At 66.7% G+C, this 56,770-nt stretch carries 55 protein-coding genes (1 of these 55 cut by a window edge); 26 read left to right on the top strand and 29 right to left on the bottom strand.

Annotated elements, in window-relative coordinates; translation table 11 throughout:
* Positions 1-379, top strand: partial view of a hypothetical protein gene (locus L1787_RS08290; RefSeq protein ID WP_235708239.1) — the 3' portion only. The gene continues 86 nt to the left of window position 1, outside the view; 379 of the gene's 465 nt are visible here — the last part of the coding sequence; its start codon lies off the left edge, out of view; it ends in the stop codon at positions 377-379.
* Positions 380-496: 117 nt separating this feature from the next.
* Here L1787_RS08290 and L1787_RS08285 read toward each other — a convergent pair whose 3' ends face one another.
* From L1787_RS08285 to L1787_RS08270, 4 genes are all read right to left on the bottom strand, one after another.
* Positions 497-1,807 (bottom strand): GGDEF domain-containing protein, encoded by a 1,311-nt coding sequence (locus tag L1787_RS08285; protein WP_235708237.1) that lies wholly within the window; start codon positions 1,805-1,807, stop codon positions 497-499.
* 414 nt (positions 1,808-2,221) lie between these two features.
* The gene (locus L1787_RS08280) at positions 2,222-2,431 is read right to left on the bottom strand and encodes a cold-shock protein (protein WP_235708236.1); all 210 of its coding nucleotides are present in this window, start codon (positions 2,429-2,431) and stop codon (positions 2,222-2,224) included.
* Positions 2,432-2,499: 68 nt separating this feature from the next.
* Positions 2,500-3,846 (bottom strand): DEAD/DEAH box helicase, encoded by a 1,347-nt coding sequence (locus L1787_RS08275; protein WP_235708234.1) that lies wholly within the window; start codon positions 3,844-3,846, stop codon positions 2,500-2,502.
* 232 nt (positions 3,847-4,078) lie between these two features.
* A complete protein-coding gene (locus L1787_RS08270; protein WP_235708231.1) occupies positions 4,079-4,756 on the bottom strand; it encodes an alpha/beta hydrolase in 678 nt (225 codons plus the stop codon).
* A 304-nt stretch (positions 4,757-5,060) separates the two neighbouring features.
* On the opposite strand from L1787_RS08270, the gene L1787_RS08265 reads away from it, so the two are divergent.
* Positions 5,061-5,924: a CoA transferase subunit A gene (locus tag L1787_RS08265; RefSeq protein ID WP_235708230.1), complete on the top strand. Its 864-nt coding sequence runs from the start codon at positions 5,061-5,063 to the stop codon at positions 5,922-5,924.
* On the top strand, positions 5,921-6,763 hold the full coding sequence (locus tag L1787_RS08260) for a CoA-transferase subunit beta (protein ID WP_235708228.1): 843 nt from the start codon (positions 5,921-5,923) through the stop codon (positions 6,761-6,763). The genes L1787_RS08265 and L1787_RS08260 overlap by 4 nt, the downstream gene beginning before the upstream one ends.
* Positions 6,764-6,798: 35 nt before the next feature.
* On the opposite strand, the gene L1787_RS08255 is transcribed toward L1787_RS08260, so the two are convergent.
* On the bottom strand, positions 6,799-7,131 hold the full coding sequence (locus L1787_RS08255) for a non-heme iron oxygenase ferredoxin subunit (protein WP_235708227.1): 333 nt from the start codon (positions 7,129-7,131) through the stop codon (positions 6,799-6,801).
* A gap of 55 nt (positions 7,132-7,186) precedes the next feature.
* Positions 7,187-8,086, bottom strand: coding sequence for an alpha/beta hydrolase (locus tag L1787_RS08250; RefSeq protein WP_235708221.1), 900 nt, complete (start codon positions 8,084-8,086; stop codon positions 7,187-7,189).
* Between the two features lie 240 nt (positions 8,087-8,326).
* Here L1787_RS08250 and L1787_RS08245 point away from each other — a divergent pair, with 240 nt between their 5' ends.
* Positions 8,327-9,352, top strand: a complete 1,026-nt coding sequence (locus L1787_RS08245; protein ID WP_235708708.1) for a calcium:cation antiporter — start codon at positions 8,327-8,329, stop codon at positions 9,350-9,352.
* Between the two features lie 10 nt (positions 9,353-9,362).
* Here the strand turns inward: L1787_RS08245 and L1787_RS08240 are convergent, their stop codons facing one another.
* The 5 genes from L1787_RS08240 to L1787_RS08220 form a co-directional block, all read right to left on the bottom strand.
* On the bottom strand, positions 9,363-10,244 hold the full coding sequence (locus tag L1787_RS08240; protein ID WP_235708220.1) for a DMT family transporter: 882 nt from the start codon (positions 10,242-10,244) through the stop codon (positions 9,363-9,365).
* 80 nt (positions 10,245-10,324) lie between these two features.
* On the bottom strand, positions 10,325-12,199 hold the full coding sequence (gene nhaA / locus L1787_RS08235; RefSeq protein WP_235708219.1) for a Na+/H+ antiporter NhaA: 1,875 nt from the start codon (positions 12,197-12,199) through the stop codon (positions 10,325-10,327).
* Between the two features lie 111 nt (positions 12,200-12,310).
* Positions 12,311-13,819, bottom strand: coding sequence for a tripartite tricarboxylate transporter permease (locus L1787_RS08230; RefSeq protein WP_235708218.1), 1,509 nt, complete (start codon positions 13,817-13,819; stop codon positions 12,311-12,313).
* A gap of 9 nt (positions 13,820-13,828) precedes the next feature.
* Positions 13,829-14,302: a tripartite tricarboxylate transporter TctB family protein gene (locus tag L1787_RS08225; RefSeq protein ID WP_235708217.1), complete on the bottom strand. Its 474-nt coding sequence runs from the start codon at positions 14,300-14,302 to the stop codon at positions 13,829-13,831.
* A 19-nt stretch (positions 14,303-14,321) separates the two neighbouring features.
* On the bottom strand, positions 14,322-15,290 hold the full coding sequence (locus L1787_RS08220; protein WP_235708216.1) for a Bug family tripartite tricarboxylate transporter substrate binding protein: 969 nt from the start codon (positions 15,288-15,290) through the stop codon (positions 14,322-14,324).
* A 158-nt stretch (positions 15,291-15,448) separates the two neighbouring features.
* Here L1787_RS08220 and L1787_RS08215 point away from each other — a divergent pair, with 158 nt between their 5' ends.
* A complete protein-coding gene (locus L1787_RS08215) occupies positions 15,449-16,075 on the top strand; it encodes a helix-turn-helix domain-containing protein (protein ID WP_235708215.1) in 627 nt (208 codons plus the stop codon).
* A gap of 12 nt (positions 16,076-16,087) precedes the next feature.
* On the opposite strand, the gene L1787_RS08210 is transcribed toward L1787_RS08215, so the two are convergent.
* The 10 genes from L1787_RS08210 to hemC form a co-directional block, all read right to left on the bottom strand.
* On the bottom strand, positions 16,088-17,230 hold the full coding sequence (locus L1787_RS08210; RefSeq protein WP_235708213.1) for a dipeptidase: 1,143 nt from the start codon (positions 17,228-17,230) through the stop codon (positions 16,088-16,090).
* A 49-nt stretch (positions 17,231-17,279) separates the two neighbouring features.
* Positions 17,280-19,007 carry a CocE/NonD family hydrolase gene (locus tag L1787_RS08205; RefSeq protein ID WP_235708212.1) on the bottom strand — a complete coding sequence of 576 codons (1,728 nt, stop codon included), beginning with the start codon at positions 19,005-19,007 and terminating at the stop codon, positions 17,280-17,282.
* Complete coding sequence (locus L1787_RS08200; RefSeq protein WP_235708211.1) at positions 19,004-19,990, bottom strand: ABC transporter ATP-binding protein; 987 nt, start codon at positions 19,988-19,990, stop codon at positions 19,004-19,006. Before L1787_RS08200 ends, L1787_RS08205 begins: the two co-directional genes overlap by 4 nt.
* The gene (locus tag L1787_RS08195; protein ID WP_235708209.1) at positions 19,983-20,993 is read right to left on the bottom strand and encodes an ABC transporter ATP-binding protein; all 1,011 of its coding nucleotides are present in this window, start codon (positions 20,991-20,993) and stop codon (positions 19,983-19,985) included. Before L1787_RS08195 ends, L1787_RS08200 begins: the two co-directional genes overlap by 8 nt.
* Entirely contained in the window at positions 20,990-21,832 is an 843-nt protein-coding gene (locus L1787_RS08190; protein ID WP_235708206.1) for an ABC transporter permease, read from the bottom strand. Before L1787_RS08190 ends, L1787_RS08195 begins: the two co-directional genes overlap by 4 nt.
* Entirely contained in the window at positions 21,829-22,770 is a 942-nt protein-coding gene (locus L1787_RS08185; protein ID WP_235708205.1) for an ABC transporter permease, read from the bottom strand. Before L1787_RS08185 ends, L1787_RS08190 begins: the two co-directional genes overlap by 4 nt.
* A gap of 5 nt (positions 22,771-22,775) precedes the next feature.
* The gene (locus tag L1787_RS08180; protein WP_235708203.1) at positions 22,776-24,311 is read right to left on the bottom strand and encodes an ABC transporter substrate-binding protein; all 1,536 of its coding nucleotides are present in this window, start codon (positions 24,309-24,311) and stop codon (positions 22,776-22,778) included.
* A 287-nt stretch (positions 24,312-24,598) separates the two neighbouring features.
* Entirely contained in the window at positions 24,599-26,047 is a 1,449-nt protein-coding gene (locus L1787_RS08175) for a heme biosynthesis protein HemY (RefSeq protein WP_235708202.1), read from the bottom strand.
* On the bottom strand, positions 26,044-26,766 hold the full coding sequence (locus tag L1787_RS08170) for a uroporphyrinogen-III synthase (RefSeq protein ID WP_235708199.1): 723 nt from the start codon (positions 26,764-26,766) through the stop codon (positions 26,044-26,046). The genes L1787_RS08175 and L1787_RS08170 overlap by 4 nt, the downstream gene beginning before the upstream one ends.
* 3 nt (positions 26,767-26,769) lie before the next feature.
* The gene (gene hemC / locus L1787_RS08165; RefSeq protein ID WP_255720360.1) at positions 26,770-27,687 is read right to left on the bottom strand and encodes a hydroxymethylbilane synthase; all 918 of its coding nucleotides are present in this window, start codon (positions 27,685-27,687) and stop codon (positions 26,770-26,772) included.
* A gap of 31 nt (positions 27,688-27,718) precedes the next feature.
* On the opposite strand from hemC, the gene tsaD reads away from it, so the two are divergent.
* Positions 27,719-28,822 carry a tRNA (adenosine(37)-N6)-threonylcarbamoyltransferase complex transferase subunit TsaD gene (gene tsaD / locus L1787_RS08160; protein ID WP_235708198.1) on the top strand — a complete coding sequence of 368 codons (1,104 nt, stop codon included), beginning with the start codon at positions 27,719-27,721 and terminating at the stop codon, positions 28,820-28,822.
* Positions 28,823-28,886: 64 nt separating this feature from the next.
* On the opposite strand, the gene L1787_RS08155 is transcribed toward tsaD, so the two are convergent.
* From L1787_RS08155 to tesB, 4 genes are all read right to left on the bottom strand, one after another.
* A complete protein-coding gene (locus L1787_RS08155) occupies positions 28,887-30,125 on the bottom strand; it encodes a GGDEF domain-containing protein (protein ID WP_235708196.1) in 1,239 nt (412 codons plus the stop codon).
* 37 nt (positions 30,126-30,162) lie between these two features.
* Complete coding sequence (locus L1787_RS08150; RefSeq protein WP_235708194.1) at positions 30,163-30,621, bottom strand: hypothetical protein; 459 nt, start codon at positions 30,619-30,621, stop codon at positions 30,163-30,165.
* Between the two features lie 149 nt (positions 30,622-30,770).
* Positions 30,771-31,187, bottom strand: coding sequence for a DUF4279 domain-containing protein (locus L1787_RS08145; RefSeq protein ID WP_235708192.1), 417 nt, complete (start codon positions 31,185-31,187; stop codon positions 30,771-30,773).
* Between the two features lie 252 nt (positions 31,188-31,439).
* Positions 31,440-32,306 carry an acyl-CoA thioesterase II gene (tesB, locus tag L1787_RS08140; protein ID WP_235708188.1) on the bottom strand — a complete coding sequence of 289 codons (867 nt, stop codon included), beginning with the start codon at positions 32,304-32,306 and terminating at the stop codon, positions 31,440-31,442.
* A 94-nt stretch (positions 32,307-32,400) separates the two neighbouring features.
* Between tesB and L1787_RS08135 the strand changes: the two genes are divergently transcribed.
* The 8 genes from L1787_RS08135 to L1787_RS08100 all read left to right on the top strand — a co-directional run bounded on the left by L1787_RS08135 (position 32,401) and on the right by L1787_RS08100 (position 39,601).
* Positions 32,401-33,591, top strand: coding sequence for an FAD-dependent monooxygenase (locus tag L1787_RS08135; protein WP_235708187.1), 1,191 nt, complete (start codon positions 32,401-32,403; stop codon positions 33,589-33,591).
* Positions 33,592-33,835: 244 nt separating this feature from the next.
* The gene (locus tag L1787_RS08130) at positions 33,836-34,027 is read left to right on the top strand and encodes a twin transmembrane helix small protein (RefSeq protein WP_235708186.1); all 192 of its coding nucleotides are present in this window, start codon (positions 33,836-33,838) and stop codon (positions 34,025-34,027) included.
* 12 nt (positions 34,028-34,039) lie between these two features.
* On the top strand, positions 34,040-34,612 hold the full coding sequence (locus tag L1787_RS08125; protein ID WP_235708185.1) for a cob(I)yrinic acid a,c-diamide adenosyltransferase: 573 nt from the start codon (positions 34,040-34,042) through the stop codon (positions 34,610-34,612).
* A gap of 84 nt (positions 34,613-34,696) precedes the next feature.
* A complete protein-coding gene (locus L1787_RS08120; RefSeq protein WP_235708184.1) occupies positions 34,697-35,446 on the top strand; it encodes an electron transfer flavoprotein subunit beta/FixA family protein in 750 nt (249 codons plus the stop codon).
* Positions 35,447-35,462: 16 nt separating this feature from the next.
* Positions 35,463-36,407, top strand: a complete 945-nt coding sequence (locus L1787_RS08115) for an electron transfer flavoprotein subunit alpha/FixB family protein (RefSeq protein ID WP_235708182.1) — start codon at positions 35,463-35,465, stop codon at positions 36,405-36,407.
* 113 nt (positions 36,408-36,520) lie between these two features.
* Positions 36,521-37,399: a 3-hydroxybutyryl-CoA dehydrogenase gene (locus L1787_RS08110; protein ID WP_235708180.1), complete on the top strand. Its 879-nt coding sequence runs from the start codon at positions 36,521-36,523 to the stop codon at positions 37,397-37,399.
* Positions 37,362-38,174: a thermonuclease family protein gene (locus tag L1787_RS08105; protein WP_235708179.1), complete on the top strand. Its 813-nt coding sequence runs from the start codon at positions 37,362-37,364 to the stop codon at positions 38,172-38,174. Before L1787_RS08110 ends, L1787_RS08105 begins: the two co-directional genes overlap by 38 nt.
* A gap of 14 nt (positions 38,175-38,188) precedes the next feature.
* Complete coding sequence (locus L1787_RS08100; RefSeq protein ID WP_235708178.1) at positions 38,189-39,601, top strand: M48 family metalloprotease; 1,413 nt, start codon at positions 38,189-38,191, stop codon at positions 39,599-39,601.
* An 80-nt stretch (positions 39,602-39,681) separates the two neighbouring features.
* Here L1787_RS08100 and L1787_RS08095 read toward each other — a convergent pair whose 3' ends face one another.
* On the bottom strand, positions 39,682-40,896 hold the full coding sequence (locus tag L1787_RS08095) for an argininosuccinate synthase (RefSeq protein ID WP_235708177.1): 1,215 nt from the start codon (positions 40,894-40,896) through the stop codon (positions 39,682-39,684).
* Between the two features lie 244 nt (positions 40,897-41,140).
* Between L1787_RS08095 and mbfA the strand changes: the two genes are divergently transcribed.
* On the top strand, positions 41,141-42,118 hold the full coding sequence (gene mbfA / locus L1787_RS08090) for an iron exporter MbfA (protein WP_235708176.1): 978 nt from the start codon (positions 41,141-41,143) through the stop codon (positions 42,116-42,118).
* Positions 42,119-42,155: 37 nt separating this feature from the next.
* Here the strand turns inward: mbfA and L1787_RS08085 are convergent, their stop codons facing one another.
* On the bottom strand, positions 42,156-43,058 hold the full coding sequence (locus L1787_RS08085; protein ID WP_235708175.1) for a class I SAM-dependent methyltransferase: 903 nt from the start codon (positions 43,056-43,058) through the stop codon (positions 42,156-42,158).
* Positions 43,059-43,220: 162 nt separating this feature from the next.
* Between L1787_RS08085 and L1787_RS08080 the strand changes: the two genes are divergently transcribed.
* From L1787_RS08080 to L1787_RS08060, 5 genes are all read left to right on the top strand, one after another.
* Positions 43,221-43,844 (top strand): pyridoxamine 5'-phosphate oxidase family protein, encoded by a 624-nt coding sequence (locus L1787_RS08080; protein ID WP_235708174.1) that lies wholly within the window; start codon positions 43,221-43,223, stop codon positions 43,842-43,844.
* A 243-nt stretch (positions 43,845-44,087) separates the two neighbouring features.
* Positions 44,088-44,624 (top strand): J domain-containing protein, encoded by a 537-nt coding sequence (locus tag L1787_RS08075; RefSeq protein ID WP_235708173.1) that lies wholly within the window; start codon positions 44,088-44,090, stop codon positions 44,622-44,624.
* Positions 44,625-44,696: 72 nt separating this feature from the next.
* On the top strand, positions 44,697-45,683 hold the full coding sequence (gene cobS, locus L1787_RS08070; RefSeq protein WP_235708171.1) for a cobaltochelatase subunit CobS: 987 nt from the start codon (positions 44,697-44,699) through the stop codon (positions 45,681-45,683).
* Between the two features lie 166 nt (positions 45,684-45,849).
* Entirely contained in the window at positions 45,850-47,772 is a 1,923-nt protein-coding gene (gene cobT / locus L1787_RS08065; RefSeq protein WP_235708170.1) for a cobaltochelatase subunit CobT, read from the top strand.
* Positions 47,773-47,875: 103 nt separating this feature from the next.
* On the top strand, positions 47,876-48,886 hold the full coding sequence (locus L1787_RS08060) for an esterase-like activity of phytase family protein (protein WP_235708169.1): 1,011 nt from the start codon (positions 47,876-47,878) through the stop codon (positions 48,884-48,886).
* A 68-nt stretch (positions 48,887-48,954) separates the two neighbouring features.
* Here L1787_RS08060 and L1787_RS08055 read toward each other — a convergent pair whose 3' ends face one another.
* Positions 48,955-49,578: a VUT family protein gene (locus L1787_RS08055; protein ID WP_235708168.1), complete on the bottom strand. Its 624-nt coding sequence runs from the start codon at positions 49,576-49,578 to the stop codon at positions 48,955-48,957.
* Positions 49,579-49,647: 69 nt separating this feature from the next.
* Positions 49,648-49,944, bottom strand: coding sequence for a 50S ribosomal protein L28 (gene rpmB, locus L1787_RS08050; RefSeq protein ID WP_235708706.1), 297 nt, complete (start codon positions 49,942-49,944; stop codon positions 49,648-49,650).
* A gap of 331 nt (positions 49,945-50,275) precedes the next feature.
* Here rpmB and L1787_RS08045 point away from each other — a divergent pair, with 331 nt between their 5' ends.
* The 6 genes from L1787_RS08045 to L1787_RS08015 all read left to right on the top strand — a co-directional run bounded on the left by L1787_RS08045 (position 50,276) and on the right by L1787_RS08015 (position 56,667).
* The gene (locus L1787_RS08045) at positions 50,276-51,004 is read left to right on the top strand and encodes a DUF3108 domain-containing protein (protein ID WP_235708166.1); all 729 of its coding nucleotides are present in this window, start codon (positions 50,276-50,278) and stop codon (positions 51,002-51,004) included.
* Positions 51,005-51,276: 272 nt separating this feature from the next.
* Positions 51,277-54,813, top strand: coding sequence for a helicase-related protein (locus L1787_RS08040; protein ID WP_235708162.1), 3,537 nt, complete (start codon positions 51,277-51,279; stop codon positions 54,811-54,813).
* Positions 54,806-55,090, top strand: a complete 285-nt coding sequence (locus L1787_RS08030; protein WP_369415082.1) for an RNA-binding S4 domain-containing protein — start codon at positions 54,806-54,808, stop codon at positions 55,088-55,090. Before L1787_RS08040 ends, L1787_RS08030 begins: the two co-directional genes overlap by 8 nt.
* A gap of 59 nt (positions 55,091-55,149) precedes the next feature.
* Positions 55,150-55,488 (top strand): ferredoxin FdxA, encoded by a 339-nt coding sequence (fdxA, locus tag L1787_RS08025; RefSeq protein ID WP_235708160.1) that lies wholly within the window; start codon positions 55,150-55,152, stop codon positions 55,486-55,488.
* Positions 55,489-55,809: 321 nt separating this feature from the next.
* Positions 55,810-56,403, top strand: a complete 594-nt coding sequence (locus tag L1787_RS08020) for a CarD family transcriptional regulator (RefSeq protein WP_235708159.1) — start codon at positions 55,810-55,812, stop codon at positions 56,401-56,403.
* Between the two features lie 117 nt (positions 56,404-56,520).
* Positions 56,521-56,667, top strand: a complete 147-nt coding sequence (locus tag L1787_RS08015; RefSeq protein ID WP_235708156.1) for a DUF3096 domain-containing protein — start codon at positions 56,521-56,523, stop codon at positions 56,665-56,667.
* Positions 56,668-56,770: the final 103 nt, after the last annotated feature.

Below are 56,770 nucleotides of genomic sequence, written 5' to 3'. Positions count from 1 at the left end.
CAAGACGACGCTGAAGGCGATCATGGAGCGGGACACGACACCGGTTGCGCGTTTCCTGATCGATCTGAAAGAGGCCGGCGTCCGGCCGGTCTGGGTCACCTATCCGGCGATCAAGGATCATCACCCGATGTTCGTCCAAGGCACGCGGCGGGAGGTGATCAAATATCTCGACGACACGTTCATCGAGTGCATGCAAGAGGCGCTGGCCCCGCACGCGATCGACACGGTCGGGCGGCCACAGGCCTCGCTCACCGAGGGTGGCTTCCTGAAGAAGGCGTATTCGCAAGACGTCTCAGCGAAGGGCAAGCGCGATTGGGTGCATGGCAACAGCCTCTATGGGCGCTTGATGCTCGACGAGATCATGAAGGTTGCCGCTTAGCGCTCCGACCGCCGATCAGGCCCGCACCCGTCGTGGCGATGGGGGCGGGTAAGAGGCGAGGGGGTGGGGCGAGCGGCTACCACAGCGCGCCCGGGGCCGCGACCGCTCGCGGCGTCGTCACATCGCTCTGTCGTCGAGAGGCGGTTGCGCCTCGTCGTTCGGGCCGTCCCAGACGAAGCGGTTGCGGCCGGCGCGCTTCGCCGCATAGAGCGCGCGGTCGGCCCGCAGGAGCATGTCATCGAGGGTGGTGTCCGTCGGCGCATATTCCGTGGCGCCGATGCTGATATGGACGGCGATCGCGCCGGCCGTCGTGTCGACGGGGTCCTGGGCGATGAGGCGGCGCACCCGCTCCGCCTCGCGCCGGGCGAGCGCGCCGGAGCGACCGGGGAGGGCAAGCGCGAACTCTTCCCCGCCGAGGCGGACGAAGAGGTCCGCCGGGCGCCGCGCCGCATCGATGCGCGCCGCGACGGCGGACAGGATCTCATCGCCGACCGCGTGGCCGAAGCGATCGTTGATGGACTTGAAATGATCGATATCGAGCATGAGGACGCACAGCGTCTCCGCCGCGGTCCCGGCGTGGGCGAGGAGCGTTTCCGCCATCTCGAAGAATCCGCGGCGGTTGAGCGCGCCCGTCAGCGGGTCGATGCTGCCGAGATTGCGAAGCTCTTCCTCCAGAAGCCGCTGCTCGGTGACATCGAGGATGATGAGCACCAGCTTGCCCTCGATCACGCGGAACCGGAATTCGAGCCGCCGGCGCTGATCGTCCGCGCAGCGAACCCAATGCTCCGATTGCCGCGTCGAGTCGGGATTGGCGCGCACGGCGGCGACGTGCTCGGCCCAGGTTCGCCGCGCCGCCTCCCGCTCCCGGTCGTCGAAAAAGCCGACCTCCCACCAGTCTTCATAGTGAAGCACGGGCTGCTCTTGATAGCTGAACAGCGCGTCGGAGAACTTGTTGTAAAAAACCGCGTTGAGCGCCTCATCGTAGATCTCCACCCCGACGGGCAGGAGGTCGATGATCTGCACGAGATCTTGCCGCCAATGGCCGCTCGGCGGAGGCGCCGTGGGGGAGAGCGTCACCAGCCAATGGTCGGGGAGATCGTCGACCTCACGCAGCGCGACTCGAAGCGTCTGGCGACCCACGGCGGTGAGGCAATCGAGCGACGGGCTGGCGGCGCGCGGGCGCCCGATTACGCCCTCGAGCGCGGCCGTGATCGAACGGACGACATAGGCCCCGAGCACGGCTTCGAGTTCGACGGGCAGGGTGGTTAGTCGATGCTCTCCGAGGAGCGTGCGGCAGTTGGCGTTCGCCCAGACGATCGTCCACGGATCGGCTTTGAGGAGGAGGAGAGGCGCGTCCGCATGGTCGACGATACGGCAAAAGGTCTCCAGCTTTTGCGATATGTCTTCTTGATAAAACAAGAATGCCATTCTGGAGTGTTTCGTTCTGGCTGCGGTGCGAGCGGCGATCCGAAGAGCGAGCGCCAGCATTTATCCGCTAATGCCGTCAGATCACCAAGTCTAAACGAACGATAGCGTGAATTAAGCGGCAGCGTGCGCGGCCCGGTGCGGGCGAGGTGCGCGAGGCGCGCGTGCTCTGGGGTCGCGGGCCGGCGGGCCTGAACAAGCCGCGCGCCGACGGGTCTGTTTCGGCCTGCAGCGCGGGCGTCGCCGGGCCTCGTGGGCGGCCGATGGGGCCATGCTTTAAACAAAAAAACCGCCTCGGTCCGGATCAGATCCGGATCGAAGCGGTTCGAGATGATCGCGATGAGGGGGACGCATGGCCCCCCGAGCCCCGTTACGCCGCTGGGCGGCTGCCGGCGCGTATTATCGCGGTGCGTCTTCTCAGAGCGCGCGCAGGTTCACTGCGGAGGACTTGCCGCGCTTGCGGTCGACTTCGATTTCGTAGCTGACCTTCTGCCCCTCATTGAGGTGGCTGAGGCCGGCGCGCTCGACGGCGCTGATGTGCACGAAAACGTCGTTGCCACCGTCCTCAGGGGCGATGAAACCGTAGCCTTTGGTGCCGTTGAACCACTTCACCGATCCGGTTGCCATGGTGGAGTCTCCAGTCTTCAAAATAATCGCGTATGCGTCGTTGTGGTAATGCGAGGGGCAGCGAAGGCTCAGGCCTGCTGCTGGGCCGCGCGGTTTTGAGGCTCGCCCGGGCGACCACGATGGGCGCCGGACGGTCCGGTCTTGGAGCGCTGGGGAGGACCCCCGGCGCGGCGGTTGCGCGGACCGGCAGCGTTCGCCGGCTTGGCGTTCGCGGTCGGTGCGTCCGTATCACGACGGCGCGGACGCCGGCGTGGATTGCGAGGGCCGTCGGCGGCTCTGGCCGGTTCCATCGGAACCGTGCCGTCGGCGGTGAAGCGGCGGCCGATCAGCTTTTCGATATCCTTCAGGAGCCCACGCTCCGAAGGATCGCAAAGCGAAATCGCAACGCCGCTGCGGCCGGCACGCGCCGTGCGGCCGATCCGGTGCACATACGCCTCGGGGACGTTGGGCAGCTCGTAGTTCACGACATGGCTCACGCCATCGATATCGATGCCACGGGCGGCGATATCCGTCGCGACGAGGACCATGACGCGGCCTGCGCGGAAGGAATCGAGTGCCCGCTGACGCTGGCCTTGGCTTTTGTTGCCGTGAATGGCCGCCGCTTCGTGGCCGGCGGCCTCGATCTGCTTGGCGACCTTGTCCGCCCCGCGCTTGGTGCGGGTGAACACGATGGCGCTCGAAAGATCGGGCGCCTTCAAGATTTCGAGCAGTGCGTCGCGCTTGGCCGACTGGTCGACATGGCGGACGGACTGGTCGATCGCCTCGATCGGCCGCGACACGGGTGCGACGGCGATTTCGGCGGGGTTTGTCAGGAGATCGTTCGCGAGGCCGCGGATCTCCTTCGGCATGGTCGCCGAGAGGAGGGCCGTCTGGTGCTCGCGCGGCAGAGAGCGGAAGATGCGGCGGATCGCCGGGAAGAATCCGAGATCCAGCATCTGATCGGCCTCGTCGAGGACGACCGTCTTCGTTGCCGCGAGCGAGAGCGCACCGGAGCCCATATGGTCTTCGAGGCGGCCTGGCGTCGCGATCAGGATATCGACCCCGCGCGAGAGCGTACGGATCTGCGGACCGGGCTTCACGCCGCCCACGACCACGCCGAAGCTGAGGCGCATGTGGCGGCCGTAAGCCTTCACATTGTCGGCGATCTGGCTCGCGAGTTCGCGCGTCGGCGCAAGGATCAGCGCGCGGCAGGTCTTCGGTTGCGGCCGTCCGCGTTCACGCGCCAGCGTGTCGAGGATCGGCAGGACGAACGCGGCAGTCTTGCCGGTTCCTGTCTGGGCAGTACCGAGGATATCCTGTCCCGCGCACATTGCGGGAATGACCTCGGCCTGAATGGGTGTTGGGTTTGTATAGCCTTCGTCGCTCAGTGCGCGAAGAATGGGCTCGGCAAGGCCGAGTTCCGAGAATTGTCTCAAACGTCGTCTTTCGTGCGTCGCGGACAGCACCGGACGCGTCTTTGTTCACATGAGATCGAACAGATGGGGCGCTAGCCTGCCCTCGCGGCGGGTGCCCTTCTGCACCAACACCGTCGCGAGTCAGAACCGCTTAGCGGTCCGCCCGCCTCTGTCACGAACCCTTATGTGCATATCGCGCGTCAAATCGCAAGGCTTTAGAGTGAAGGAGTCGAAGTGCAGTCGTGCGATTTACTCAGCCCTTGCCGCTCACGAGCCCGCGAACGACGTCCACCTCTTCGGGAACGATCCCATGACCGGCGCCGGGGATGATCTCGATCGTGACCTTCGCGTTCATGCGCTTGAAGATGCGTGCCGAGGTCTGCACGCGTGCGAGAGGTATATGCGGATCCTCTTCATGGCACGCGAGATAAACACGCGTGCCGCTCAATTGAGCACTATAGTCGAATGACTTCTCCGTGTTGCCATAAAGATCGGCACGATACTCGCCACCAGCTTCGCCGGTGCCCACGAGTGCGCCAGAGAGCGCTGCCGCGAAGGCGAGCGGCCGGCCGGCCCGCGCGGTGTACTCGAGCGCGAGGCACGCCCCTTGGCTGAAGCCGAGGACGCCGATCTGCTCGTCGGCGAGGCCGGCCTCGTTCAGCTTGGCGACGGCGCGCTCCATCGCCGCGATGGCGCTCGTGATGTAGGGCTCATTCACCGTGAGCGGGGCGAGAAAGCTGTCCGGCCACCATGAGCCGCCCGCCGCTTCGATGGCGAGCACCGAAAGATCGGGCTGGCCGAGGAGGATCGCGAGGCGCACCATGTCCTGCGGCGTGCCGCCGCGCCCATGGGCCATGACGATCGCCTTGCGCGCGGAGACGAGCGGCACGCCCGCCTGCACGATACGGCCCTTGGCATGGGGGTCGGCCATGACGCGAAAACTCCTTCGATCGCTTCGCACGGACGGTCAGCGTATCGCCTAGATGCAAGATTCGACCCGTCCTGCCATCCCCCTACAACGCAAGGCTGATGCGCGGATCGGACGCGACCGACCGGGCGGCGCACGCGCCACTCCCGCGTTGGCGCGGCGTCCGGCGTCGATTATGCTCATCAATGTTCGCCATGCGAACAGATCATATGGTCGAGCCCGCCGCGGCGCACGGCCCGTCCGGTCCCATCGCGGGCGGCGGCCGTCCGGCGGCGGCTCGCCGGACCGCAACGTTCGAGGACGGACTTTGGCTCAGCATCTGACCCTCGAGGCCGCGATCGCCGCCCATGTGCGCGACGGCCAGACTTTGGCGATCGAGGGCTTCACCCACCTCATTCCCTTCGCCGCGGGGCACGAGATCATCCGGCAGGGACGGCGCGACCTGACGCTCGTGCGCATGACGCCGGATCTTCTCTACGACCAGATGGTCGGCATGGGCCTCGTGTCCAAAATGATCTTTTCCTATGTGGGCAATCCGGGCGCGGGCCTCCTGCGCCGTACGCGTGATGCGATCGAGAATGGTTGGCCGCAGCCGATCGCCTACGAGGAGCACTCGCACGCGGCGATGGCGAACGCCTACGAGGCGGGCGCGGCGGGGCTGCCCTGCGCGATCTTTCGCGGCTATCGCGGGGCGGAGCTCGCCCGCGTCAATCCCAATATCCGCACGATCACCTGCCCCTTCACCCACGAAGAGCTCGCCGCGATCCCGTCGGTCCGGCCGGACGTCACCATCATCCACGCGCAAAAGGCCGACCGGCAGGGCAACGTCCTCGTCGAGGGGATCATCGGGATCCAGAAGGAGGCCGTCCTCGCGGCGAAGACGGCGATCGTCACCGTCGAGGAGGTCGTCGACGATCTGCGTGCGCTCGGCCTCAGCCCCAATGCCTGCGTCCTGCCGCATTGGACGATCGCCGCGATCGTCACGGTGCCGGGCGGTGCGCACCCTTCTTATACGTCGGGGTATTATGTGCGGGACAACGCCGAATATATCGCGTGGGACGACATCTCCGCCGATCGGGATCGCTTCCACGAATGGATGGAGGAAAACGTCCTCGCCGCGACGGCCGACGTCTTCGCCGATCGCGTCAGCGCCTTGAGGAGCGCCGCATGAGTGCCACGCCCACCGAAATGATGGCGGTCGCCGCCTCGCGGCTTCTGGCGAACGACGATGTCTGCTTTGTCGGCATCGGAGCGCCGTCCGCGGCGTGCAATCTCGCGCGCCTCACCCACGCGCCGGACATCACGCTCATTTATGAATCCGGGACGATCGCCACGCGGCCCGACGTGCTGCCTTTGTCGATCGGTGACGGCGAGTTGTCCGACACGGCGCTCACCACCGTCTCGGTGCCGGAAATGTTCCGCTACTGGCTCCAGGGAGGGCGCGTCTCGATCGGCTTTCTCGGCGCCGCCCAGCTCGACGCGCGCGGCAACATCAACACGACCGTCATCGGCGACTATCACAAGCCGAAGGTCCGCCTTCCCGGCGGTGGGGGCGCACCGGAGATCGCGACCCAGGCGCGGGAGATTTTCATCACGGCCCGCCAGGCACGGCGCGCGTTCGTCGAACAGATCGACTTCGTGACGAGCCTCGGCCACGGCGCGCCCGGTGAAACGCGGGCGACCTATAATGTCGACACGGCGGGGCCGACCCGCCTCATCACCGACCTCGCTTTGTGGACGATGCTCGACACCGAGGGGCGCGCCGCCGCCGACGCGGGTTTCGATGCGCGCAGCGCGGCGTTCACCGTCGTCAGCCTCCATCCGGGCGTGACGCGCGACGCGCTGGTCGAGACCGTCGGCTGGCCGGTGCGTTTTGCCGAGGAGGTCGGCCGCAAGGTGGAGGAGACGCCGGAGGCGAGCGCGGAAGAGCTCGCCGTCCTGCGCGATCTTCAGGCGCGGACCAAGGCCGCCCATCTGCGCGCGAACCGCGTGAAGGACGCCGCCGAGTAAAGCGCTGCCGCCGCGCGCGCCGCGCGGGCGCCGTGTCAGGCTGCGATGCCGACGAGGACTTTGCCGTCCTCGACCTTCACCGGATAGGTCGGGACCGGGGTTTCGGCAGGTTCGCCCTGGGGCGAGCCGTCCCGGATGTCGAACAGGCCTTGATGCAGCGGACATTCGAGGATGCAGCCGTTCAGGAACCCGTCTGACAGGGCCGCCTGACCATGACTGCACACATCATAGACGGCATAGATTTGCCCCTCGAACGGGCAGAGCGCGATCGGCAGGCCGCCGACCGTGACGGGAAGGGCAATCCCGTCGTCGAGCGACATGACTTCGGATTCGTCCGCGGCCACGGTCCAATTGATCTCAGCGCTCATTCCGCTCCCCTTTCCGACTTGGGGCGCTTCTAACCATCAATCGGCTGAGACGAAATCACCTCGATGCCACAATCTCGCCGTCAATCGCCCGAAACAGGCCGATGAGGTCGCCATAAAGCGGGGTCGCCGGGTCGGCGAGATCGAAGATCACGTCGAAATGGTTGCGCTCCGGCACCTCGCGCGCCATCGCCACACGGCCGGCATGGCGCCATGCGGCGGCGAAATCGTGGGTCTGGCGGCGGAACTCCTCGGTCTCGGTGCCGCCGACCGCGGCGACGACCGGCGCCGTCGATACGCTGGACGCCACGAGATGTTGCGGCGAAAGGGCGGCGGCGCGCGCCGCGTCGAGGTCGAGCCAGTCGTTCACATGGCAAAGCCGCATCGGTTCGATGTCCATCAGGCCGGAGACCGGCATCGCCGCCTTCACGAGATCGGCCGGGACGCCATAGTCGGCGAACCAGTTCCCGGTCAGCATCATCCCGGTGAGATGCCCGCCTGCCGACGACCCGCCGACGATGATGCGGTCGGGGTCGAGCCCATAATGCGCGCCCTCGCGGTGGAGGAAGGCGAGCGCGCGGCGGCATTGGGCGACGATCTCTTCGAGCCTCACCGAGGGCGCCAGCGCGTAATTGAGTGAGACGGTCGCGATCCCGTCCCGCGCAAGCGTCGGCGCCATGAAGCCGCCATGATCCTTGGAGAGCGCCCGCCAGTAACCGCCATGGATGAACACGAAGACCGGCGTCGCGGCCTTCCGCTCGACCGGATAGATGTCGAGCGTCTCGTCCGCGCTCGGCCCGTAGGGCAGCGAGACGACGCGCGGCGTTGCGGCTTTCGCCTCGGCGGTTCGGGTCGCGTAGGCCTCGATGTAGAGGTCGACGTTCGGGACCGTGGCGCGGGCCGTATATTGGCGGTCGAGTTCGGCGCGGTCCATGCCGCGATAGAGAGGCTCGGTCATCACGGGCTTCGTAGTCGCCTCCGCATTGTCGATGCTGCACGGATTGGTGCTGATTACATCGACCGTCTCATGCAAGTGTGTTAGCCGACAGGCAAGCGTGTGGCGGTCCTGTCATCAACGCGCATGCGCTCCTCCAGTCGCGTCGGGGCGCTTTTTCTTGGGGGAGGAAGGCCGATTTCAGCGTACGTACCCGGCAAATTGCCGATTTCGACTTGGGTCTTTCCGCTTCTCGCGATCCTCATGGTCGGGGCGAAATTCCTCCATATCGTCGACCCGGCCCACGCTCTCGTCGCAATCGCCGCTGCGGTGTTGCTGTTGGGCGCCGTCTTTTCGGCCGTCTATCATGCCGAAGTGGTGGCGCTGCGGGTCGGGGAGCCGTTCGGCTCCATCGTGCTCGCGGCATCGGTCACGGTGATCGAGGTGGCGCTGATCATCTCGATCATGCTGTCGGCACCGGGAGGCGGCGAGGAAATCGCGCGCGACACGGTGTTCGCGGCGGTGATGATCGTCCTCAACGGCATCGTCGGCATCTGCCTGCTCGTCGGCGGGCTGCGCTATCACGAGCAGAATTTCCATATCGGCGGGGCGAGCGGCGCACTCGTCGTGATCGGTACGCTCGCGACGCTGGCGCTCATCCTGCCGAATTATACCGAGGCGGTGCCGGGGCCGGTCTATTCCCACGCTCAGCTCATCGTCGTCGGCGGTGCGTCGCTGGTGCTTTATGCGCTGTTTCTGTTCGTGCAGACGGTTCGGCACCGGGAATATTTCCTCGATCCGGACCAGCCGCACGGCGAACACGCGGTCCCGTCGTGGAACGCGTTCTTCGTGAGCGCGGGCCTGCTTCTCGTCTCGCTCGTTTCCGTCGTCCTCCTCGCGAAGACGCTGTCGCCGGCCGTCGAGCACGGGGTAAGCGCGGCGGGCCTGCCCGAAGCGTTCGTCGGCGTGATCATCGCCGCGGTGGTGCTCATGCCGGAGGGGCTTTCGGCCTTCCGCGCCGCGAAGGCGGACAAGTTGCAGGGGTCGCTCAATCTCGCGCTCGGGTCGGCCCTCGCGAGCATCGGCCTCACGATCCCAGCGGTCGGCCTCGTGTCGATCCTTCTCGACATCGACCTCGTGCTCGGTCTCGAAGGGGAGCACGAGGTTCTCCTCGCGCTGACGCTGTTCGCGAGCATCGTCACCCTCGGCACCGGTCGGACGACCGTCCTGCAAGGCGGCGTTCACCTGACGATCTTCCTCGCCTTCCTGTTGATCGCGGCGGTTCCCTAAAGGCGGCGGGTCAGGCGCTCGCGCGCGCCCGCCTGCCGCTCTGGTGAAGGGCGAAGAGGTTGGACGCGGCGAGCACGGCGATGACGATCGTGCCGCCGAGGATCGTCGCCTCGCCGGGATATTCTTCGAGCACCGCCCAGACGAGGAGCGGTGAGAGGATCGCCTCGAGGAGAAGCAGAAGCGAGACCTCTGCGGAGGGAATATAGCGCGGCCCGAGCGCCATCAGGCTCGCGCCGAGAGGCACGAAGATGCCGCCGAGGATCAACGCATAGGTCCAATCCATGCCGGAAAGGGCGCCCGGCGTGAGGAAGGGCAGCGTCGTGATGGCGGTGATCACGTAGGCGAGGCCCGCCGCGGGCACCATCGAGATCGACCGAGCGGCCCGCGCGACGGTGAAGGCGCTCGCCATCGCGGCGGCGGCGCCGATCGCGAGGATGTCGCCGAGAAGCGCCGGCCCACCGACGGAGAGAGAGCCCTGCGCGATGACCGCGGCTCCCACCATCGTCAGCGCGATGGTCGCCGCAACGCGGCGCGTGAGGCGCTCGCCGAGAAACAGCCAGCTCACGAGCGCGGCGAAGACCGGGGCGAGCGAGACGAGAAAGACCGCATTGGCGACCGATGTCTTCTGCACGGCGAGGACGAAGAGCGTCGTCCCGAGGCTCGTGAGGGCGGCATAGGCGAGGCCCTTGCGCCCGAGCCCGCGCATGATCGCCGGCGTGCGCCCGCGATAGACGATAGCGACCCCGCCGAGAATGACCACCGCCGCGATCAGCCCGCGCCAGAACACGACGGTCGCGTGCGGTGCATCGATCAGCCGGATGAACAGCGAATCCGGCACGATCGCGAGGACACCGAGCATGGTGATCAGGATGCCTTTGGTGTGCTCGCTCATCGTTTCCTCCCGTCGATGCCGGTTTGCATAGTTATTCTGACGAGAGGTTGTGAAGCGGACTTCGCCCCGTTCCGCAAGACTTAGGCGTCGGCCGGGACATCACCCCGCGACCGTTCGGCCTCCGGCGTCGTCGATCCGGTTCGGCTCCCGCCGACGCGGGACAGGATGACCATGCCGAGCACCGCCGAGGCGAGCGAGCCGAGGAGGATCGCGAGCTTCACCGCCGCGAGCTGGCCGTCCGCGAAGGCGGCGGTCGCGATGAAAATCGACATCGTGAAGCCGACGCCGGCGAGGCAACCCGCTCCGACCATGTGCGGCCAGGTGACGTCCGGCGAGAGACGGGCCCATCCGAATTTCACCGCGATCAGGCACGCGAGGACGATCCCGACCGGCTTGCCGAGGAAGAGGCCGAGCATCACGCCGAGGCTTTCCGGCGCGAGCGGGGAGAAATGCGCGCCGGCCATCACGACGCCGGTGTTGAAGAAGGCGAACAAGGGCAGGATCGTGTAGTTCGTCCAGCTTTCGAGCGCCCGCTGGAGGTGGTGCCCCGGCTCGCGAAGCCGTGCCAACGCGTTTTCGAGCACCCCGATGGCGCGATGGCTGACCTCGCCCCGTTCATCGTTCTGGAGGCGGTTTTCGAGCTCGAAGATCGCCGAGGCCTGCGCCGCGACGCCGGCGATGTTGGCGGTCCGTCGCGACGGGATGAGGGCGGCGGTCAGTACGCCGGCGAGCGTCGCGTGCAGCCCCGAGGCGAAGATCGCCGCCCACAGGATCACGCCAAGAATGAGATAGGGCGCGAGCGCGTAGACCCGTCCGCGATTGAGGAGCGCCATGACGATCAAGATGGCGGCCGAAACGAGGAGGGGAACGACATGGATCGTTCCGCCATAGAAGATCGCGATGACCACGATCGCGCCGAGATCGTCGGCGATCGCGAGGGCGGAGACGAACACCTTCAGCGCATTCGGCACGCGCGATCCGAGAAGCGCCATCAGCCCGAGCGTGAAGGCGATATCGGTCGCCATCGGGATGCCCCAGCCATGCGCCGCGTCGCCGCCGAAATTGAACGCCGTATAGACGAGGGCCGGCGCCACCATGCCGCCGAGCGCTCCGACGATCGGGAGGAGGGCGGTCGACAGGTCGGCGAGCTCGCCGTTGACGATCTCGCGTTTGATCTCGATCCCGACGAGCAGGAAGAAGACGGTCATCAGGCCGTCATTGATCCACACTTCCAGCGGCAGTGAGAATGTCCTGTCCCCGAAGCTGAGGGCGAAGGCCGTTTCGCGCAGCCGCTCATAGGGCTCGGCGAGGCCGATATTGACGGCGACGAGCGCGGCGAGCGTCGCGAGGACGAGGACGAAGCCGGCCGAGGCGGCCCAGCCGAAAAAGCGGTCGCGGGCGGAGCGAATGCGTTCGCCGAAGGGGCGCTCGATCGCCTCCAGAATGGCGAGCTCGTCCCACGCGCCGAGATAGCGCTCGCCGCTGACGAAGAGGGTCGGCGTCACGACGACGCCGGCGGCCTCGCCCGAGCGCCGGTCGATCTCGAGGTGGCGCGTCGTCTCCTCCGACCCGACGTCCCGCCAGAAGCGATCGACGTCGAGGCCGATCGAGGCCGCTATCTCGCCGATCTCCTCGTCGGTCGGCCGGGCGTCCCGCTTGTCGAAGATGGCGGTATGCATCTCCCAGAAAAGGCCCTGCCGGCCGGCGGCGATCGCTGCGCGGGTGATCGTCTCCTCGCAGGCGTTCGGGTCCGCGTTGGACAGCGCCTGGCGGAAGACGAAGACGGTCTGGCTGCCGAACCGATCGGAGATGCGCCGCAGGATCTTGTGGACGCGAAAGCTGTAGGGCGAGGCGTAGTCGCCATACTCGATCAGCTCCACCTTCGCGCCGAGATCGCCGCGATAGAAGTCGTGATCGGGATCGAAGCGGGGCGGGCGGCCGATTTCCATCGCCATCTCTGGGTCGTGTCGGGGGACCGGCGCGGCGTCCGGCATGGACTTTATGTGGTTCGCGGCGCCGGAATGTCCCGTTTTCCGGCGCCGCGACGCTTCCCGCCCGGCCGCTTTTTATGCGCCCGGGCCGGGCTCGGTTCTGGCTTCGGCCGCGCGGAGCCTGCGGGCTCCGACGAGACGGACGACGACGACGACGACCGACATCACGAGGAGCGCCGCGCAGACCGGACGGGTCAGGAACATCTCGACGCTGGCGTCGGGCAGCATCAGCGAGGAGCGCAGATTGCGCTCGACCATCGGCCCGAGGATCAACGCCATCGCCACCGGCAAAAGCGGGAACCCGCCGCGCTGGAGGACGTAGCCGAGAAGGCCGAAGATGATCGAGATCCAGAAATAATAGATATGGCCGTAGCCGATCGAGGCGCCGGTGATGGCGAGGACCGCGACCGTCGGCAGGAGATAGCGCACCGGGATCACCGCCGCCTTCGCGATATAGCGCGCGAGCATCAGCCCGACCGGCAGGAGAAGGAGGTTGGCGAGGATCAAGCTGCCGAAGATCAGAAAGACGATGTCCTGATTTTCGCGGAAGAGGGCGGGGCCGGGGGCGATGCCCTGGATCGCCATCGCGCCGAGAATGAGGAGCGTGTTGGTGTCGCCCGGAATGCCGAAGGAGAGGACGGGCACCATCGCCCCGCCGGTGACGCCGTTGTTCGCCGCCTCGCTCGCCGCGACGCCTTCCGGCGCACCCTTGCCGAACCGCTCCGGGTGGCGCGAGCTCCGCCGGGCCTCGGCATAAGCGAGATAGGACGCCGCGAGCGCCCCGATCCCCGGCAGGATCCCGACAAAGCAGCCGATGAGGCCGGATTTGGTGATCGTCGGCCACAGCCGGGGCAGGAGCCCGATGGCGGAGCGCAGGCCGCTCACCGCCTTCTGCGCGATCGGCTTGCCCGTCGCCTGGTCGACCATACGGAAGGCTTCGGAGACGCAGAACAGGCCGATGATCGCGGGGATTTCCGGGATGCCGATCTGAATCTCGGTGATGCCGAAGGTGAAGCGCGGATGCATCGCCGTCGGGTCGATGCCGATCGTCGCGATCAAAAAGCCGATGCAGACGGCGATGAAGCCCTTCAGCACCGAATCGCCGGAGAGCGAGAAGACGACCGCCGAGGCGAAGATGCCGAGCGCCATATATTCCGGCGAGCCGAAATAGATGACGAGCCGCGAGAGTTGCAGCGACAGGAAGATGAGGACGACGCAGCTGATGATGCCGCCGAGCGTCGAGGAGAGCGTCGCGATGGCGATCGCCTTGCCGCCTTCGCCCTGGCGGGTCATCGGATAGCCGTCGAGCGCCGTCACCACGGAGGTCGGCGAACCTGGAATGTTGAGGAGGATGGCGGTGATCGCCCCGCCATAGAGCCCGCCACAATAGACGCCGAAGAGCAGAATCAACGCGCTTTCGGTCGGCATCGTGAAGGTGATCGGGACGAGAAGACCGATCGCCATCGTCGAGGTGAGGCCAGGGGCCGCGCCCGCGAGGGTGCCGCCGACGACGGCGGCGACCAGGATGAGAAGGTTCAGCGGCTGGAACAGAACCGCGACGGCGTGGAGGAGAAGGTCGGCCATGCCCGCTTTCTAGCCCCCGATCGCGTCGAACAGCGCCCCGTGGGGCACCACCGCTTCGAGGAGATAGACGAAGAAAAGATAGAGCACCGCGGTGAAGATCGGCGCGAAGACGGCGATCTCGACGAGCCGCGCCTTCAGGATCCGCATGAGCAGCGCGATGAACGCGATGGTGCCGATCGGAAATCCGATCGCGAGGATCAGGAACGGATACGCGATCGAGGCGAGAATGATGGCGCCGGTGCGCCGGTCGAGCCGGTTGACCGCCGCCTCGACGAGGCCGTTGCCCGCCTTCGCCTCCCAGAGGCGCCACGCGATCAGGATCAGCGAGCCGCCGCCCGCGCCGGCCGCCATCAGTTGCGGCCACAGCGCGCCGCCCCCGGGGTCGGCGCGCATATGGGGAAAGCCGAGACTGACGACGAAGAAGACGACGCTCATCGCGATGACGAGCACCGCGACGAGGAGTTCGGCGACGTTGAGGCGCATCAGGTCTCGGTCCACCGGTCTATTGCTGGATAAGGCCAATCGCCTTTTCCATGTCCGCCTGCATCTTCTTCATGTGTTCGGTATAGTCCGCGGAGCCCATGCGGAGCACGGTGAGGCCCTGTTGGTCGAGCTTTTCCTGGAAGCTCGGGTCTTCCCAGATCTCCTTCGCGGCGGCCTCGATCTTCGCCTTCGCCGCATCCGGGATGCCAGCGGGCGCGCCGACGCCATAAGGATGCTCCCAGACGACGTCATAACCGAGCTCGCTCACGGTCGGGATGTCGGGAAAGTCTGGATGACGCTCGGAGGCCATATAGGCAAGGTAGCGGAGCTTGCCCTCTTCCACGTAAGGTGCGGTCGCTTTCACCCAGGTTACGGCCGCGTCCGTATTGCCGCCGAGGAGGTTGACGGTCTGCTGCGAAGAGCCTTCGAGCGCGACGGCGCGCGTTTCGATCCCCGCCGCATCCTCGAAGAGGACGAGGGGCTGATGGAACACGCCGCCGATATCGGTCGTGCCGACCGAGATGGAGCCGGGCGCGTCTTTCGCGGCGGCGACGAACGCGTCGAGCGTCTCGTAAGGCGAATCCGCCGACACCACGATCATCGGCGACTGGAAGGCGTAGCCGGCGATGATGTCGAAATCGGCGAGCGCGATCGGGGCGAGACCCATCGGCTCGAATTTCGGCAGATCGCCCTGGATGGTCACGAGGGTGTAGCCGTCGGCCTTCGCGGTCTTGGCCGCCATGTAGCCGATGCCGCCGCCGCCACCGGTGATGTTCTTCACGACGATGTCCTCACCGAGGATCGGCTCCAACCGCTCGATGAAGGTGCGGGAGGCCGAATCCGCCCCGCCGCCGGCGCGCCACATCACGACCCAGTCGACGGCCTTGGTGGGATAGTCGTCCTGCGCAAGGACGGGGGACGGGCTCGACAGTGTGAGGGCGACGGCGGTGGCCGCGAGCCCGGACAGGATGGATCTGCGCAAATTCATGGATCTGTCTTTCTTCAATCGCCACGTGGACAGCACGCGAGAGCGAGCGCTCGACCGGCCAGCGGTGGTCTCTGCAAATTTCGTGCTGGGCAAATCGCGCCCGTGCAGGCAGTGTGCGACGAGGAACGAAAATTTCCAATAAGAAAAATCTGCCTAATTTGGAAACACTATCGAGCATCATGAGACACCAATCTTCTGTCCGAGAGCTGCAAATTCCCGACAGGGCGGCGCGTCTTGGTGCGATGGTTCGCCATCTTCGGCGCAGTTACAATTTGACCTTGCAGCAAGCCGGCGAACGCTCCGGCCTCGCGCCGTCGACCATTTCGAAGATCGAGAACGGCCATATTTCGCCGACCTACGACAATATCCTCCGGCTCGCGGCTGGGCTCGGCATCGACGTTGCCGAGCTGTTCGCGCCCCAGCCGGAAATCGCTCGAACCGGACGGCGCGCCGTGACGCGCAGCGGCGAAGGGGTCCATCACCCGACGCCGCAATACGACTATGAAATGCTCGCGACGGAGTTGTCGAAGAAGCGCTTCACACCGCTGCGGGCGACGATCCATGCCCGCAGCCCGAAAGAGTTCAAGCAGCTCATCGCGCACCGGGGCGAGGAGTTCTTCTATGTCCTGTCCGGCAGCGTTGAGTTGCACACCGAGCATTACGAGCCGACGCTGCTCAATCCCGGCGACAGCGCCTATTTTGACAGCACCATGGGCCACGCCCTCTGCTCGGTGAGCGAAGAGGACGCAGTGGTGCTGTGGATTTCATCCCACATCGATCTCTAAGGCGGGGCGCCCTCAGCCGGCGACCGCCTGAACGTCGTCCATCAGCCGCAGGACATTCTCGCCCATGATCATCGCGACCTCGCGCCGGGAAAAGCCGCGCGCGAGGAGGGCGTCGGTCAAAGCGGGGAGCTTGGTGCAGTCCTCCCAGCCCGGAATATCGAACCGAACCGCGCCATGATCGGTCCCGACGCACACGTGCGCCGGGCTCGTCAGCGCGGCGATGTGGGCGATGTGATCGACGAACACGTCGATCCCCGGCATCGGCAGCGCCTTGGTGACGAGCGAGTTGTACTTGCCGTTCATGTCGCCGCGGAAGGAGCGCATGATCGTCGTGATCGCGGGGGTTCCCTTCTCGACGGGGCCGTCATCGCCGGCTTCGGCGCGGATCTCTTCGGCGAGCACCTCGGTCGCCGCCTGGAACGGGGCGTAGATATATTCGGGGAAGATCGTCGGGCCGACGACGCCGCCTTTGTCGGCGATCGCGCGAATGAGATCGTCGGTGAGATTGCGCGGATGGTCGTGCAGCGCGCGGGCGCAGGAGTGCGAGGCGAAGATCGGCGCGCGGCTCGCCTCGAGCGCACCGATGACGGCCTCGTCCGATGCGTGCGAGACGTCGATGATCATACCGAGCCGGTTCATCTCGGCGATCGCCTTGCGGCCGAGATCGCTGATCCCGCCATGACGGGCGACGTCGGCCGAGGAATCGGCCCAAGTGTTGCTCGTAAAGTGGGCGAGCGCGATCGAGACGACGCCGAGCCGGTGGAGCTCTTCGAGATGAGCGAGATCCTCCTCGATCGCCTGCGCCCCCTCCACGGTGATGACGGCGGCGAGCTTGCCCTCCGCCTTCAGCCGGCGAATGTCCTCGGAGGTGCGGGCGACGGCGATCGTGTCGGCGTTCGTGTCGCAAAAGTCGATGATGGCGCTGAGGAGCTGGTTCTGCCGCTGCCGAGCGGTGCCGCGCTTGATGTTGTTATAGTCGACGCAGGCCGCGAAGAACGTCGCGGTGAGATTGCCCTTCTTCATGGACGGCAGGTCCATATAGCCGCCCGAGTCGGGCGCCGTCAGGTCCTGGCCGAGATCGACCTGGCGCTGGATCGTGTCGACATGGGTGTCGACGATGATGAGGTCGTCGTGAAAGTCCGCGGCATTGGTCATTCGTCAGGGTCCGTCGTCGCTGTGGCGCGAGGGGCGAAGGCCCCGCGCCTCATGAAGGATCAGCCCCGCCCTCGGCCGACAGCGTCACGCGGCGCGAGGCCCCGTTCGGCACGACCGGCAGGATGATGCGGGAGGGGTGCGTGTGGGAATGCTCGATCTTGATATGGGCGCGGCGCATCGCGCTCGTCGTCCCATTATTGTCGCCGGTGTTGAGGTTGCGGGCGTAGAACGGGAAGTTGCTCGCCGACACCTCGATCCGGATCGTGTGACCCGGACGGAAGAGATTGCCGACCGGCTGAAGCTCGACGCGCACCCGGTAGATGCGGCCGGGTTCCAGCGTCTCCGGCGCCTCATATGACGCGTGAAAGCGCCCGCGCGCGATGCCGTAGCTGAGCTGGAAGGCCGTTCCCTCCTCGTCGACATCGAGAAGTTTGACGGTGATGTCGGTGTCCGGCGCATCCGTCGAGAAGTAGATTTCCGCCTCGACCGGGCCGGTGATTTCGACCGGATCGGCGAGCGGTGTCGAGGAGTAGACGAGGACGTCCTGCCGCTCCTCGACGGCGTGGTTGTCCTGCGGCTCGGACGGGATGATTCCTTCGGCGCGCGTCGGGCTCCAATTGGTCGGCACGGGATCGGCGGGGTCGTAGATGAAATGATCCGCCGGCCCGCGGCCCGGTGCGTCCTGGAGCCGGCCGTCGCCATGTCGCGTGTTTGCCGCCCCGCCGCTATCGAGGCAGTAGGTGACGAACATCGTGCCGGGGATCGGCCAGCGCGCGGCATGGCGCCACTCGTTCGCGACCTGGAGAAAATAATAGACGCCGCTCCGCTCGGGCGGGACCTCGCCGGCCATGATATCCGCGAGCCAGGCGGCGCGCAGGCCAAGCATGTCGACATCGCCCTCGGGGCCGAAATCGCGCATCTCGAAGCGCGGCGCGCTGCCGACCGGGGAGTGCAGCCACGGCCCGATCACGAGAAGGTGGTCGTCGCGCGTCGTTCCCGCCATCACGCCGCGATAGGCCGCGACCTGGTTCTTGAGCCGCGCATCGAACCAGCCCGTCGCGTGGAAGGTCGGCAGCGTGATCGACTGGTGCCGGCCCGCCATATGGAGGGGGCGCCAATAGTCGTCGAGGTGATCGTGCGCCAGCCAATCCTGCCAGAAGGCGACGCGGCGCCCCGCCATCAGCGTGTCGAGCTCGCTAAGGGGGAGGTGCCAGAGCGCCTCTTTCCAGGTGAGGGCGGGCGCGGCATCGTCGGTATCGCCGCCGCGGGCGTACATCATTCCGAGCGCCCAGGTCGCGATCGGCTGGAGGGAGAGAACGCCGTCGAGATTGGGCCAATCGACGAAGAGGCTCGTCGGTGCGCCGGACGAGGCCATCGCCACATGGTGCGGGTTGCGCTCCATCGCGATCAGCCACTGGTTCCACCCCGAATAAGAGTGGCCGGTGGTGGCGACGCGCCCGTCGCTCCACGGCTCGGCGGCGATGAAGGAGATCACGTCGCTGCCATCGGCGGCCTCGGCCGCGGGGTGGGCGTACCATTCTCCGCCGGAATCGTACCGCCCCCGCACGTCGACCGCGACATAGGCAAGGCCCGCCGCGTTGAACCGCCGTGCGGGCGTTTCGAGAGCCGGGTCGCCCTTTTCGGTGCCGTAGGGGGTCATGGTGAAGACGGCCGGAAATGGACCGTCTCCCGTCGGCAGGAGGATATCGGCCGACAGGGTCACCCCGTCCCGCATCGTGATCGCGACGCCGTAGCGCTTGCGGACCGCGCCGCTCATGCCGCGACCCCGGCGAAATGGCACGCGGCGCGCGTCGTCTCGGACACTTGGCGCAAGGGCGGCTCCTCCTCGGTGCAGATCGGCGCGGCGAGCGGGCAGCGCGTGCGGAAGCGGCAGCCGCTCGGAATCGCCGACGGGCTCGGCAGATCGCCCGCGAGGCGCACGCGGCGCTTCAGCGCCTGCCGGTCGGGCTTGGGCACCGGCACCGCCTTGAGGAGGGCTTGCGTATAGGGATGCTGCGGCCGGGCGAAGATTTCGCCCGTCGTGCCCTCCTCGACGATCTTGCCGAGATACATCACCGCGACCCGGCGGGCCATGTGAGCGACGACGCCGAGATCGTGCGAGATGAAGAGGAAGGCGAGGTGACGCTCTTCCTGGAGATCCTGCAGGAGGTTGAGGATCTGCGCCTGGATCGACACGTCGAGCGCGGACACCGGCTCGTCGAGCACGATGAGGGCGGGATCGGAGGCGAGCGCCCGCGCGATCCCGAGGCGTTGGCGTTGCCCGCCGGAGAACTCGTGCGGGTAGCGCTCCATCTGGTCGGGCCTGAGGCCGACCTGGCCGAAGAGATCCGCGACCTTCTCGCGCCGTTCCGCCGGCGTGCGGGCGAGGCCGAAATTCTCGAGCGGCTCGGCGACGACATCGAGCGCGCGAAAGCGCGGGCTCAGCGAGCCGAACGGATCCTGGAAGACGAACTGCATCCGCCGCCGCAGCGGACGAATGCGCCCCTCGGAAAGGCGGGTGATGTCGTGCCCCTCGAACACCACGGCGCCCTCGGTCGGGTCTTCGAGCTTGACCGCCATGCGCCCGGTGGTCGTCTTCCCGCACCCCGATTCGCCGACGAGGGCGAGCGTTTCGCCCGCCTCCACCGAAAAGCTCACCCCGTCGACGGCGCGCACGACGGACGGCGAGCGGTCGAGCCAATTCTTGCGGATCGGAAAGTGCTTGGCGGCATTTTCGACCGTGAGGACGGGGTTAGGCATCGGGCCTGAACTCGGGCAGTTCCTCGCTGCGGAAACAGGCGGCGAGGTGGTTGTCGGGATAGGCTTCGAGCGGTGGTCGCGCGGTGCGGCAACGATCGATCGCGAACGGGCAGCGCGGCGCGAAGAGGCAACCGTCGCGGCTATAATCCGGCCCCGGAACGACGCCCGGAATCTCGGTGAGCCGCGCCTTCCGGCCTCCGCCATCGGTGAGGATGCGCGAGGGCATCGCGGTCATCAGGCCGCGCGTATAGGGATGGCGCGGGTTCGCGAACAGCGTCTCGGTCGAGGCGATCTCGACGGTCCGTCCCGCATACATCACCGCGACGCGTTCGGCCGTCTCCGCCACGACGCCCATATCGTGGGTGATGAGGAGGAGGGTGCAGCCGGTGCTCTCCTGAAGGTCGAGCATCAGCGCGAGGATCTCGGCCTGCACGGTGACGTCGAGCGCGGTGGTCGGCTCGTCGGCGATGAGGAGGTCCGGCTCGCAGGCGAGCGCAATGGCGATCATCACGCGCTGGCGCATCCCGCCCGACAGCTCGTGCGGATACTGGGTGACGCGGCGCTTCGGGTCCGGCACGCGCACTTTGTCGAGAAGCTCGACGGCGCGGGCGAGGGCGGCGCGGCGGGAAATGCGGCGATGCTCGATGAGGACCTCGGCGATCTGGTGGCCGACGGTGCGCACCGGGTTGAGCGAGGTCATCGGCTCCTGGAAGATCATCGAGATCCGGTCGCCGCGCAGCGCCCGCATCCGCCGCTCGGGAACCGTGACGAGATCCTCGCCGCCATATTCGATCGAGCCGCCGAAGATCCGCCCCGCCGGCCGCGCAAGAAGGCGCATGATGGAGAGCGAAAGGACGCTCTTGCCCGAGCCGGATTCGCCGACGACCGCCAGCGTCTCCCCCTTCGCAAGGTCGAGCGAGACGTCGTCGACCGCCAGCACGCGGCCGTTTTTCAGCGCGAACCCCGAGGAGAGATTGCGGATCGAAAGGGCGGGCGCGCTCACAGATGCCTCGCGGTGCGGGGGTCGAGGAAGTCCTGCAGACCGTCGCCGAGTTCGTTGAAGGAGAGGACGACGAGCGCAACGAAGATGCCGGGGCAGAGGATCGTCCACGGCGCGAGCATCACGATGTTGCGCCCTTCGGCCATGATGTTGCCCCAGCTCGGTATCTCAGGCGGGATGCCGGCCCCGAGGAAGGAAAGGTACGCCTCGAAGAGGATCGAGATCCCGCAAATATAGGTCGCCTGCACCACGAGGGCGCCGACGGTGTTCGGGATGATGTGCCGCGTCATGATCCGGTGTGTCGGCGTGCCCACGGCGCGTGCCGCCTCGATGAAGAGCTGGCCGCGCAGCGTGAGGACGACACTCCGCACCAGGCGCACGACGAGCGGTACCTCGGCGACGGTGATCGCGAAGATCACCGAGAACACGCCGCCGCCGGCGATCGCCGCGATGGCGATGGCGAGGAGGATCGCCGGGATCGCCTGGAGCCCGTCGACGATGCGCATGATGATGATGTCCGTCCAGCGCACGAACCCGGCGAGGAGGCCGAAAAACAGGCCGATCACCGTCACCATCGTCGCGACCGAGATGCCGATCATCAGCGACAGGCGGCCGCCATAGAGGGTGCGGGCGAAGACGTCGCGGCCGAGCATGTCGGTGCCGAACGGATGCTCGAAGGACGGCGGCAGCATCCGCTGCATCGGATTGAGGCGCAGCGGGTCGGCCGAGACGATCAGCGGCGCGCACAGCGAGACGAGGACGATCGCGCCGAGGACCGTGCCCGCGATCCACAGGGTCGGCCGGCCGGCGACGCGGCTGAGGGTGACGCTGAGAGCGGTCATTGGCGCACCCGTGGGTCGAGGATCGTATAAAGGATGTCGACGACGAGATTGGTCATCACATAGACGAGCGACATCACCAGGATGACGCCCTGGACGACCGGAAAGTCGCTGTGAAGGATCGCGTCGACGCTGAGCCGGCCGATGCCCGGAATGGCGAACACCGTCTCGGCGACGACGACGCCGCCGAGCAGCGTCGCAAAGCGCGTTCCGATGACGGTGACGACGGGGATCGAGGCGTTCGGCAAAGCGTGGCCGAAGATCATCTTGCGCACGCCGAGCCCCTTGGCGCGCGCGGTGCGCATATAGTCCTGGTTCAGCGCCTCGATCGAGGAGGCGCGCGTCACGCGGGCGATGATGGCGCTATATGCGAGCCCGGCCGACAGGGTCGGCAGAATGATGTGATAGAGGAACGGCCCGACCCCCTCGCGGATCGAGACGAAGCCGTAAGCCGGCAGCAGGCCGAGCTTCACCGCGAGGACCGCGACGAGCGCGTAGGCGAAGATGAACAGCGGCGTCGCGGTGCCGATCGCCGCGAAGATCATCGTAAGACGGTCGACCAGCCGGCCCGCGAACCAGGCGCTGAAGAGCCCGAGCGGGACCGAGAACAGCGTCGCGAAGATGACGATACTGATGGCGAGGCTGATCGTCGGCTCGAAGCGCTCGGCGATCACCGTCGTCACCGGCCGGTTTTCGTAGATCGACGTGCCGAGATCGCCGGTCAGGACATTGCCGAGCCAGTGGACGTACTGGAAGAGAAGCGGCTGATCGAGGCCCAGCCGGGTGCGGATCTCCTCGATCGCCTCCTGTGTCGCGTAGTCACCGGCGATCACCGCCGCGGGGTCGGTCGGGCTCAGATAGAGGAGCCCGAACACCACGAAGGAGACCACCCCCATCACCGGAATGATGAGGAGGAGGCGTTTGGCGATGATCGCGAGCATACCGTTCAGCCAGCCCGCGTGATTCCCCAATAGATCGGCACCGGGGCCTCGCCATAGAAGTTCTCGATATTCTCGCGGCGGGCGCGGGCGGTGTAGAACTGGCCCCAGGGGATATAGGGCACCGTCTCGAAGGTGCGCTCCTGAAGCGCCTTCGCGAGCGACACCCGCTCCGCCTCGTCGGTGGTCGCGAGCCAGGCGGTGCGCAGCTCCTCGACCGTATCGTCCTGCGGCCAGCCGGGTTCGGCCTTCTCGCCGCTGTTGATATAGCGGTGGACGAGGGGCGACACGGTGTCCACGGCCGAGGTGTAGGTCGCGAAGATCGACCAGCCGCCATCGGCCGCGCCCTTCTTCTGCGGATAGCGGGAGATGGTCGTCCCCCAGTCCATCGCCTGAAGGTCGACGTTCATGCCCGCCTCGCGGAGCTGCTGGGCGAGATAGAGCGAGGCGGTGTGAAGCGCGGCGATGTTCGTCGTGTCGAGGACGACGACGGGGCTCCCGTCATAACCGGCCTCCTCGAGGAGCGCCTTGGCGCGGTCGATGTCGACCGTCGATTGCGGCACTTCGTCGGCGAAGGCGTAGGGGCCCATGCAGGCGAAATAAGACGGGCAGACCTCGAAGAATTCCGGGTCGCCGGTGATGGCGGTCAACAGCTCGCGCTGATCGATGAGGTGAAGGAGCGCTTGCCGCGCCTTCGGATTGTCGAAGGGCGGAAAGAGGCTGTTGGGCCGGAACATGCCGTAAGCGGGCATGCCGCGCACGGCGGTGACGCCGGGCATCGCGCCGATCACCGGCACATAGTCGTTGGGCAAAAGCTCCCAGATGTCCGTCTCGCCGGCCGCGATGGCGTTGAGGGCGGTGTTGTAGTCCGGGATATAGACGAACTCGATGCGGTCGAAATGGGCGACCTTGCCGCCGGCATAACCGTCCTGCGGCTCGTCGCGGGGCACGTACATCGGCGCCTTGTCGTAGACGACGAGCGAGCCGCGACGCCACAGATCCTCACGGAACATGAAGGGGCCGGAGCCGACATATTCGGTGATCTGCTCGTCGATCGGGGTTTCGGCGACGCGCGCCGGCATGATGAAAGGCGGGTTCCCGCGGATCGAGGAGAGCGCCATCTCCATACCGGGAAAGGGCTCGCTCAGCGTGATGCGGACGGTCTTGTCGTCGACCGCCTCGATCCCGCTCACGACGGCGAAGAGCTGCGTGCCGAACGAGTCGCGCTGGCCCCAGCGCTTCAGCGACTGGACGACGTCGGCGGCCGTGACCGGCGCTTCGTCGTGGAATTGGAGGCCGTCGCGCAGCGTGATCTCGTGGGTCAGGCGATCATCGGAGACGGTGTGGCTCTCGGCCATTTGCGGCTGCGGGATGCCCGCGGCGTTCCGCTCGAACAGCTTGTCGTAGATGAGATAGCCGTGCTCGAGCGTGATCGCCGCCGTCGTCCAGATCGGGTCGAGAACCTTGAGGTCGGCCTGCGGCATGACGCGCAGGACACCGGCCCGGCCCGCACCTTGCGCGTAGGCGGATCGCAGGTTCGTCATGGGAAGAGAAAGCGCCACACCCGTCGACGACGCCGCCTTCACGAAACTCCGTCTTGTCAGCACTTGGGGCCCTTTCTTTTCCATATCGGAAAATTTTTGATCAGTACGCCAAGTTTTGAACGATAGCGCACACGTTTGAGCTTGCGCAATAGCATCGATGCGCGTGATCCGATGGATTTCGGGAGGGAGTGAAGGGCCGGCTGATCGCATCGCGGCACTCTTCGCCCGCCCGGTCGGGTAGCGGGCGAAGGCCGTCGCGGATGGGCCCCGCGGGGCGGGCCGGTCGATCAGGAAAGAGGGTCGGACGGTTCGGAACGGTCTCGCCGATCGGGTTCGTCGTCGCTTCCGGCGCCGGGTACGGAGGCGCGCGGCGCCGGCGGCAGATGGCGCGCTTCGGGCGCGGGAAGGCGTTCCGTCAGGCCGGTGAGGTCGATCGTCGGCCCTGGCCTGTCGGCGTCGCCGTCGGGAACCGTCCAGGCAAAGCGGTCGAGCGCGCCGGTGACCGGCGAGATCGGTTGCCAATGATCGGCGACGACGCCGTCGGCGACCCAGGCCGGGTCGCGCGGCGCGCGCACCGCGCGGGCGAGCCAATCGCGCACCCGGATCTCGTCACCGGTGTCGGCGGCTTCGATCTCCGCCATGGCGATGCACACACGCTGTGTCGGCTTGCCGTCGAGGAAGGGAAAGAGCGCCGCGCGGGCGCGGTCGAAGGCATGGGCGATGCGGGCCGCGCGGGCGAGGGCGAGCGCGCTTTCGACATTGCCGGGGGCGAGGCCGGCGAGCGCTTCGGCCCGCTTCAGCCGCTGGCCGGCGCTGTGCGGATCGGCGATATCGAGCGCGACGGCGAACAGCTCGGGGTGCGGCGCGAGGCGGGTGGTCTCGTCGATGATCGCGGTGGCCTGGCGTTTGCCGCGCGCCGCCGTGAGCCGTGCGGCGAGCGTTGCGGCGGGAACGAGGCTCGGGGCGAGCTGGTGGGCCTCGAGCGCGTCGATCCGGGCGCGCTCGGTGTCGCCGGCGTGAAGCGCATCCTCGGCGCGGCCCATCAGGAGCACGGCCTTGCGGCGGCGATAGACCGCGCGGTCGACGAGACGGTGGCGCTGCGCATCGTCGTTGAGCTTGAGGGCGGCGGCCCAGTCCCGTTCGGCGGTGCTCGCGTCGAAGGCGGCCGCGGCGGCCCAGGGCAGCGACGGATCGACCGCGTTGGCGGCGCGGGCATGGCCGCGCGCGGTCGCGAGATCGCCGCTGCGGGCCGCTTCGACGGAGAGCCCGCGCAGGCCGAGCGTCTGCGTTTCGGCAGCGTGGGTCATCGCGAGGAAGCGTTCCGTCGCGGCGGCCGGATTGCCGAGGAGTTGGGCGACCTGCGCATCGAGCAGCGCGGTCAGTTTCTCGTCGGGCGCGAGGCGGCGCGCGTCCGCGGCGGCCTTTTCGGCGCGCTTCACGTCCCCGGCGGCGACGGCGACGAGGCCGTCCGACAGCGCGCTCCACGCCTTCTCGCGGCGCCGTTGCTTCGCCCGCTCGGCGATCCGCGTCGGGGCGCGGTAGGCGGAGCGCAAGAGCTCCAACACGAAGATGAGCGCGGCGAAGCCGACGACGAGATAGACGAGCGCCTCGGAGGTGGAGAGCGTCCCGGTCGCGCCGAACCACTCATATTGGAGCGCGCCCGGATGGTCGGCGAGGAAGGCCGCGCCCGCCGTCAGCACGAAGAGGATCGCGAGGCTGAGAAGGATCTTGATCACGCCGTCCCGCCTCGCGCCGCCGGGCCTTGAAGGTCGACCATAGGTGTCCGTGCCTCACGCGCCAGCCGCAGGGCGGCAATCATCGCGTCCTGGTTCGGCGCTTGCGCGACGACCGTCGGGAAGGTGGCCGAGACCGGCGCCGCGACGGACGGCGACATGCAGATCAGGGTGACGCCGCGCCAGGCCGGGCCCGTCGCCAGGCGGGCGAAGACTTCGGCCGAGCGTGGCGAATAGAGAAGCGCCGCGTCGACCGGCTCGGATGGGGCGGGAAAGGCGGCGTTCGGGATCATCCGGTAGATGGCGCGCCGCTCCGCGTCCTGCCCGCGCGCGCGGAGCCGCTCCACGAGGTCGCCCCGCTGGTCGGCGCCCGCCATGTGGACGATCGGCTCCGGCGCGGTGCGCAGCATGGCGAAGAGGTCGTCGACCGCGCCGGCCGCGCTGCTCACCCTGTCGAAGCCCGCGCGCCGGGCTTCATCCGCCGTCGCGTCGCCGACGGCATGGACGGGGATGTGATGAAACGCCGGGTGCGCGGCGAGAACCTTCGCGGCGAAGCGGCTCGTCAGCGCGATCGACCCGATCCCGTCGGCCGGACCCGGCCCGTCTTCGGACGAAGGAACGAGGAGGGGGGCGAGGACCGTCTCGTAGCCCATCGCGCCAAGGCGGGCCGCGGTCTCGCTCCCGTGCGGCTCCGGCCTCGTGATGGCGACGCGAAAGGGCACGGCCTAACCTTCGAAGAAATAGGGTCCGATACGTGCGCGAAGGCGATGGCCGAGATCATAGCCGATCTCGGCCGCGTCCGCGACGGCGCCATTGCCCTCGATCTCCTCGATGCGCAGCCCGTCCGGCGTCGCGACGAGGCCGGCGAAATCGAGCCGATCGCCCGTGATCGTCGCGTGGCCGGCGATCGGCGTGCGACACGATCCGTCGAGCGCGGCGAGGAAGCCTCGCTCGGCGCCGACCGCGTGCTCGGTCTCCGGGTCGTTGATCTTGGCGAGGATGTCGATCATCCGGTCGTCGTCCCGGCGGATCTCGACGACGATCGCCCCTTGCGCACAGGCCGGCGGGAAGCGATCGAGGGAGAGAATCTCACTCGCGACGTCCACCATGTCGAGCCGGATGAGGCCGGCGAGGGCGAGAAGCGTTCCGTCGCAGACCCCCGCGTCCAGCTTGGACAGGCGGGTCTGCACGTTGCCGCGCAACACCTCGACCTTGAGATCGGGGCGCTCTCGGCGCACAAGCGCCTGGCGGCGCAGCGACGCGGTGCCGACGGTCGCCCCCTCCGGCAGTTCGGAGAGGGTGAGGCCGCCGCGGCCGATGAACACGTCCCGCACGTCGGCGCGCTTCATGAAGGCGCCGAGCGTCAGAGGAGACGGCAGGATGGTTTCGAGGTCTTTGGCCGAATGGACGGCGCAATCGAGCGTCTCGTCGAGGAGGCCGGTCTCGATCTCCTTGGTGAAGAGACCTTTGCCGCCAAGTTCGGCGAGCGGACGGTCGAGCACCTTGTCGCCCGTCGTCTGGATCGGGACGATCTCGACCATGTCCTTCGGGATGCCAGCGTTGGCGACGATCGCGTCCGCCACCATCTGCGCTTGGGCGAGGGCGAGCCGGCTGCCGCGAGTTCCGATGCGTATCGTGTTCAATTGAAGACCAGGGCAAAGGGTAATCAGTCAGGTGGAGCATAGGGGAGCGACCGCATCGGAGGAACCCTTCGTCCTCGGGATCGAGACGAGCTGCGACGAGTGCGCCGCCTCGGTGGTCGAAGGCGGGCCGGGGCGGGCGCGTATCGTGTCGAATGTGGTCTGGAGCCAGATCGACCTTCATGAAGAATTCGGCGGCGTCGTGCCCGAGATCGCGGCCCGCGCGCATCTCGAGACGATCAACCGCGTCGTCGGCGAGGCGCTCGCCGAGGCCGGCGTCGGGCTCGACCGGATCGGCCATGTCGCGGCCACGACGGGCCCCGGCCTTCTCGGCGGCCTCCTCGTCGGCGCGACCTTCGCGAAGGCGTTGGCCGCCTCGGCCGGGGTGCCGTTCGTACCGGTCAACCATCTCGAGGCGCACGTTCTGACGCCGCGCCTCACCGACGGGATCGGCTTTCCCTATTGTGTCGCGCTCCTGTCGGGCGGGCACGCGCAGTTCATCGCCGTGCGCGATGTCGGGGATTATCGCCGCCTCGGCGGCACGATCGACGATGCGGCCGGCGAGGCGTTTGACAAGACGGCGAAGCTCCTGGGGCTCGCCTATCCGGGCGGCCCTTCGGTCGAACGCGCGGCGCGCGAGGGCGACCCGAAACGGTTCGACTTTCCGGCCCCGCTCGCCAAGCGCGCCGGGTGCGACCTGTCCTTCGCCGGCCTCAAGACCGCCGTCCGCCTCGCCGCACAAAAGACCGCGCCGCTCACCGACCAGGACGTCGCCGACATCTGCGCCTCGTTTCAGGACGCGGTGGCGCGGCTGTTGGAGCGGAAGGCCGGCGCGGCGCTCGACGCCTTTCGCGACAGCGAGGGGGAGGCGGCGCCGACCTTGGTCGCCGTCGGCGGCGTCGCGGCCAATCTCGTGCTGCGCGGCGCGTTGACGCGCGCGGCCGAGGCGCGGGGTGTGGCGTTCGTCGCGCCCCCGCTCGCTTTGTGTACGGACAATGGCGCGATGATCGCCTATGCCGCGCTCGAGCGTGTCAGCGCGCAATCGATCGAGGGGGACGGACGCGTCCGTTCACGCTGGCCGCTCGACGCGTCGGCGGCGCCGCTGCTGGGGGCCGGCAAGCGGGGAGCGAAGGGCTGAGGCCCGGCCCGCACCGTGCCGGCGACGGGTGGGCTCGGATGATCGGCGCCCGAGCCCTTCGGCCCTAAGCCGGGGCGGGGGATTCGGCGAAGCGGCCCGGCCGGTGCGCCTTGCTGCGATACAGCCTCTTGTCGGCCGCCTCCAAGAGCTCGTCGAGAGAGCGGCCGTCCTCGATCGTGCTCGCTTTGCCGATGCTGATATGCAGCGACCAGGGGCTCTCCGGCATCGCCGTGTCCCGTGCGGCCTCACGCAGATCCTCCACGATGCTGTTGGCGTCGTTCGCCGTCGCGTTCGGGAGGACGATCAGGAATTCATCCCCGCCGAGCCGGTAGACCGGGTCCGTGTCCCGCAAGGTCGACTTGATGAGTTCCACGAGGAATTTGAGCGCGCGGTCGCCCGCGGCATGGCCATATTCGTCGTTCACCTGCTTGAAGGCATCGATATCGACGAGGAGGACGCTGAGCGGCCGGCCCGTCGCGGTCGCCTCCCGCACGAGGCGCGGGCCCTCCTCGGCGAGCGCCCGGCGGTTGCGCGCGCCGGTGAGGATGTCGATCTTCGCGACGACGTCGAGCGCCTCGAAGCGCTGGCGGTAGGTGAGAGCCACGAACACATCCCGAAGATCGGGCCCCAGCCCCATCTCGTGGTGCTCCATGAACCGCAGATAGGCCCACAGGATCGTGGTGTAGATCAGGCAGACCGCCATCTTGCCGACGAACCCGTCGCGGAAGGCGCTGAGCGGCACGTCGAAGAAGAGATGAAGCGCCGAGAAGAATGCGAGATGATCTGCGGTGAGGATGATCGCGCCCGTCAGCCACAATGCGACCCAGAGCGGCAGCCGCAATTGGGACAGCTTCTCATAGAGGATGATCATCGCGATACAGTCGACGAACAACAGAAACGTGCCCCAGACCGACAGCCAGGCGGATTCGGAGATGATTGTGACCGCGACGGCGTTCGTGTCGGGCGCCTGCAAGCCCACGAGCACGATGAGCGCCGTGATGATCAGGTTGCCGAGTAGGAGCCCATAAATCGGCTGCCGGACGGTTTCCGCGTCCTCGCGAATATAGACGAGCACCAGGAGGAACAGCTTCCCCGGAAAGAGAAGGACGGACCCCGGGCTGAGCGAGACGGGGCCGACGTCGAGAAAGACAGACGTTGCGAGATAAGTCTCCGCGAACGTCACGCCGCAGAGCGCCGAGAAGAACATCCCGATGCCCAGCATCCTCCGATATCGGAAGAGCGCGAGCATCACCCCGAAGTAAATCGCGATTTGGACAAGAGCAAGCACGATGACATTCAGCATTATCGTGCCGCGCCTCGGGCCGAAACGGTGCCTATGCTTACCTCCCCTCGAAGCCGGTCGCGTGAGCGGACGGCGCGGCGCCCGTCCCGAAACGGCTTGTCCATCGCCGTCGCTCAAAGACGGGCGAATTGTGACGAATACCAATTGGATTTGGCACGCGCGAATGCGGCATGTGAAAGCCGATTTGACTCAGTTTTTCTAGCTCGGAATTGTACAGATTCGTGAAAAAATGAGCCATGTGCGCGGTTTGAAGGGGATGCCCCATATGCGCCCCTATCGTGGCTTGATTTTGGCGCGATGGCCAGTATGCATCGCCGGCTTTATGATAAAATTCCGTTATGCGACGCTTTATGTCGAGGATGTTGCTGCGGCGCTGCGTTTTCATGATCGCGTCTTCGACCCGAGCGCCGACTTTTTCGGGTCGGGCGGAAGCGATCGCGAACGCGGGGCCGTCACCTAGCGATGAGCGCCCGACACCCGAGAGAATTTTCGTCACACGTTTCGATGTGCGGTATGATTTTTTTGGAACGCTACGTTGTGCGGGGCGGGTGGTCGCGCGCTGAGAGAATACTGGATACCCGCGGAAGGCGTTTCACCGGAGAACCCGACCGGGCAAATGGCGTTTTTGTCCGACTGTCGGTCAAGTTATAGAATAATTTCCTCGTCGTCGACATCGCCAGCTTCGCTGATAACGCTGAAATGAATATCAACACCCAATTCGGCGATTTTTAACAGAAGAGAGTGGGGAACATTGAAGTCTCCACGGAATTGATCAGTAACAATTTGTATTAAAATATTTGCCCAAAACTCTGGTCGCGAACAGGTTCGGCGAATCACTTCTGATCGTTCGCGAGTTCGGTCAACCAGCCATCTGAGATGATCCTCCATCGGAGCGTGCTCCGAAATCTCAAGGTCACTTTCAAGGTTGAACACCTTCCGAGGGGGGGCATTGGGCCGCCTCGGTTGGTTATTGGGCTCAAGGCCAATGAGCTGGCCGATCGCTGCACCTGAACTTAGCTCGGTGGAGCCGATGGTGAGCCAGACCCGATGTGAATCTTGCATGAGCGGTCGTCTCCGTCATCATTGGCAGACATTGCCGCGCTTTTCGGTCGTGCAGAACTCGGAATGCCGTCGGGGGACGGGGTCGTGTTGCCCTTCGGCACGTGCCCGACCGCGATCGGCACGGTCTCCTTCAGCGGTGACGAGGATTTTCGCAGCCATAACGCTGGCCGGTGCGAATGGATTCCTCGACGAGAACTGCACGCCGGTGGCGGGCGGCGTAGGAACAGCGGACGTCACGTTTCGCGGCAAAGGTCACCCCCGCCGGACCCGCATCAGCCCTTCCTGCGCCGTCGACGCGACGATCGTCCCGTCGAGAGCGAAGATCTGCCCGCGCGTGAACCCGCGGGCGCCCTCGCTCGTCGGACTGTCGGTCGCGTAAAGGAGCCATTCGTCGGCGCGGAACGGGCGATGGAACCACATCGCATGGTCGAGGCTCGCCATCTGCATCTGACGGTCGAAGACCGACTTTCCGTGCGGGAAGAGCGCAGTGTCGAGGAGCGTCATGTCGGACAGATAGCCGAGCACGGCCTGATGGACCGACGGGTCGTCGGGCAAAATGTCGGTCGCGCGGACCCAGACATATTGAAGGGGCGCCAGCGCGTCCGTGGAGAGATAGTGGTCGAGCTCCACCGGGCGCAGCTCGATCGGCCGGTCGCGCTCGAAATAACGTCGCACCGCCTCCGGCGCCTTCTCGATCATGATCGCCTTGAGGGTATCCTCGTCGGGCAGGTCGTCGGGCTTCGGAACGTCCGGGAACGGGGCGTGGATGTGGGACAGACCCTCGGCCTCGGACCGATGATAAGAGACCATCATCGTGAAGATCGCCTCGCCGTGCTGAACGGCCTTCACGCTCCGGGTGGAGAAGGAGCGCCCGTCGCGGACGCGCTCCACGAGATAGATGATCGGCACGGCCGGATCGCCCGGCCGCACGAAATAGCCGTGCAGCGAATGGGCCGGCCGGTCGTCCACGGTGCGGTTCGCCGCGACGAGAGCCTGGCCGATCACCTGGCCGCCGAACACGCGCTGCCATCCGACCTGGGGGCTGCGGCCTCGGAAGAGGTTGCGTTCGAGGGGTTCGAGGTCGAGTGTAGCGAGGAGTTCGGCAACAGCGGGGCGCATGGCTTCGGCAATGTTGTGACGGATCGCGAGGACTTGTCATGAAACCGCACACGGGTGCAACGCATCCCTTCGGCTCTCGCCGAAAGGAGCTTCGATGAAACGGACGATCGCCATCGCGGGCGGCGCGGTGGTCGGGCGCACCCTCGCCGTGGCGCTCGCTTCGCAATCCCATCTCAAGGTGCGTCTCTTTACGGGGCCTCAGCCGGGCGCCGATTCGCGCGCGAGCGCGCTCGCCGCGGCGGGACGGCGGCTCTATGGCCGGCTCGGCGTGTGGCCGATGGTGGCGAACCTTGCCGAGCCGATCCGCGAAATGCGGATTACCGACAGCGCGGCCGACGACGTGATCCGCCCCGACCTCCTGCATTTCGCCGGAGACGTCGAGGGCAACCCCTTCGCCCACATGGTGCCGAACGAGGCGCTCTACGAGGCGCTGGTGGCGCGCTGCGAGGCGCTCGACATCGAGACGATCCCCGCGAGCGTCACCTTCTACACGGAGGACGAGCGGGGCGTTTCGATCGAGGCGTCCGACGGCGGCAGCTATGGGGCCGAGATCCTGGTCGCGGCAGATGGGCGGCGCTCGAAGATCCGCCAGATCTCCGGCATCGGCGTCGTGGAGCGGACCTATGAGCAATCCGGCATCGTCGGCACCGTGGTGCACGAGGAGCCGCATCACGGGGTCGCGACGCAGCATTTCCTGCCCAACGGCCCGTTCGCCATGCTGCCCCTCACCGGCAACCGCTCCTCGATCGTGTGGACCGAGCGGCCGGCCTTCGCCCGCGAGCTGGTGGACATGGACCCGCTCCTCGCCGGGCTCGAGATTGAGCGGGCATTCGGCCTTTCCCTCGGCCGGTTGATGGTGGAGGGCGAACTCCAGTGCTACCCGCTGACGGCGATGCTCGCCCGCGGCTGGTTCGCCGGGCGCGTCGCGCTCGCGGGGGACGCTGCGCACGTCATCCATCCGCTCGCGGGTCAGGGCCTCAATCTCGGCCTGCGGGATGTCGCAGCGCTCGCCGAAGGGCTCGTCGAGAGCGCCCGCAACGGCGAGGATCTCGCGCTCGCTCTTCCGCGATATGAAAGCCAGCGTCGGGGCGACACGACGCAGATGGCCCTCGTCATGGACGGGCTCAACACCATATTTTCCACGCGCTCGAGCCTTGCCCGCGCGGTCCGCTCCGTAGGCCTCGGCCTCGTCGACAAGCGGACCCGGCTTAAGGGTCTGTTCATCCGCGAAGCGGCTGGAGTGGAGGGCGACATCCCCCGTCTGTTGCGGGGAGAGGCCATCTGAGGGATCCGCCCGCCCCGAGCGGCGTACGCGGGTCACGACAATCGAAGGCCGGACGGCTTCGCTGAAAAAAGATCGCGAAGCCGGATCGGCGGAAGGAATAATTGGAGCTTGCCCACGTTGATCTTGGGCAGGCCCCGCACACCGGATCGTCGATCGCTTTCCGGAGACGCCCGTCACACGCGGTGTGATGACGGTGTCGCCTCCGGGCGAGCGGCAGACGGACGGGTGGAGAGGAAAAGCTGAAATGTCTCCGATCGTGTTGTTCGTCACCGTGGTCGGGCTAGGTGCCGTGACTGTGGTGCTGCTCGCAGGGTTGTGGAACCTGATGCGGGGCGGATCGCCGAACCGGTCCCAAGCGCTCATGCGGATGCGGGTCTTGCTGCAATTCATCGTCATCGTCGTTGCGATGACGGCTCTTTACTTCACCTCCGGTTAGACGACGGCGACGATGGTCACACTCAACAAGATCTACACCCGCACGGGTGACGACGGTTCGACCGCGCTCGGCAATGGTCAGCGCCGCAAGAAATACGACACCCGTGTCGCGGCCTATGGCACGGTCGACGAGACGAATGCCGTGCTCGGCTGCGCCCGCGTACTCGGGCCCGAGGAGCGGCTCGACAAGATGCTCGCCCGCATCCAGAACGACCTCTTCGATCTCGGCGCCGATCTCGCGACGCCGCACGGCGCGGAGCTGCCTTATGAGCCGCTGCGCATCGTGTCCTCGCAGGTCGACCGCCTGGAGCGGGAGATCGACGATCTCAACGGCTCACTCGCGCCGTTGAAGTCGTTCGTGCTGCCGGGCGGCTCGCCGTTGTCGGCGCAGCTTCATCTCGCGCGCACGGTCTCGCGCCGCGCCGAGCGGCTGATGGTCGAGCTCGCGGCGCACGAAAGCGTCGGAGAGGCGGCGCTGCGCTATATGAATCGGCTGTCGGATTTCCTATTCGTCGCGGCACGCATCGCGAATCGCAACGGCGCCGACGACGTGTTGTGGGTGCCGGGGCAGAGCCGCGGCGTTTGACAGGGGTCCGGGGCGCCGATAGCGTCCCTCCGCCGTCCCGGAACGAGGCGTTCGGGGCGGCAAAATCAAGAGGTTGAGACGACGATGAAGATCTTGGTGCCGGTCAAGCGGGTGGTCGACTACAACGTCAAGATCCGCGTGAAACCCGACGGCTCCGGCGTGGACCTCGCAAACGTCAAGATGAGCATGAACCCGTTCGACGAAATCGCCGTCGAAGAGGCGCTCCGTTTGCGCGAAGCCGGCACCGCGACCGAGGTCGTCGCCGTCTCGATCGGGCCGAAACAGGCGTCGGAGACGCTGCGCACCGCGCTCGCCATGGGCGCCGATCGTGCGATCCACGTCCTCGTCGAGGACGCGCCCGAGCCGCTCGACGTCGCGAAGATCCTGAAAGGCGTCGTCGAGGAGGAGGGCCCCGGCCTCGTCATTCTCGGCAAGCAGGCGATCGACGACGATTGCAATCAGACCGGCCAGATGCTCGCCGCTTTGCTCGGCTGGGCGCAGGGCACGTTCGCCTTCAAGGTGTCCGTCGAGGGCGAAACCGTCGACGTGACGCGTGAGGTCGATGGCGGTCTGCAGACGGTGAAGCTCAAGCTGCCCGCGATCGTGACGACGGATCTGCGCCTCAACGAGCCGCGCTATGCCTCGCTGCCGAACATCATGAAGGCGAAGAAGAAGCCGCTCGACCAGAAGGAAGCCGGTGACTATGGCGTTTCCCCGCGCCGCCGGCTCGAAGTCCTGTCGACGGCGGAGCCGGGCCAGCGCCAGGCCGGCGTCAAGGTGGGATCGGTCGCCGAACTTGTCGATAAGCTGAAGAACGAGGCCGGCGTCATCTGACGCGGCGGAGGTTAGGATGACGACCCTTTTGATCGCCGATCACGCAGCCGGTGTCTTGGCCGATGCGACCGCGAAGGCCCTGTCGGCAGCGACCGCGCTCGGCGCACCCGTGCACGTTCTCGTTGCGGGCTCCGATATCGACGGCGTGGCGGCGTCCGTCGCCAAGCTCGCCGGCGTCGAGACGGTTTTGACCGCCTCGGGCGACGCGTACGCGCACAATCTCGCCGAGCCGCTCGCCGACCTCATCGTGTCGCTCGCGCCGTCCTATGACGCGCTCGTCGCGCCCTCGAGCACCACGGGCAAGAACGTGATGCCGCGCGTTGCCGCGCTCCTCGACGTGATGCAGATCTCCGATGTGATGGCCGTCGACGGGGCGGACACGTTCAAGCGTCCGATCTACGCCGGCAACGCGATCCAGACCGTCCGCTCGACCGACGAGAAAAAGGTCCTCACCGTCCGCACCGCGTCCTTCCAGGCGGCGGGCGAGGGGGGATCGGCCGAGATCAAGTCCGTCGACGCGGCGGCCGATCCGGGCCTTTCGACCTTCGTCGGCGAGGATATGGCGAAGACCGACCGGCCGGAACTCGGCTCGGCCCGCGTGATCGTGTCCGGCGGTCGCGCCCTCGGGTCCTCCGAGAAGTTCCACGAGGTGATCGAGCCGCTCGCCGACGCGCTCGGCGCGGCGATCGGCGCCTCGCGTGCCGCGGTCGACGCGGGCTATGCGCCGAACGACTGGCAGGTCGGTCAGACCGGCAAGGTCGTCGCGCCCGAGCTTTACATCGCGTGCGGCATTTCCGGGGCGATCCAGCACCTCGCGGGCATGAAGGATTCCAAGGTGATCGTCGCGATCAACAAGGACGAAGAGGCGCCGATCTTCCAGGTCGCGGACTATGGTCTCGTCGGAGACCTCTTCACGTTGGTTCCGGAGCTCGAGGGCGAAATCAAAAAGCGCGCCTCTTGACCGACAGCCGCCGCGATCAAGCGCCGCGGCGGCCAATCGGTCCGCAAAGGCTTGACGTGCCTGGCAAGGCAGGCTTCATCGACGATAAATATTCGTCCAAGACGGCGGCCTTCATGAGCGATATCAAAAGCGTTGGTGTGATCGGCGCGGGGCAAATGGGCAACGGGATTGCCCATGTGGCCGCACTCGCGGGCTATCACGTCTTCCTCAATGACGTGGACCGCAACCGCATCCAATCCGGCCTCGCCACGATCACCGGCAACATGGCCCGCCAGGTCTCCGCCGGCCGGATCGACGACGAGACCCGCAAGTCCGCCGTGGAGCGGATCACCGCGGCGCCCAACCTCGACGAATTGTCGGAGATGGATCTCGTCATCGAGGCCGTCACCGAGAACGAGCAGGCCAAGCGCAAGATCTACGCGCAGGTGTGCCCCCTCCTGAAGCCCGAGGCGATGTTGGCGACGAACACGTCGTCGATCTCGATCACCCGCCTCGCCGCGGCGACCGATCGGCCGGAGCGCTTCATCGGCATCCACTTCATGAATCCCGTCCCGGTGATGGAGTTCGTCGAGCTCGTGCGCGGCATCGCCACCGCCGACGAGACGTTCGAAGTCGCCGCCGCTTTCGTCGAGAAGATCGGCAAGGTCTACGCGGTGGCGGAGGATTTCCCGGCCTTCATCGTCAACCGCATCCTGCTGCCGATGATCAACGAGGCGATCTACACCCTTTATGAGGGCGTCGGATCGGTCACGGCGATCGACACCGCGATGCGGCTCGGCGCGAACCACAAGATGGGGCCGCTTCAGCTTGCCGACTTCATCGGCCTCGACACCTGTCTGTCGATCATGCAGGTGCTGCACGACGGGCTCGCCGACTCGAAGTATCGCCCGTGCCCGCTTCTCGTGAAATATGTCGAAGCCGGGTGGCTCGGGCGCAAAGCCGGGCGCGGCTTTTATGATTATCGCGGCGAGCACCCCGTCCCGACCCGCTGATCCGCTGCGCCGCGCTCGCCCCAGGCTGGCGCGGATCGTCGCAACCCTTGTCGCACTCCTGGCCGCGAACGTCGCGAATGCGGCGTGTTTCGGGCCCGAAGAGCCCGTCGAGATCGCCGGGATCGAAGGCGGATCGAGCCTCGCCCTCACCGATGGGCGGACGGTCCGGCTTGCCGATATTCGCCTTGATATCGCCCAAATCCCTACGGAACGCGCCGCGCTGCTCCGCGCACGCGCGGAGGTGGAGCCCGTTGCCTTCCGACCATTGGAAGGCGGTGATCGCGACCGTTATGGGCGCCATCTCGGCGACATTGTCTTCAAAGACACAGCCGAAAGTCTTCGCGAGCGCATGGTCTCGGACGGCCTTGCGTTCGTGGACCCGACTGATATGTCGGAGGGGTGCTTAACGGCGCTCTTCGAGGCGGAACGCGGTGCGGAAAATGACGGTGTCGGCCTCTGGGCGCAGCCTGAGGCTGTGTTCGACGCGGCACAGCCTGATCTTTCCCGATACGCTGGGCAGTACGCCCTCGTCGACGGAGTGGTCAAGAGCGTCGGCGAGACGAAGCGGAACTTATATCTAAACTTTGGTGAAAACTTCCGGACCGATTTTACCGTCATCGTGCGGCGTCAGGACGCCGAGCGATGGGAGGGCGGCTTTACGGCGCGCGCGGGGGTCGGGGTCCGGATTAGGGGTGTGTTGGAAGCGTGGAACGGCGGCTTGATCCGAGTCGAGCATCCCGCCCAGATCGAGTGGCGGGACAGCTCCGGGCTCTAGCTCTCTCGATCACTTTGGCGCTCGCTGCGTGCGGCGGCTCGGTTGGAGAAAAACCGCTCCTGACCACGAGCCAGCCGCCGCAGACGACGGCGAGCGAGCCATCCGTCGCGCGCCCGGCCCGGACGCAAGAGCATCTGAAGCTCATCGGCGCCTATGGCGGCGTCTACGCCAACCCGCAGATCGAGGCGATGGTGAACGGCCTCGTCGAGCGTCTCGTCGCGGTGTCGAGCCAGCCCGATCGCGAGATGCGGGTCACCATCCTCAATTCGCCGGCGGTCAATGCCTTCGCGCTACCCTCGGGGGACCTTTTCGTCACGCGCGGCCTCATCGCCCTCGCGAACGACGAGAGCGAGCTTGCCGCCGTGATCGCGCACGAGATCTCGCACGTCACCGCCGACCATGCGCGCCTGCGCCAGCGGCAGGCCCAGGCCGCCGCGCTCGCCAAGCGGGTGAGCGACGTGGTGACCGACCCATCGATCAAGGCGGACTCGCGTGAGACCGCAGAGCTCAGCCTCGCGACCTTCAGCCAGCAGCAAGAGCTGGAGGCGGACGAGATCGGCGTGAAAACCCTCGCCGCGGCCGGGTTCGATCCGTTCGCCGCCGCGCGCTTCTTGAATTCGATGGCCCGCTTTGCACAGCTTCCGTCGCTGAACGCGGCGAGCGAGGACGGGCCGGGCTTCCTGTCCTCCCACCCGTCGACGCCGGCGCGCGTCGACCACGCCAAGCGCGTCGCCCGCAGCTTCGGCGCGCCGGGTCTCGGCCGCACCGCGCACAACAACTATCTGCGCACGCTCGACGGGACGCTCTATGGCGACGACCCGCGCGAAGGGTTCGTGCGCGGGCGCGAGTTCGCCCATGTCGAACTCGGCATCGCCTTCACCGTGCCGGACAATTACGTCCTGAAGAATACGTCGGCCGCCGTCCTCGCGACCGACGGCGCCCACACCGCGATCCGGTTCGATGCGGTGGCGGTGCCGGAATCGGAATCGCTCGCCCAATATCTGCGCTCGGGGTGGGTGAAGGGGCTGATCGACGATTCGATCCGCTCGGAGACGGTGGACGGGCTCGAGGCGGCCGTCGCCTCCGCGCTGGTCGAGGGCTGGTCGTTCCGGATCGGTGTCGTGCGCGGTCCGCGCCGGGTCTACCGCTTCATCTTCGCTTCGTCGAAGCCGGCGGCGGCCTATGAAGAGGCGTTCCGCTCGACGATGAACTCCTTCCGGCTCCTCTCTCCCTCGCAGCGTGCGGCGATGCGGCCGCTGCGCATCCGGGTGATCCCGGTGCGGCCGAACGAATCCGTCGAGACGCTGGCCAAGCGGATGCAGGGCGTCGACGAGGAGATGAAGCGCCCGCTGTTCGAAACGCTGAACGGCCTCGGCGAGGACCGCCCGCTCGCGCCGGGCGATCTCGTGAAGATCACCACCGAATAGGCATGAAAAAAGGGGCCTCGGCCCCTTTCGTCGGTGTCCACTGGATTGGGCCGGGTGTCGCCACCCGGCCTTGTCGCGTGTCAGCGGTCGCGCTGGGCGAGGATCTTGAGGCGCAGCGCGTTGAGGCGGATGAAGCCGACAGCGTCCTTCTGATCGTAGGCGCCGGCATCGTCCTCGAAGGTGACGATCGCTTCCGAATAGAGCGACTTCTTGCTCTCGCGGCCCATCACGATGACGTTGCCTTTATAGAGCTTCAGCCGCACCGTGCCCTCGACGTCCTTCTGGGAATAGTCGATCGCGACCTGGAGCATCTCGCGCTCGGGTGAGAACCAGAAGCCGTTATAGAGGAGCTCCGCATAACGCGGCATCAGCTCGTCCTTGAGGTGGGCGGCGCCACGGTCGAGCGTGATCGATTCCATCGCGCGGTGCGCCACGTGGAGGATCGTGCCGCCCGGCGTCTCGTAGATGCCGCGGCTCTTCATGCCGACGAAGCGGTTCTCGACGAGGTCGAGGCGGCCGATGCCGTTGTCGCGGCCGAGATCGTTGAGCGCCGCGAGGAGCGTCGCGGGCGACATGGCCTGGCCGTCGATCGAGACGGCGTCGCCGCCTTTGAAGCCGATCTCGATGATGGTCGCCTTGTCGGGCGCCTCTTCCGGCGAGATCGTACGTTGGAAGACGATCGAGGGCGGCGCCTGCGCGGGATCTTCGAGAACCTTGCCCTCGGAGGAGGAGTGCAGGAGGTTCGCGTCGACGGAGAAGGGCGCCTCGCCTTCCTTGTCCTTGGTGACGGGGATCTGGTTCAGCTTCGCGAACTCGATGAGGTCGGTCCGCGACTTGAACTCCCAATCGCGCCAGGGTGCGATCACGCGGATCGAAGGATCGAGCGCCGCATAGCCGAGCTCGAAACGAACCTGATCGTTGCCCTTGCCGGTCGCGCCATGGGCGACGGCGTCGGCGCCGGTCTCGTGCGCGATCTCGATCTGACGCTTGGCGATCAACGGCCGGGCGATGGAGGTGCCGAGAAGGTAGACGCCTTCATAGAGCGCGTTGGCGCGCATCATCGGGAAGACATAGTCCTTCACGAAGGTCTCGCGCAGATCTTCGACGTAGATCTCGCGGCAGCCCATCATCTCCGCCTTTTTGCGTGCGGGCTCGAGCTCCTCACCCTGGCCGAGATCGGCGGTGAAGGTCACCACTTCGGCGTTGTAGGTGGTCTGGAGCCACTTGAGGATGATGGAGGTGTCGAGACCGCCGGAATAGGCGAGGACGACTTTCTTAGGCGCGGGCGCGGTCATGGCGTGCTCTTGAAGGGGCGGGAATGGCGGCGGTGTGCCACGCGGCGAGGATCCGCGCAAGCATTCCCGTCATGGTCCCGCCCGGACGGCCGAGACCGGACGGGCCGCATCGGCGCGGGACCGGCGCGGCGGTTCCGGTGTGGACGAGCGCCGAACGGGCATGCTCTCACCATATGCCGATACGGGTTGACGCTGGCCTTTCATTGCATAGATTGGAGTTACTCTAATTATGGAGTAGAAGGGCATGTTTTCGAGCATGGCCGGCCGACGGCGCTTCGGCGATCTGTCCGAGCAGGAAATCCTGGCGCTCGCCGTCTCGTCCGAGGAGGACGATGCGCGCATCTATCGCTGGTACGCCCAAAAGCTCCGCGCCGAGTTTCCCGCGAGCGCCGCCGCCTTCGACGAGATGGCCGACGAGGAGGACGAGCACCGTCGCCGGCTGATCGACGAGCACACGCGCCGGTTCGGCCCGGTCCTCCCCCTCATCCGGCGCGAGCATGTCGCCGGCTACTATGCGCGCCGGCCGGTCTGGATGATCGAGCATCTGGGCCTCGAGCGGATCCGTGCCGAAGCGGCCCGGATGGAGGAGGACGCGCACGATTTCTATCTGCGCGCCGCCAAGGCGAGCACCGACACCGAGACGCGCAAGCTCCTCGGCGATCTGGCGGCCGCAGAGACCGGGCACCGCCAGCGCTGGGACGAGATCGAGGCGAAGAACCTGCCGGGCGATGTGCGCTCTGCCGAGGACGAGGCCGATCATCGCCGCTTCGTCCTCACCTACGTCCAGCCCGGCCTCGCGGGGCTGATGGACGGCTCGGTGTCGACCCTCGCGCCGATCTTCGCCGCCGCCTTTGCGACGCAAGACACCTGGCAGACCTTCCTCGTCGGCCTCGCGGCGTCCGTCGGTGCGGGCATCTCGATGGGCTTCACCGAAGCGGCGGCCGACGATGGCGTCATCTCCGGTCGTGGTTCACCGATCACGCGCGGCGTCGTCACCGGGGTGATGACGACGCTCGGCGGGCTCGGTCACGCGCTGCCTTATCTCATCCCGCATTTCTGGACGGCGACGATCATCGCGCTGTTCTTCGTGCTGATGGAGCTGTGGGCGATCACCTGGATTCAGAACCGCTATATGCAGACGCCCTTCTGGCGCGCGTCGCTGCAGATCGTGGCGGGCGGCGCGCTGGTGTTGGGGGCCGGCATCCTCATCGGGCAGGCGTGAGGGCCGGCCGGTCGCGGCGCGGCGAGCGGCGCCCGCCTCAGCGCCGCAACAGAACGAAACGGGCGAGTGCGTTCTTGCGCCGCGTGAAGGCGAGGCGCGAGTTGCGCAGATAGCGCTCGAACCAGACGAATTTTTCCTCGCCCCAGCGCTCGACGATCTCATCATGATGGGTGCGCAGATTGGCGACCCAGGCTTCGAGGGTTAGCGCGTAATCTTGCGGGTCGTTTTCGAGATAGGCGAGGCGGAAGGTCGGATTGGCGCCCTCGACCACCTCGTCGATGAAGGGGATGTCGGACTGGGGGAACACCGTCTGCGGCAGCCACTTCTTCGATTCCTCGAAGTTCACCGCGTCCCAGACGATCGTCTGAAGCGAGAAGGCGGCGCCTGGATTGAGCAGCGTGTGCAGCCGCTCGAAGAAGTCGCGATAGACGGCGATCTTCTGGCTCCGGTCCATCTCCGGCCGCGCGAAGTGCTCGAACGCGCCGATCGAGATCGCCCCGTCAAAGCGCGCCTCGCTGTCATAGCTGAAGACGTCCTGTAGGATCGCGCTCGCGCCCTCGGGCGCCGTCTCCTCGATATAAGTGTGCTGATCGCGAGACAAAGTGAGGCCGAGGGCGCTGGCGGCGCCCCGTTCGCTGATCGCGGCCTTCAAGATCGCGCCCCAGCCGCAGCCGATATCGAGGAGGCTGTGGCCGGGGCCGACACGCGCGGCATCGAGATGGAAGGCGAGCTTTCGCCGTTGCGCCTCATCGAGATCGGCGGCGATCGGCGCGCGCGTCATCGGATCGTGCCAGCGGCCGGAGGAGTAGGACAGAGTCGGATCGAGCCACAGGGAAAAGAACGCGGTGTCGTTGTCGTAGTGGTATTCGATCGCTTCCGAAGCGCTCATCTGCTGAGCAGCTTGGAGATCCGCTGGAGCGAATGATTGATCCTGCGTCATGGTCTGCTCCGTCGCCCGAAAATGCGGGCCTCGACATGTCGTGTGCGTGAGCCTCCCAAGACGGCGCGGGCGGCCGAATGGGATGGCGAGACTATCATTGGCGGGGTACAGGAAAGTCCGCCAGCATCTCAAGCCGCAGCGCTATTCAAAAAGAAGGCAACCATGGTCGATTTTATCGCCACGGAAGACGAACTCCTCGCTCATTATGGGACGCCGAAGGCGCCCGCGACGGTGAAGGTCTCGCCCGTCATCACCCCGCATTATCGCGCTTGGATCGAGGCTTCACCATTTTTTGCGCTGGCGAGCGTCGGGCCGGAGGGGGCCGATTGCAGCCCGCGCGGCGATGCCGGGCCGGCCGTGCGCATCCTCGACGAGCGGACGATCGCCATCCCCGACCGGCGCGGCAACGACCGGATCGACACGCTGCGCAATATCGTGCGCGATCCGCGCGTCGCGCTGATGTTCCTCATTCCGGGATCCGGGACGGTGTTGCGGGTCAATGGCGAGGCGAGGATCACCGCCGACGAGGCGATGCGCGCCGACTTCGCGGTGGACGGCAAGGCGCCGCGGACGGTCGTTTTGGTGACGGTCGGCGCGGTCTATTTCCAATGCGCCCGCGCGGTGCTCCGCGCCAAATTGTGGGACGGCGGCCACGCCGATCCGGCGAGCCTGCCGTCGATCGGAACGATGCTCGAGGCGCTCTCCTCCAAGGCCGTCGACGGGGCGATCGACGGGGCGGCCTATGACGCCACATGGCCCGGCCGGGCGGCGGGGACGATGTGGTGAGGCTGACGCGCGCGATGGGAGCCCTGCGCCGGCCGCATGGCTTTGCCAAATTGCCGCACAAATGGCGGCGGATCGCTGGGCAGGAGCCTGTGCGGAGGGCAAAGTCAAGTCCTTGCCCGGATCCCTGGAGCCACCCATAATTCGGCCATGGACTTCTCGTCGAAAGACTATGATCGCATACGCGCCTCACGGCGCCGCGGGGCGAACCGCGGTGGCGCCGGCAGCAGTGCGACGGCGTCCGTCATGGGGCGGACATGCGCGTGGCGCGGTTGCCACGAGCAGGCGGACTATCGCGCCCCGAAGGGCCGCGGCAAGGAAGGCCAGTTTCACTGGTTCTGCCTCGACCATGTTCGCGAATACAACAAGAGCTACAACTACTTCGACGGGATGACCGACGACGACGTGATCGCCTATCAGCGCGATTCGATCACCGGCCACCGTCCGACATCGCCGATCGGCGTTCGCGGCAAGAAGAGCGAACGAGCGACGCGGGCCGCATGGTCCGGCATGGTCGACGATCCGTTCATGGTGTTCGGTGGCGGCGGAACGTCCGAACCCCCGCCCGAACCGGAGCGGCGCCGCCCCAAAGGGCCGGAGCGCGACGCCTTCGAAGTCATGGGGTTGGAGCACGATGCATCCAAAGAAGCGATCAAGTCGCGATACAAAACCCTTGTAAAGCGTCACCATCCTGACGCAAACCAGGGGGACCGCAGCTCCGAGGAGCGATTGCGCAGCGTGATCAATGCCTACAACGTGCTGAGGCGCGCCGGGTATTGTTGAGCGTCTGGGCGATCCCTTACCAGTCCAGTCGTGCGCCCTGTCGAGGGCGCTGGCTTGTCCGAGGAAGACGAGATGGCAGAGACGCAAACCGCGTCAACGCGAATGCCTGACATCACGGTGTCCGCGCACCAGACGTTCGGCATCGATTCCGAAATGGAGGTTCCGGCCTTCGCTGAACGCACCGAGCACGTTCCCGACCTCGATCCGTCCTACGTGTTCGATCCGCCGACGACGAGGGCCATCCTGGCCGGCTTCAAGTACAATCGGCGCGTTCTGATCGCCGGCTATCACGGCACCGGCAAATCGACCCACATCGAGCAGGTGGCCGCACGGCTCAACTGGCCATGCGTGCGCGTGAACCTCGACAGTCATATCAGCCGCATCGATCTCGTCGGCAAGGACGCGATCGTGGTGCGCGACGGGGCGCAGGTGACGGAATTCCGCGACGGGATCCTGCCCTGGGCGCTGCAGACCAACACCGCCTTGGTGTTCGACGAGTATGATGCCGGCCGTCCGGACGTGATGTTCGTGATCCAGCGCGTGCTCGAGGTTGCCGGCCGCCTCACGCTGCTCGACCAGAATCGCGTGATCCGCCCGCACCCGGCCTTCCGCCTGTTCGCGACGGCGAACACGATCGGCCTCGGGGACACGTCGGGCCTTTATCACGGCACGCAGCAGATCAACCAAGGCCAGATGGACCGTTGGTCGATCGTGACGACGCTGAACTACCTCCCGCACGAGGTGGAGACCGACATCGTGCTCGCCAAGTCGCCGCATTATCGCAGCGACGAAGGCCAGCAGACGGTTGCAAAGATGGTTCGCGTCGCCGACATGACTCGCAACGCCTTCATCAATGGCGACCTCTCCACGGTGATGAGCCCCCGCACGGTCCTCACCTGGGCGGAGAATGCCGAGATCTTCGGCGATATCGGGTTCGCCTTCGAGGTGTCGTTCCTGAACAAATGCGATGAGACCGAGCGGTCGATCGTCGCCGAGTTCTTTCAGCGGTGCTTCGGCAGGGACCTCGCCTCGGCTGCCCCGAACCTCATGATGAATTGAGGTTACGCCCCTCGCGGCACGAGGCTTGCGAGGGGCGACGATCGGGTTGTCGCGTCGCTATCGTCCACGGCAGCGCTCCCTCATCGCGATACGATGACGGCGACTGGGCGACCGGCCCTCGAACGGGGCGGTCGCCACGGGCAATGACGAAGGAGGGTCGATCCTGATGGCAGGACTCGGCGACAACAATCGGAAGACCAAACTTCCCGACACGCGGCACGAATTGTTCCGCACCGCCGTGTCCGGGACCATGCGTGCGATTGCCGGAAAGCCCGATCTCGAGGTCGTCTTCTCCACCGACAAGCCGGCCTTGACGGGGGACACGGCGCGCCTGCCGGAGCCGCCGCGGCGCCTTTCGGCGAAGGACATCGCCGTGACGCGCGGCCTCGGCGACTCGATGGCGCTGAAGCTCGCCGCCCATGACGCGGCGCTTCACCAGAAATACGCCCCCGAGGGCTCCGATGCGCGCGCCGTGTTCGATGCGGTCGAGACCGCACGCTGCGATGCGCTCGGCGCGCAGGCGATGGAGGGCGTGGCGGACAACATCTCCGCGATGCTCGAAGACCGATATTATCGCGGCAATTATCACGAGATCACCGACCAGGCCGACGCGCCGCTTCCGGACGCGCTCTCGCTCCTCGTGCGCGAGAAGTTGACCGGCGCGCCGCCGCCGGAGAGCGCCCGCAAGATCGTCGATCTGTGGCGTTCGGCGCTCGAGGATAAATGCGGCACGACGCTCGACGATCTCGCCACGCAGATCGCCGACCAGAAGGGTTTCGCGACGGCGATGCGCGACATCCTCGCCCAACTCGACATGGCCGAGGAGCTCGGCGAAGAGTCGGGTGAGAGCGACGACAATCAAGAGGGCGAGAGCGAGGTCGAAACGCCGGACGAGGCCGCGGGCGAGGCCGGCGATGACGACACCGAGGACAATGCCTCACCGCAGGAATCGGAGCGCAGCGGCGAGGAAGAGACCGCCGAGGACGTCGAGGATTCGGAGTTCACGGCCGAGGACGTGCGCGAAGACGAGATGGGCGACGCGGAGGAATCGACCGACGGCGTCCGCGTCGAGGACCCGGACGACCGTTACGCCTTCGGGACCGATTATCACGTCTATACCCGCCAGTTCGACGAGATGGTTTCCGCCGAGGAGCTTTGCGATACGGCCGAGCTCGACCGTCTGCGCGGCTTTCTCGATCGCCAGCTCACCCATTTGCAGGGTGCCGTCTCGCGGCTCGCGAACCGCCTGCAGCGGCGGCTGATGGCGCAGCAGAACCGCGCCTGGGACTTCGATCAGGAGGAAGGTGTCCTCGACACCGCGCGCCTGTCGCGCGTGGTGACGGATCCGATGCAGCCGCTCGCCTTCAAGATGGAGCGCGATTCCGACTTCCGCGACACGGTGGTCACGCTGCTGATCGACAATTCCGGCTCGATGCGCGGCCGTCCGATCACCGTCGCCGCGACCTGCGCCGACATCCTCGCCCGCACGCTCGAGCGGTGCCATGTGAAGGTCGAGATCCTCGGCTTCACGACGCGCGCATGGAAGGGCGGCTCGTCCCGCGATCATTGGCTTCAGCACGGCAAGAAGCCGTCGCCGGGCCGGCTCAACGATCTGCGCCACATCGTCTACAAGGCCGCGGACGCGCCGTGGCGCCGCGCACGGCGCAATCTCGGTCTGATGATGCGCGAGGGGCTCCTCAAGGAGAATATCGACGGCGAGGCGCTCGCCTGGGCGCACGAGCGGCTGCTTGGGCGGCCGGAGCAGCGTCGCATCCTGATGATGATCTCCGATGGCGCCCCGGTCGACGATTCGACGCTGTCGGTGAACGCCGGCAATTATCTCGAAAAGCACCTCCGCGCGGTGATCTCCGAGATCGAGGAGCGCTCGCCGGTCGAGCTGATCGCGATCGGCATCGGCCACGACGTGACGCGCTATTATCGCCGCGCCGTCACCATCGTGGACGCTGAAGAGCTCGCCGGCGCGATGGTGAACCAGCTCGCCGACCTCTTCGACGACGAGCGCGAGGGCCGCGAGGCGAAACGTCGCGGTGGCGGCAATCGCCGTCGTGGGATGCGCAAGGCGGCCTGAGCTCGTCTTTCGCGCGGCCGTCTCTCGCGGCCGCGCCTGTCCGCGCCGCGCGCTCGGCGGCCGGCTCACGGTCCCGGAGCGGTAAGCCGTCCGCCGCAAGGAGGTGCCTATCTCGACCGCCGCCGGCTCCCGCCTCCTCACCGCTCTCGTCGCCGGCTTTCTCGCGCTCTCGCCTGATGCGCGGGCCGAGCCGATCGACCTGCGCGTGCGCCAGTTCGACGATTTCCGCTTCGGCCACGATCCCGCCGACCGCCTCGCTTTTCTGGGTGGAATGAGCCTTATCGGCCCGCGCAAATTCGGCGGGTTCTCGGGACTTCTCGTCGACGGTGACCGGATGCTCGCGGTGAGCGATACCGGCATGTGGCTGTCCGCCCGGCTCATCCTCGACGGCGAGCGGCTCACCGGGATCGAGGACGCCGCGCTCTGGCCCCGGCTCGACCTTCTCGGCCGGGACATCCGCACCAAGGCGACCGGGGACGCCGAGGATCTCGCCCGCGTCGATGGCGGGATCCTCGTCGTGATCGAACAGGCGCGCGAGCTGTGGCGCTATCCGGCGGACGGCCTCACGATCGACCGCACGGCGCGCCCGGAGCGGCTCGGCCGGCCGGAGCAATTCACCCGCCTCGCCAAGCGTCATGGCGTCGAGAGCCTCACCGAGCTGCCGACAGGCGAGCGTCTCATCGTCATGGAAGGGGAGGGGACGCGGGGCGCGATCCCGGCGCTACGGGACGAGACGTCCTTCGCGATCGCCCGGAGCGACAAGTGGGCGATCACCGGGGCCGACGTCCTGCCGGGCGGCGACGTCCTTCTGATCGAGCGATATTATGGTGGCGGGATCGATGTCAGGATGCGCGTGCGCCGGCTCGGCCGCGACGCCATCCTGGGGGCCGGGCCGGACGACGTGATCGACGGCCCCGTGCTGATCGAGGCCGATTTCTCCGACGAGATCGACAATATGGAGGCGATCGCCGCCGAAGTTCGGGACGGGCGGATCATCCTGACGCTGATGTCAGACGACAACATGTCGTTTCTGCAGCGCACATTGTTGCTGCGCTTTGCGGTGCGCGATCCGCTGCCGCGGGCCAATCCGTTGCGAGCGCCGTCCCGCGCCTGAGCCGCGCGCGGACGCCGGTCCCAAGCCTCAATCGTATGTGGAGCCCCCGCGCCTCGACGCGGGCGAGATCAGCCGCGAAGGCCGACGGAGCGGGAGACGAGGAAGCGGTAGGGGCCGAGCGCGAAGCCGGCGACGAGCAGCTTCACTGTGCAGTCGGCGATCGCCCAGGACACCCAGCGCGGCGCTTCGGGAAGGCCGGCGATGCCGAAAAGGTGATCGGTCTGGACGGCGAAACCGTCGATCCCGAAGGGGATCATGGCCGAGAAGGCGATGGTGAAGAACAGCGCCGTGTCGATGACCGAGGCCGACAGCGAGGACAGCAGCGGCGCGCGCCACCAGGCGAGATGGCGCAGGCGGTTGAACATCGACACGTCATAGAGCTGGGCGACCAGGAAGGCGGTGCCCGACGCGAAGGCGATGCGTGGTGACGACAGGATGGCCGATAGGACGATCGCGAAGGCGAAGCCGACGAGCGCGACCTGGCGGGCGCGCCCCGGACCGAAGGTGCGGTTCACCACATCCGTCACCAGGAAGGCGAAGGGGTAGGTAAACGCGCCCCACGTCAGGATATCGGCGAGGTTGAGGCCATGGACCTCGGCGACGACCGGATACTGGACGAGAATGTTCGACGCGACGACGACCGCCGCCATAGCAGCGACGGCCGCAGCCAACGCCATGCGAGGATTCGACATGGCCATTCTTTCGGTTCCCGGTCGTTCGCGGTTTACGCGGCGGGCGCGCTCTCGCCGGAGGCGACGACTTTACGCGGCGGGCGCGCTCTCGCCGGAGGCGACGACTTCGCGCTTCAGCCGCTGCATCCGCTCGGAAAGACCGGCATCGTCAGCGCCGCGGAGGAAGTTGTCGAGACCGCCCTGGTGCTCGACGGTGCGCAGCGCGTGCGCGCTGATCCGCATCTTGACCCGGCGCTCGAGCGCGTCGGAAATCAAGGTCACGTCGACCAGGTTCGGCAGGAACCGCCGCTTCGTCTTGTTATTGGCATGGCTGACGTTATTGCCAACCAGCACGCCCTTGCCCGTGAGTTCGCAGCGTCGCGCCATCATACTTCGCCGGACCTAGCCGACGCCCTATCAAAGTCATTTCGGTGAGAGGCGGTGAATAGGGGTCGAAGACGGAAACGTCAAGCGCTTCCGTCCACGGAAAATAGTCCGCACGGGCCGTGACATGCGTCATTCAGCTTGAATTCAGCCCAGGAAGCGATTTGATCTCGACACGGCCATCCCATAAAGCGAAGGGTGCGCATGGCGGGCCGGGCCGCTGCACACGTTTGGGGAGAGTGCCTTGAAAGCCTGGATTTCTGTGCTCTTGACCGCCTCTCTCGTGGCGGTTCCCACCTCCGCCATCAACGCGCGGAGCACCACGAAGACGACCGTGGACGCGGTTTACGAAATTTCGATCGCCGGCTGGAACATCGCCCGCGCCACGCTCGACATGAGCATGACTGGCGATGCGGCGAGCGGCCGGTACGACGCCGATATCTTCATGGAGCCGCAGGGGGTCGCGAAGATCGTGACCGCGGTGCGCACCTATGTCTCATCCGAGGGGCAGACGGCCGGGGGCCGGGTGCTGCCGGTGAAGTATCGCGTCCGCGCCGAGGAGGTCCGCCAGCCGGTCGCGGTCGACATGAGCCTGAGCCGCGGCAACGTCACGTCGCTGCGCGCTGTGCCGCCGCTGAAGGAACGTCCCGGCCGGATTGCGGTGACGAACGCGCACAAGCGCAACATCGTCGACCCGCTGTCCTCCGGCTTGCTGCCGATCAAGACCGAAGACGGACGCGATGCGTGCAACCACACGCTCGAAATCTTCGACGGTTGGACGCGCTATGATGTAAAGCTCTATTATAAGCGCAACGAGAATGTCGCGACGCAGGGCTATACCGGCAATGTGGCCGTCTGCGGCGCGCGTTGGGTTCCGGTGTCCGGGCATCGGCCGGCGAAGAAGGAAGTCCAGTATTTGGAGGCGAACCGGGCCCTCGAAATGTCGGTGGTGCCGCTGCCGGAGGCGGGTGTCGCGATCCCGTACCGGGTCAGCATCGGCACGCCGAACGGGGAAATTCTGATCACGCCGAGTCAGATGCGGATTTCATCGGCCGGTGTCTGATTGGCGATCGTGGACCCGCCGCAAGGGGCGGCGGGACAGTGGTGAGGATCCCACAATGTGCTGACCCAAGGCGGGCCGGATAGGCCGATGGCGATGCGGATGCGGCGTTGATCGCCCGGATCGTCCACGGCTTTACTCCGGTCGAGTTTTCGGCGCGCTCGCCGCTGCGGGCGTGCTCGAAGGCGCTTTAAGATCCTCTGCGGGTCCGCTGGTGCGGCCCGCGCCCCGAAACCGCGCCGACGGTCTCTGCCGGCGCATCCGAGGAACGGATTGTGACCTCCAGTCCCCTCCTTCATCGCCACGAGCGGGCACGCAACGTGACCGCCATTCTCGGTCCGACGAACACGGGCAAGACGCATCTCGCGATCGATCGGATGCTCGCGCGCCGCTCGGGCCTCATCGGCTTGCCGCTGCGCCTCCTCGCACGCGAAGTCTACGGCCGCATCGTCGCTCGCTTGGGGCCGGAGGTCGTCGCCCTCGTCACCGGCGAGGAAAAGATCATCCCGCCCGGCGCGCGTTATTATGTGGCGACCGTGGAAGCGATGCCGCTCGATCTCGATGTCGAGTTCGTGGCGATCGACGAGGTGCAGCTCGCCGCCGATCTCGAGCGCGGCCGCGTCTTCACCGACCGCATCATGCGCCTGCGCGGTGCGTATGAGACGCTGCTCCTCGGCGCGTCCACTGCCCGCACGCTCCTCGAGCGCATCATTCCGGGCATCAACGTCATCACCCGGCCGCGCATGTCGGTGCTCAGTTATGCGGGCGAGAAGAAGCTCACCCGCCTGCCGCCGCGCTCGGCCGTCGTCGCCTTTTCAGCGAACGAGGTCTACGCGATCGCCGAGCTGATCCGCCGCCAGCGGGGCGGTGCGGCGATCGTGATGGGCGCGCTGTCCCCGCGCACGCGCAATGCGCAGGTGGAGCTCTTCCAGGCCGGCGACGTCGACTTCCTGATCGCGACCGACGCCATCGGCATGGGCCTCAATCTCGACGTGGATCATGTCGCCTTCGCCTCGTCGCGCAAGTTCGACGGGTATCAGTTCCGCCAGCTCAGCGCCGCCGAGCTCGGCCAGATCGCGGGCCGTGCCGGACGCCATACGCGCGACGGCACGTTCGGCGTCACCGGCCGCGTCGCCCCCTTCGAGGACGAGCTCGTCGAGGCGCTGGAGACCCACGCGTTCGCGCCGGTGAAGGTCTTCCAATGGCGCAACCCCAACCTCGATTTCTCCTCGATCGCTGCGCTTCGGGCCTCGCTCGACCAGCCGGCGCGCGAGGACGGGCTGATCCGCGCCCCGATCGACGACGATCAGAAGGCGCTGGAGCACGCCACGAAGACACCGCACGTGATGGACATGGCGCGCGACGCCAAAGCGATCGAGCGGCTGTGGGAAGTCTGTCAGGTGCCGGACTATCGCAAGATCGCGCCGGCCAATCACGCCGATCTCATCCTGACCTTGTTCGAGTTCCTGGCGCGGGACGGCGTGATCTCGGACGAGTGGATCGCGCGCCAGATCAGGTATGCCGATAAGGTCGACGGGGACATCGACACCCTGTCGAATCGTATCGCGCACGTGCGGACCTGGACATTCGTCGCCAATCGCAATGATTGGCTTGCCGATCCGCAGGAATGGCGAGAAATGACTCGCCAAGTAGAGGACCGCTTGTCTGATGCGTTGCATGAGCGTTTGATGCAGCGTTTCGTGGACCGGCGCACCAGCGTGCTGATGAAGCGGCTGAGAGAGAATGCGATGCTGGAATCAGAAGTGAACGAGGCCGGGGACGTCATCGTGGAGGGCCAGCATGTCGGCGCGCTCCATGGATTTCGTTTCCAGGCCGACGCCTCGACCGGGGACCCGCGCGACCAGAAGGCTCTGCGGGCCGCCGCGTCGAAAGCGTTGACGAAGGAGCTCGAACGACGGGCCGAGAAGGTGGCCCAGGCTCCCGATGCCGCGTTCACCCTGGGCTCCGACGCGGCGATCCGCTGGCAGGGCGCCGTCATCGCCCGCGCCACCGCGAGCGATGACGTGTTGAAGCCCAACGCCGTCCTGCTCGCCGACGAGATCCTCCCCGCCGCCGCGCGCGACCGCGTGCAGGGGCGCCTCACGCAGTGGCTCGCGGCGCATATCGAAGGCATGCTGAAGCCGCTGTTCGACCTTCGCGTCGCCGAAGGGCTCGACGGAGGGGCGCGCGGTCTCGCCTATCGCATCAGCGAGGGGCTCGGCAGCGTGGAACGTGCGCTGGTCACCGAGGACGCCAAGGCGCTCGATCAGGGCGCACGGGCCGGGCTGCGTTCGCTCGGAGTGCGTTTCGGGGCCTATCATATTTTCGTGCCCGCGCTGTTGAAGCCCGCGCCGAGCCAGCTCATCGCGCTGTTGTGGGCGTTGAAGAATGCTGATCTCGAGGTGCCGGGCCTGACCGAGGTGCCGCAGCTTTCAGCCTCGGGGCGGACGTCGATCGCGGTCGATCCGACCGTTCCGGGCGAGCTCTATCGCGTCGTCGGCTTCCGCGTGTGCGGGCCGCGCGCGGTGCGGATCGACATTTTGGAGCGTCTCGCCGATCAGATCCGGCCGCTGGTCGCCTGGCGGCCGGGGCCCGATTCGGGCGAGCCTCCGGCAGGCGCGGTGCCGCAGGGCGGCGGCTTCCTCGTCACCGTGACGATGACGTCGCTGCTCGGCTGCTCCGGCGAGGACTTTTCGTCGATCCTGACCTCGCTCGGCTATCGCGTCGACCGGCATGAGGCGAATGCGGCCGAGCGCGAGGCCGTGAAGGCCGCGAGCGAAGTGCGCAGTCGCTCGGCCAAGCGTGATGCGAAGCCCGTGCGCCCGGGCGCCAATCCGGTGTTGAGCGCAGCCGCCACGGCGCCGCACGCGGCGGCGAGCGTCGATCCGGGCGAGGCGCTGGCCGAGGCCGAGCCGGAAGCGATGCTCGAAGCCGAGCCGTCTTCGCCCGCCGAGACCGAGGTCGAGGCCGAGGCGTCGGCGACGATCGAGCCGGATGCGGACCTCGCGAGCCCGGCAGAGCCGACCGCCGCAGCGCCCGACGAGGCAGCCGCGACGGTGGAAGAGGCGAGCGCACCGGCCGAATCGGTCGAAATCGCCGAATCGATGGCAACTGAGGGCGCCGAAGCGTCCGCCGAGCCGACGGCCGAACCCGCCGAAACCGAATCGCCGGAGACGGCGCACGCCGCGCCGGAAACGTCGGACGCTGCCGAGACGGACGCTGCCGAGCCGGACGCGGCCGAGATGCCCGCCGACGAGACGCCGTCCGACGAGGCGCCCGCCGAGGATGCGGCCGAGGCCTACGAGGCATCGCCGGCGCCGTCGTCCGTTGAGGATGACGCCGCGGTCGCCGCCGATTCGGACGGTGAGGCTGTTGCCGGTGCGGAGGACGCGGACGCGCCGCTCATGATCGAGGTGTGGCGCGTGCCGCGGCATCAGCGCGGCGATCAGGCGCGCCGCCGTCGTGGCGCTCGTCCGGGCGCTGGGGCAGGGGCCGAGGGCCGGCGCAATCAGGGGGGCGAGAACCGCCGCCCGCGCCGTGACGGCCCGCAACGCCGGGAAGGCGACGCGCCCGCCGCGCAAGAGGGTGGGGAGGCGCAGCCGCAGCGCGCCGACGCGCCGCGCTCGGGCGGACCGCGCGAGGATCATCGCGATCGTCGCGACGGTGGCAAGCGGGGCAAGAAGGGCAAGCGCCCGCAACATGCCGAGCCGCAACAGAAGCCGCGGCGTGAGCGGGAGGCCGATCCCGATTCGCCCTTCGCGGCGCTCGCTGCGCTGAAGCAGCAGATGGAAAAGGGAGCGGGCGATCGCTGAGGCGGCGTCCGATCTCGGTGGGCAGCGCCTCGACAAGTGGCTCTGCTACGCCCGTTTTGCGAAGACGCGCACGGTCGCCCAAGCCCTCGTGGAGGGCGGCAAGGTGCGCGTCAATCGCGAGAAGGTGACATCGTCGAGCCGCCTCGTGCGGCCGGCCGATGTGCTCACGATCCGGCTCTCGCGCGACGTCCGCGTCGTGCGGGTGATCGGCTTCTCCGATCGCCGCGTATCACCGGCGCAAACAGCTTCTCTCTATGAAAGCGTCTCCGAGGGCTGAGCCCGCCTTGTACGATCTCGAGCAAGGTCGTAAATCGCGGGCAACAGGAGGCTGTGCCAGTGACCTATATCGTCGGCGACGCGTGCATTAAGTGCAAGTACACGGACTGCGTCGAAGTCTGCCCGGTCGATTGCTTTTACGAAGGGGAGAACATGCTCGTCATTCACCCCGACGAATGCATCGATTGCGGCGTGTGTGAACCCGAATGCCCTGCGGACGCGATCAGGCCGGACACCGAGCCGGGCCTTGAAAAGTGGCTTGAGCTGAATGCCAAATATGCCGCCGAATGGCCGAACATAACCGTAAAGAAAGAACCGCTTCCCGAAGCCGAAAAATTCGACGGCGTCGCCAATAAATTCGAGGAGCACTTCTCGCCGGAGCCGGGTGAGGGGGACTGAGTTCCCCCATCACGGATTGCGTCAAACTCTTTGATTGCTCGAAGTCTAGCCGGGTCACTTCAATTGTGCGCCGCGGTGTGCTATATTAGTCGAATGCCGCTCCGGAGTTCGTACGCGCGCCGACCGCGCGTGTGGCGGTTCCATGAGGCAATCAGGAGCTATTGTGGAGTTCCCTTCGACGAGCAGCGATTCAACAGGCGGCAGGCTTGCTGTGTGATTTCACGGCGCGCCTACGCGGTGGCTGCATTGGCGCTTTCCATAAAAACAATGGCACACCCGTCCGTCGAGGGCGCGTGTTCCCGCGAGGAGTAGTCAGACCCTATGGCAACGGTGAAAAAGGTCGCCACGAAATCGGCGTTCAGACCGCAAGAACACGTCGTCTACCCGGCCCACGGTGTCGGTCAAGTGCAAGCGATCGAGAAAACCGAGTTTGCCGGGCACGAACTTGAATTGATCGTCGTCACCTTTGCCAAAGACAAAATGACGCTCCGCGTCCCTGTTGCCAAGGCCAAGTCCGTCGGCATGCGCAAGCTCGCCGACGCCGACACCATGAAAAAGGCGCTCGACACCGTTGCAGGCCGTGCCCGCGTGAAGCGGACGATGTGGAGCCGCCGCGCCCAGGAGTACGAGGCGAAGATCAATTCCGGCGATCTCGTCTCGATTTCCGAGGTCGTTCGCGATCTTTATCGTGCGGAAAGCCAGCCCGAGCAGTCTTATTCCGAGCGTCAGCTCTATGAGGCTGCGCTCGACCGGATGTCGCGCGAAATCGCCGCCATCAACAAGACGGACGAGGCCGCGGCGATCAAGTTGATCGAAACGCAGCTCTCCAAGAGCCCGAAGCGCGCCACGAAGGCCGAAGAGGCCGACGCCGACGCCGACGAGGACGATGCGGAGCTGCAGGAAAAAGCCGCCTGATCAAAGGCGACGACGTCAGCCTCGATCAAAATTTAGCGGAATGCGCAAACGGGGTGGCCCCTTCGGCCGCCCCGTGTTTTTGTTTGAACCATCCGTTCATCATCGAAGTGTCGAACTATGGAAGCCTTGAGCGCACAGCCGGTCGCCGCCCTCGTCATCGGGGTCGTTATTCTGATTTTCCCGAAGATCCTGAACTATGCGATTGCAGCATACCTGATCTTCATCGGCGTCACCGGGCTCTGGCCGAACCTCATGATGGGCTGACCCATCGCGGGTGACGGGTCGGAAGCGTCGTCGTTGCCCACGACTTACCCTCGCGGGTCTGGTGGCTTCGTCGGAACTGGAATAAATCGTGAGTCGCGCGGCG

This window comes from Acuticoccus kalidii, assembly GCF_021556395.1.
Classification (GTDB): Bacteria; Pseudomonadota; Alphaproteobacteria; order Rhizobiales; family Amorphaceae; genus Acuticoccus; species Acuticoccus kalidii.
The sequence above is the reverse complement of the archived record's forward strand: the minus strand, read 5'-3'. Positions and strand labels throughout refer to the sequence as shown.

Excerpts from the sequence above, each read along its gene's own strand:
- tesB (WP_235708188.1), bottom strand. The coding sequence starts at position 32,306 with ATGCGCCCCGCTGTTGCCGAACTCCTCGCTACACTCGACCTCGAACCC.
- cobS (WP_235708171.1), top strand. The coding sequence starts at position 44,697 with ATGGCAGAGACGCAAACCGCGTCAACGCGAATGCCTGACATCACGGTG.
- L1787_RS08190 (WP_235708206.1), bottom strand. The coding sequence starts at position 21,832 with ATGACCGCTCTCAGCGTCACCCTCAGCCGCGTCGCCGGCCGGCCGACC.
- L1787_RS08110 (WP_235708180.1), top strand. The coding sequence starts at position 36,521 with ATGAGCGATATCAAAAGCGTTGGTGTGATCGGCGCGGGGCAAATGGGC.
- L1787_RS08285 (WP_235708237.1), bottom strand. The coding sequence starts at position 1,807 with ATGGCATTCTTGTTTTATCAAGAAGACATATCGCAAAAGCTGGAGACC.
- L1787_RS08120 (WP_235708184.1), top strand. The coding sequence starts at position 34,697 with ATGAAGATCTTGGTGCCGGTCAAGCGGGTGGTCGACTACAACGTCAAG.
- mbfA (WP_235708176.1), top strand. The coding sequence starts at position 41,141 with ATGTTTTCGAGCATGGCCGGCCGACGGCGCTTCGGCGATCTGTCCGAG.
- L1787_RS08270 (WP_235708231.1), bottom strand. The coding sequence starts at position 4,756 with ATGGCCGACCCCCATGCCAAGGGCCGTATCGTGCAGGCGGGCGTGCCG.
- L1787_RS08180 (WP_235708203.1), bottom strand. The coding sequence starts at position 24,311 with ATGACGAACCTGCGATCCGCCTACGCGCAAGGTGCGGGCCGGGCCGGT.
- L1787_RS08205 (WP_235708212.1), bottom strand. The coding sequence starts at position 19,007 with ATGAGCGGCGCGGTCCGCAAGCGCTACGGCGTCGCGATCACGATGCGG.
- L1787_RS08105 (WP_235708179.1), top strand. The coding sequence starts at position 37,362 with ATGATTATCGCGGCGAGCACCCCGTCCCGACCCGCTGATCCGCTGCGC.
- rpmB (WP_235708706.1), bottom strand. The coding sequence starts at position 49,944 with ATGGCGCGACGCTGCGAACTCACGGGCAAGGGCGTGCTGGTTGGCAAT.
- L1787_RS08280 (WP_235708236.1), bottom strand. The coding sequence starts at position 2,431 with ATGGCAACCGGATCGGTGAAGTGGTTCAACGGCACCAAAGGCTACGGT.
- L1787_RS08240 (WP_235708220.1), bottom strand. The coding sequence starts at position 10,244 with ATGAGCGAGCACACCAAAGGCATCCTGATCACCATGCTCGGTGTCCTC.
- L1787_RS08130 (WP_235708186.1), top strand. The coding sequence starts at position 33,836 with ATGTCTCCGATCGTGTTGTTCGTCACCGTGGTCGGGCTAGGTGCCGTG.
- L1787_RS08115 (WP_235708182.1), top strand. The coding sequence starts at position 35,463 with ATGACGACCCTTTTGATCGCCGATCACGCAGCCGGTGTCTTGGCCGAT.
- L1787_RS08200 (WP_235708211.1), bottom strand. The coding sequence starts at position 19,990 with ATGCCTAACCCCGTCCTCACGGTCGAAAATGCCGCCAAGCACTTTCCG.
- L1787_RS08125 (WP_235708185.1), top strand. The coding sequence starts at position 34,040 with ATGGTCACACTCAACAAGATCTACACCCGCACGGGTGACGACGGTTCG.
- L1787_RS08020 (WP_235708159.1), top strand. The coding sequence starts at position 55,810 with ATGGCAACGGTGAAAAAGGTCGCCACGAAATCGGCGTTCAGACCGCAA.
- cobT (WP_235708170.1), top strand. The coding sequence starts at position 45,850 with ATGGCAGGACTCGGCGACAACAATCGGAAGACCAAACTTCCCGACACG.
- L1787_RS08135 (WP_235708187.1), top strand. The coding sequence starts at position 32,401 with ATGAAACGGACGATCGCCATCGCGGGCGGCGCGGTGGTCGGGCGCACC.
- L1787_RS08055 (WP_235708168.1), bottom strand. The coding sequence starts at position 49,578 with ATGTCGAATCCTCGCATGGCGTTGGCTGCGGCCGTCGCTGCTATGGCG.
- L1787_RS08225 (WP_235708217.1), bottom strand. The coding sequence starts at position 14,302 with ATGCGCCTCAACGTCGCCGAACTCCTCGTCGCGGTGCTCGTCATCGCG.
- L1787_RS08260 (WP_235708228.1), top strand. The coding sequence starts at position 5,921 with ATGAGTGCCACGCCCACCGAAATGATGGCGGTCGCCGCCTCGCGGCTT.
- L1787_RS08210 (WP_235708213.1), bottom strand. The coding sequence starts at position 17,230 with ATGACCAATGCCGCGGACTTTCACGACGACCTCATCATCGTCGACACC.
- L1787_RS08015 (WP_235708156.1), top strand. The coding sequence starts at position 56,521 with ATGGAAGCCTTGAGCGCACAGCCGGTCGCCGCCCTCGTCATCGGGGTC.
- L1787_RS08075 (WP_235708173.1), top strand. The coding sequence starts at position 44,088 with ATGGGGCGGACATGCGCGTGGCGCGGTTGCCACGAGCAGGCGGACTAT.
- L1787_RS08230 (WP_235708218.1), bottom strand. The coding sequence starts at position 13,819 with ATGGCCGACCTTCTCCTCCACGCCGTCGCGGTTCTGTTCCAGCCGCTG.
- L1787_RS08220 (WP_235708216.1), bottom strand. The coding sequence starts at position 15,290 with ATGAATTTGCGCAGATCCATCCTGTCCGGGCTCGCGGCCACCGCCGTC.
- L1787_RS08095 (WP_235708177.1), bottom strand. The coding sequence starts at position 40,896 with ATGACCGCGCCCGCGCCTAAGAAAGTCGTCCTCGCCTATTCCGGCGGT.
- L1787_RS08080 (WP_235708174.1), top strand. The coding sequence starts at position 43,221 with ATGGTCGATTTTATCGCCACGGAAGACGAACTCCTCGCTCATTATGGG.
- nhaA (WP_235708219.1), bottom strand. The coding sequence starts at position 12,199 with ATGGCGATGGAAATCGGCCGCCCGCCCCGCTTCGATCCCGATCACGAC.
- L1787_RS08155 (WP_235708196.1), bottom strand. The coding sequence starts at position 30,125 with ATGCTGAATGTCATCGTGCTTGCTCTTGTCCAAATCGCGATTTACTTC.
- L1787_RS08245 (WP_235708708.1), top strand. The coding sequence starts at position 8,327 with ATGGTCGGGGCGAAATTCCTCCATATCGTCGACCCGGCCCACGCTCTC.
- L1787_RS08250 (WP_235708221.1), bottom strand. The coding sequence starts at position 8,086 with ATGACCGAGCCTCTCTATCGCGGCATGGACCGCGCCGAACTCGACCGC.
- L1787_RS08255 (WP_235708227.1), bottom strand. The coding sequence starts at position 7,131 with ATGAGCGCTGAGATCAATTGGACCGTGGCCGCGGACGAATCCGAAGTC.
- L1787_RS08085 (WP_235708175.1), bottom strand. The coding sequence starts at position 43,058 with ATGACGCAGGATCAATCATTCGCTCCAGCGGATCTCCAAGCTGCTCAG.
- L1787_RS08145 (WP_235708192.1), bottom strand. The coding sequence starts at position 31,187 with ATGCAAGATTCACATCGGGTCTGGCTCACCATCGGCTCCACCGAGCTA.
- L1787_RS08185 (WP_235708205.1), bottom strand. The coding sequence starts at position 22,770 with ATGCTCGCGATCATCGCCAAACGCCTCCTCCTCATCATTCCGGTGATG.